Consider the following 57,671-nt stretch of genomic DNA (forward strand, 5'->3'; position numbering starts at 1 on the left):
ACCCATTATACCTTTTAATTTCTATTTCATTTTGAAAATATATTTTTAGGATTCGATCAATTGTTTATCATTGAAATAAATGACTTCACTAAGGATTTTACAGCCTTCTATTACCTCAAATTTTTCCCTAGCTTCCTTTTCTGTGGTAAACTCAAACATTTTTATGCCATTTTTCGAATGGATAGTGATCACCCACATAAAATTCCCTCCACATGGAAGATTAATTTCCCGATTTCCTGAAACACTTTCATTTAATTTCACTGTAAAGCAGTAAAGTGTTGAACGCTGCCAATTGGTAGGATGATAAATCACCATCCTACTATTCAACACCATTACATGTGGATAAATACTTCTAAAAGCCCAATTCATCTGCTGAAATGGAAGATCAAGGCCATACCTTTCTTAGTGATTTTTAAAGGCCATTCAGGCTTTAGTAATCACTCTTCACAAATGGCGTTAAAGAAGGTTTTTACTCGATAAATTCATGCTCACGGCCATTATTATCCTTTGGAACCGCACGGGCTTTCTTATAAGTAGGAACTAGATCAATCGGATGCTCCTCTTGTAAACCTCTTCTGAAAGTGAAAAACATAATCCATAATCAATATACATCCATTTATGCCTTATTTCAGCTAACCATATTAGTGGTGGTTTCCGATGAATTGCCTTGTTTGCCAGGCTTCACGAATACCATGGCTAACATGCCAATCGTGACGGCTATTGATGCAGCAATAAACATGGCATTATATCCATATATGGCGACAAGACTTCCAGTCAAGGTAGGGGCAATGATGGTAGCCAGATTCGCAATGAAATGAGTTACCCCGCCAAATGTTCCAGCTTTATTCGGTTCTGTATCCAGAACCACGATCCAATAAATGGAATTAGGCAAATAATTAAAGGCATTTCCTATACACATTAAAGCAAGTACGGCCGCCGCACTTTCGACAGTCGGAATCAACATAAAACATACAGCTGTACAAAATAAGGAGACTACTGTAAACCAAGATCTGGCAATACGTAAATTCCCTGTTTTCCTTCGTAATATATCCGAGATTTTACCACCTAATAATCCAGTGATAATAGCTCCCACCCAGGGAATCATACCAATATATGAAAGAGAAGAAAGTGAATAATTAAATTCATCTTGCAGATATTTGGGGGTCCATGTAAGTAATAGAATATTTACATATAAAAAAGCAAAATATCCAATTGCATTAAATACTAACGTAGGGTTTTTAAAAAAATGGTACCATGGTACATTTATTTGTTCGTCTAATTTCGTCTCACCTTTTATTAAAATATCTGCTCTTCGAATTTCTTCTAGTTCGGTTTTCGAGACTCTTGGATGATCTTCAGGTAAGTTTGTAAATACTTTGTTCCAAATTGCTACCCAAATAAAACCTAATATACCGAGAATAACAAATGTTACTTTCCAGTTAGTGAATGTTAGAAGACCTACTACGATGGGTGCAGTAATCAATGCTCCAATTGGCGTTCCCACTAATCCAAGAGCTACAGCAAACCCTTTTTCTTTAGGAGATACCCAGTTTGCCATCGTTCGGTTCATCGTTGATAATGTAGGTCCTTCAGCTAATCCAAATAAAACACGAAACACCGCAAATCCTGCCAAGGCAGAGCCTCCAAATAATGCTGCACCTATGTGACCTGCGAATATTGTCCCAATTTCAAAAAAAGACCATGTAGTTCCGGCAATGATCCACATGAATTTAGGACCTTTCTTATCTGCTAAAGCACCACCAAATAGTGCACCGAATATATATCCATATCCAAAATACCCCAGGATTGCTCCCCAACTTACTGGATCTAAATTGAACTCCTTGATTATTTCAGCTTGGGCATATGAAAGTGCACCTCTATCAATATAATTTATGATTGTAATAACAATAATCATAAAAATGATAAAATAACGATAGTTATTTCTCAACATGTAATCACTCCTAGATGTTTGTTAGAGAGCAGCAATACTGACTGATTTTAAACATAAAAAACAGTAATCTTAAGACCCTATCTAGTTTGCATTATGCAGCCTGTAATAAATTACAGCCATGAATACCCTGGTCTTTACTGTTTCGCCCCCATAGAGAAGATCGGATCAAGACAGAAAAACATGACAAGCGTATACTGGCCAAATTCTAGTAAACTATTAAAAAAACCATCCGCAGGCATTCCACCATGGATGGAAGCATGTATACCAGTGCAACTGAAATATCAGATACATTTCTTGCTTTGGCAACATGGAATACTGTTAAATCATATTGTACGTATCAAAGCCTTTTTACATCCGCCAAAACTCCAGCGGATGTAAAGAGGCTCCTGATACAAAGAAGTTCATTAAATGGGCGTTTCATGAGAGATCCAGTCTACCTAATGAAGGGTCGATGGATATAGCCTCTCTTCTTTTAGTGAATTTTATAGACCAGCCAGGCTTTTGGAATCAGTCTTCACTTTATCATTCACTACTTGCACACCATTTTTCCATACAGATTTAACGTGATTGACCCCAAATAAATATTGCAGCTCCTGATAGTTTTCAACATTCCATAAAACGACATCCGCTTGTTTTCCGACTTCGAGGGAACCGACCCTTTCTTCCCTGTTGATTGCACAAGCAGCATTGTATGTCGCCGCCGTCAGAGCTTCTGCAGGGGTGAGCCGCATCGAAATGCATGCCAGATTCATGACAAGCGGCATGGATGTCGTCGGTGAAGATCCGGGATTGCAATCTGTCGAAATGGCTACGGCCACACCTTCATCAACCATTCGTCTTCCAGGGGCCGCTTCTTCTCGTAAATACAAGGCGGTGGCTGGAAGCAAGCAGGCAATGGTACCTGACTTCGCCATAGCAGTAATCCCCTCATCGGAAGCTTTTAACAAATGCTCAGCTGAAATGGCTCCTATCTTCGCAGCTAATTCAGCTCCACCGTATGGCTCAATTTCATCAGCATGAATTTTAGGGATCAAGCCATACTTTTTCCCCGCATTTAAAATCCGCTCTGATTGTTCAGGGGTAAAAACCCCCTTTTCACAAAAGACATCATTGAATTCAGCAAGCTTTTCTTTAGAGACGATTGGAAGCATATCATTAATCAGATGATCGACAAATTCATCCTCGCGGCCTTTATAATCCTTTGGAACCGCATGGGCTCCCATAAAAGTAGGAACTAGATCGATCGGATGCTCTTCCTGTAACTTCTTCATCACCCGCAACTGCTTCAATTCGGTTTCCAAATTCATTCCGTAACCACTTTTACCTTCTACTGTAGTCACGCCATGAGCGAGAAACGAATCAAGTCGGCGCATGGTTTGCTCCATCAATTCTTCTTCACTTGCTTCCCTTGTCATGCGGGTGGTGGCATGAATGCCCCCACCTGCGTTCATTATGTCCATATATGTTGCGCCTTCAAGACGCATTTCAAATTCACGTTCCCGACTCCCGCCATATACAACATGCGTATGTGGGTCAACTAGCCCAGGTGTCACCAAATGGCCAGTTGCATCAAAGACTTCAGCTTCATGCATTCTATCTGCATAGAGTTCTTCCAATTCTTTGGTCGTACCGATCGCTTGGATCAAACCAGATTCAATCCATATACTTCCATCTACAATCAACCCAAGCTCTGACATTGCCTCTTTAGAACGAGGACCTTTCCTATCGGAGGTAAGGGTTGCAAGTTGAGCGGCATGTTTTATCCAAATTGGTTTTGTCATTTTTTATCAATTCCTTTATCAAGCATCGGGATATTAATACCTCTTTCACGGGCTGTTTCCTCTGCCAGTTCATATCCTGCGTCAACATGACGCACTACACCCATCCCAGGGTCAGTTGTCAACACTCTTTCAATCCTGGCTGCTGCTTCTTTTGTGCCATCTGCCACAATTACTACGCCTGCATGCATGGAGTAACCCATTCCTACGCCGCCGCCATGATGTACGGAAACCCAGGTTGCACCGCCAACTGCATTCACCATTGCATTTAAGATCGGCCAGTCAGCCACTACATCGGAACCATCCTTCATGGCTTCCGTTTCACGATTCGGCGAAGCAACAGAGCCAGAATCCAAATGGTCACGACCAATCACGATCGGGGCCTTCAATTCACCGCTCGCAACCATATCATTGAGGATTTTACCAAAACGGGCGCGCTCTCCATAACCAAGCCAGCATATGCGGGAAGGCAGACCTTGGAACTGAATTTTTTCTTGAGCCATTCTGATCCAGTTACATAAATGTTCATTATCAGCGAATTCGCGTAAAATGGCTTGGTCTGTTTTATAAATATCTTCTGGATCCCCAGATAAAGCCACCCAGCGGAAAGGACCTTTACCTTCACAGAATTGTGGACGGATATAAGCTGGAACGAAGCCCGGGAAGTCAAAAGCATTCTCTACCCCTTCATCCTTCGCAACTTGACGGATATTGTTGCCATAATCAAACGTCACGGCTCCTTTTTCCATCATTTCAAGCATCGCTCTTACATGTTTGGCCATTGAAGCTTTTGAGAGTTCAATATACTTTTCTGGATCCGAATTTCGTAACTCTGCCGCTTCCACCATTGACAGGCCTGAAGGAGTATATCCATTTAGCGGATCATGGGCCGAAGTCTGATCCGTCAAGACATCAGGGATGAAGTTCCTTGCGATCATTTCCGGTAGAATATCTGAAGCATTCCCAATCAAACCAATCGATAATGCTTTCCCTGCAAGTTTAGCTTCATTGGCTAAACGGATGGCTTCATCCAATGAATTCGTTTTCACGTCGGTATAACGAGTCTCAATCCTCCTGTCAATTCTTGTCTCATCTACATCGATCCCGATACAGACACCACCGTTCATCGTAACTGCCAGCGGCTGTGCCCCTCCCATTCCGCCTAAACCTGCCGTAAGTGTAATGGTGCCTTTTAACGAGTTATTGAAATGTTGTTTTGCAAGCTCGGCAAAGGTTTCGTATGTACCTTGTACGATCCCTTGAGATCCGATATATATCCAGCTGCCAGCTGTCATCTGCCCATACATCATCAATCCCTTTTTATCAAGTTCATGGAATGTTTCCCAGTTCGCGTATGCAGGGACGATATTTGAATTTGCAAGCAGGACACGTGGTGCATCCGAATGCGTTTTAAAAATGGCCACCGGTTTCCCTGATTGGACAAGTAAAGTTTCATCTTCTTCAAGCTCTTTTAGTGATTTGACGATTGCATCAAAGCATTCCCAGTTACGAGCTGCTTTCCCAATCCCTCCGTATACCACCAAATCTTCCGGACGTTCAGCAACTTCAGGATCCAAATTATTCATGAGCATTCTAAGCACTGCTTCTTGTTGCCATCCTTTAGTATGCAATTCTGTTCCAGTATACCGGATAACCTTGTTTGTAATCGTGTTCATTTTCATTTCCCCCTTGTTTTTGTTATATATTCATTTTATAAGGAAAATTCAGAATAATTTATTATAATTTAATGATTATTTTATAATTTATTTTAATTATTTGTAGTTAACTTTATTTTTTTATGAATAATTTCAAAAATTACATGGTTATGAAATAAATAAAAAAGGACGATTCATTTATTGAATCGTCCTTTTTTATAATCCAGACCGATATGCTGATGGTGTACACTCTTCAAGCAGTTTGAATTTGGCATTGAAATAAGTTTGATGTGAATAGCCGGCTAATTGTGAGATTTCCTCCAATGATAAATCCGTTTCCTTTAATAAACGTTTAGCTTCTCTAATTCGAACTTGATGCAGAGTATTTCGAAAAGACTCGCCGGATTCTGCCGCAAAACGACGGCTGAGTGTGCTTTTATTTATACGCAGAGTATCTGCACAACTCGCTAGATTCCACTGGGCGTCCCAATAGTTGGACTCGATCAGCTCCCTTGCTTTTTCGCTAAGTGTGCGTGCCCCTTCCTGTAATTGTCCATGATCCTGCAGAAGCATATGGGTGGTGAACGCATGCAGCTCTTTTACTATTTGATGGATGACAGGTTTATGTACAATTTGCTGAAATACATCATAGTATATTGCTTCTAGAGAAGCATTTTGCAAGTTGTATGATTTCATATGCCTACGAATCTGTGCGAGTACACTTGTAAGGCGGATACGAACGATTTCCGGGTCGGGGTATGGTCGTTCAAAAGTAAGGAATTCACGCTCAATCCAATTCCTGATGGCTTTCGCATCCCGCCTTTCGAGCATTTCTATCCAAAGTCTTTGTTCAAGAGGAGTGAGGAATGGGTCCATCTCTTGAGGAGAAGTTTGTTGACTTTCGGCTAAAATGATATCATATCCATCGAAAAAGATTTGTCTCGTAAATTCACGTGTTTGCTGATACATCCTTTTTAAAGACTCATTTGCAGTTGCCGCTATTATTATGATGGCAAGGGGCTCATCCATTCTTTCTTTCCAGTGAGCAAGGAACGCTTGGTACTCTTCCTTATATACCTCATTTTCCTTTATTTCCTGGACACATAAAATAAAATCCGATAGAGCGAAGATTTGATTCTTCCCAGTAAAAGAATATCGTTGCAGTTCATCATAAACTAAAGGAAGGGTCCTGTTATCAGGTGTCAAAAAAGCGACCATGGTTATTCGACTTTCATGCCCCCGGTCTGTCAAGAAGAAATCCGGATATCCAATATCCAGAGCATGCCCATCATCCATTGTGTTTGTCGAAAGAAGACCCGGGCCATTTCTCAATTGAAAACGCAATTGTTGGATATGTTTTACCAAATCCGCCGAAGAAAAAGGACGGAATAAAACATCTTCAGCACGAAAGCGTAAGGCTCGATAAGCCGTTTGAAAGATTCGCTCAGAGGAAATGCCTAACCATCGAATTCCCCTCCGCTTTAACGAAACACCCATTGCCTCACTTTCATCCGTCCAAATATCCATATCCAAAATAACGAATTCCGGTTGCTTATTGCGCATGCCCTTTTCAAATTCTTCAATCGTTTTCCATAAGATCAGTCTAACTCCCGTTAGGTGGGACTCCACTATCCAACGAATTCCTTGAGCCTCAATCTCATCTTTCGCCACCAAATGAATTTCCACATCATCACCTCATTTCCGCTGTTATTCCTGTAATGAATAAATTGAAGTCAGTACATGAAAAGAAAAGGACTCCCTTATCTTTTCGAAAGCACTTATATCTCATCTCCATTCTAATCCCGCCGAAAACCACAAACAAGCCTTATTGGGCAGAACCTTCGATTTAGATTGAATTTTGACATGCTCAACCGGTATTTTCATCCCATATATATGTACTTCCTATATAAAAATATAAAAAACATCATGGAAACCTTATGATTTCCAATGATGTTTCGTTTATAGTCACTTTTAATCTTCCATACATTTACGACTTTTAAAATTCATTAATATTGACTTCAACTTCTTTTACGATGTTTTCATCTGAAGTACTTGTCAATTTTAATGATAATAGGGTGATCACACCCATCACAAGTAATCCGGATAAAATAAACATCCCTTGAGTGAATGCAACGGTTCCAAGAATCATCGGTCCTACAAAACCGCCTAAAGCCGCAAATGAATTGACTATGGCTATTCCAACTGGTGCAGTGGACTCAGTGAAGAAAAATGTCATATAGGCAAAGAAACAACCACTGAACCCGTATAACCCGAAAGATGTAATGGTTAACATAAGCACCATCATAAAGACACTATTTGAAAAACCGCACCCGATAAATCCGACAACTGCTATCATGAGGCAAACGAGCAAGTGTGATTTATGTTCATTGGTCCGATCTGAATTCCAGCCTACAAATATAATGGCAGGTATACCGACTAACGATGGAATCATCGCTAACCACCCAATTTCCAAATTGGTCGTGGCATTTTCCGATAAAGATTTTATGATGGTTGGCATCCAGAATGATAATCCATAGATTGATGTGTACCCTGCGAAATAAAAAAGGGCCAACTTCCAGATTTTCGAATCTTTCAGCATATCAAGCTTAGTAACTTTATTTATACTCGAGCTAACTTTTCTTTCCGCACTCAATTCCCCTTCTAGCCAATCACTTTCTTCCTTAGATAACCATTTAGCGTTGGCCGGTCTATTAGTTAAATAGAAAACAACAATGATTCCAATAATAATGGCCGGAATGCCTTCAAGGATGAACATCCATCTCCACCCTGCCATACCCATCCAGGAGATATTGTCAAGAATCCATGTCGATGCAGGCGCACCAATCAATCCGCCAATCGGTAGGGCTAAAAGCAAAACCGCTGTGGCCCTTCCTCTTTCGCGGGCCCTGAACCAATATGTTAAATACAAAATTATACCAGGAAAAAAACCAGCTTCGGCGACACCTAATAAAAAACGGAGAATATATAAGTGCATCGTTGTTTTCGCAAAACCTGTCAATATTACCACGAGTCCCCACGAAATCATTATGCGGGCAATCCATATCCGAGCTCCCACTTTATGCATGATCATGTTGCTTGGAACTTCAAAGAAGAAATAACCTATAAAAAAAATGCCAGAAAGCAATCCAAAAACTTCAGCGGATAAGGCTAATTCTGCATTCATTTGTAAAGCAGCATAGCCTAAATTGACCCTGTCCAAGTAAGCAATGATGTAAAGGAGCAAGATAAATGGAAGAATGCGTTTCATCGTTTTACTGATCGTTCTTTTCTCTATTTCACCACTGGAATGATTCATGATTATTTCCTCCCTTTTCATGCTCCTATCTCCCAAAAAACAATCCGTTACCTCACATCTCTATTCCTGCTTCCTGAATTCCTAGAACCATCAATTTATCCTAATACCACTTCCCTCCGTTTTACATATACTGAATCCAACAACATTTTTGTAAGCGCTTTCCAAATATACGAAATGAAATTAAGAAAGCGTTGTGATTATTGATGATCTACGTTAGATTAAATAGACCACCAATCATTTAACTAGACTGTAGTCTGATATTAAACCACGCAGGAATATTCTGTCAATTATCATGTGGAGGTTATTATGATTGAACCAGAAAGAAATAGCTTTGGAAGAAAAGACATTTCACAACTTATCACCCTTAGTATGATGGGGACCATCTATCATTGGGGATTAAATAACTCAGAACAAGCTTGGAATCGCTATCCATACCGCTAACCAAAACAATCATTGATGGGCTGAAAAACTAAGAACTAATACATAAATCAAAAAGATTCATTTTCAAACACACTGTATGGTCAGGGTAACTCCATTAATCTATAAGTTCATACATTTGCATTATTTCAATTGAGTGTCAGACATATTAAACGAGGAGTCGAAAGCCATATATCATGAAACAATTTTTCTTTATCATCCTATATGCACTATTATTTGGATTATCACTGCAGGCTTTTAATTTCAAGCTTCACCACCCTATTGCAGAAGATATCAGCCGTCTGATGCCAGTCAAAATGAAAGCGATAAAGGCAGAAGATAGTGAAAAAGCAATCAAAATGGTCGTTTTGGATGCCGAAAAAAACGATGATCCCATTTCCATTGCCGGAATGCAACATAGCCAAGGAGGTCAAACATTATATCCAAATGGGATCCTGCTCGATATGAAGCACTATGATAAAATACTTGATTTGGATGTAAAAGAAAAACGAATCACGGTCCAAAGCGGAGCAACCTGGGCTGCTCTCCAGGAATATATCAACCCATATGGACTTGCACTGAAGGTCAGTCAATCTCAAAACATTTTTACCATCGGGGGTTCTTTGAGCGTTAATGTCCATGGACGCGATATCCGTCATCATGCCTTGATAGAAACCGTGGAATCTTTTAGGTTGCTTAACGCAAAAGGCCAAATCCTTACAGTGAGCCGCCAAGAAAATTCGGAGCTCTTCCATTTGGTTATTGGCGGGTATGGTTTGTTTGGAGTAATACTAGATGTAACACTCCACCTTACCGATGACGAACTTTATAAAATTAAAACTAAGTCACTCCATTATGATGAATATACTTCGTACTTTAAAAGAGAAATTCTTCAAAACGATGATGTTAAAATGCATCTTGCAAGAATATCTGTGGCTCCTGGCTCCTATTTGGATGAAATGTATGTAACGGATTATTATAGAGCAAATGACCAAACACAGCTATCTAACTACAATACTCTCAAACGGGAAACAATCATTGCCGTGCCTAAATTCTTTCTAGGTCTCTCACGTTATAATGACTGGGGTAAAGTAAGGTTTTGGGAAACTCAAAAAACCTACACGGCCAATATTGATGGTAACTTGGTTTCGAGGAATAATGTGATGCGGTCGGACTCAGCCTTTATGGATTACAGCAACCCCACCAAAACTGAAGTGCTGCAAGAATACTTCGTTCCGATTGATCAATTTGCTGATTATATCGATGATTTAAGAAACACCTTATCTGATGAAAAAGATTTTAACTTATTAAATATTACAATTCGTTATGTGGAGCATAACGATGAATCACTCATGTCCTATGCCAAGGATGATATGTTCGCTCTTGTAATGCTCATCAATCAAGGGATGGATAACGAAAGTAAGGCAAATACGGAAAGGGTCATCCGAAAAATGATAGATGTGACGCTTGACCATAACGGCAGCTACTATTTGCCCTATTATGGGTATCCAACCAAGACACAATTATTTGAAGCGTATCCGCATACTGAGGAATTCTTTCAATTAAAAAAGAAATATGATCCTGATAATCGCTTCATGAATCTTTTCTATGAGGAGTATCATCCATGAATTATAAACGTTTCGTTTTTTACCAAGGCACTGTTGGAATGGCTGCAAGCATGATTTTCCCTTTTTATATTTTGCTAATCAAAAATGTAGGCACCAGTTATTCACAATTCGGGTGGGCATATGGAATATTCTCACTGACTGCAGCACTTAGCTATCCTGTAATCGGAAAATTCACTGACAAAGCCGGTGACAAAGCATTTCTCCTTATCTATTCATGGGGGATGGCACTAATCCTTCTTGCCTTTCCTCTCGCATATGAAATTTGGCATGTCTATCTCCTGCAAATCATTATGGGGGTACTTGGGGCAGTACAAAAAAACACAGAAAAAACGGTGCTTGCAAGATATGTTACGAAGAAAACAGCGGGTGTGGAAATTGGAAACTACCATGTTTGGACATCCATCGGTGCTGCAGCTGCGGTGATTGCAACCGGATATTTAGTCGACTTTTTAACGATCGGCAGCATCTTTTACATTGCATCCTTAATGTTTGCCTGGAGTGGATTTATTTTAATGAAGATGGAAAACATCACACCACAGACGTTGGAGGAATGAATGAAAACACGCCACCCTTCTTTTGCAAAGATAGGAAACAGCAAAGCAACAGACTCTCTTAACTAAAAGATTGCCTGTTGCTTTGTTTTTTATAAAGTTAGACCCACCTATGTAAAATCTCCTACTTTTGCGGAAAAGCACTCGGAAAATGATTTTAATATAAGTATATCTTATGAAAATACTAAGGGGTTAAAGCCCTAGTGAATATGGTGACACTCTCTTTGATAAAATCATCCAGTGATATGCTTGGAAAGTCTGCATTGGATTCTATCTCGTTCATATATGCACCAAAATGCATCATCATAAATGATAAGGCTTGCAATTCAGGATTGGACCGAATGACTTTTCCTTTTTCCGACATACCCCTTAAATAATTGGATAAGATCATCAATAATTGTTGAGGATGCTTTTGCATTTTTTCGTGTAAACCTGGCAAATTAGCTTGCTCTTTCATTCCAATTTGGATCAGTTTTCGGTTATGGTTCATAATTTCATGATACTTTCGACTAATCAGAAACAAGTCCTGGGACAAATCAAAAACGAGTTTCCCCTCAAAAATGCTTCTCATCTCTTCAGCATAATGAAATCGGTCAAACGCGGCTTCAAGAAGGTTTTGTTTGCTGCCGAAATGGCGAAATAGCGTCTTTTCGCTTAAACCCGCCGCATCAGCTATTTCTTGGGTGGACACGCCATTGTATCCTCTTTCTGCCATAAGGTCTATAGCAGCAATCATAATTTTATCAGAAGTGTCTTGTTTTCTATTACCATTCATTTAAATACCCTCTATCATCAATCTCATGTCAGTATCTACTGACATAAATATATAATATGACATAGTCATTGTCAAGAGATCGCGGAACAACGAAAAAAAGAGCCAATCAGGGTTGGCTCTCTGTAGAAATATTTAGCATCTCACTCATTTATAAAATTTTATACGATCCTCAAGTGGTTTGAATTCTTTATCACCTGGTTGAGCTGCTGGATTTCCAAATGGCATTTGCGCAATCAGTTTCCAATTACTCGGAACATCCCATTCTTTTTTCACATCATCATCAATTAGTGGATTATAATGCTGTAAAGTTGCTCCCAATCCTTCTGCTTCAAGTGCTGTCCAAACAACTAATTGATGCATGCCTGATGTTTGTTGTGACCAGATTGGGAAGTTATCCGCATACGTTGCAAATTGTTCTTGAAGTGATTTCACAACAGATTCATCTTCAAAGAATAATATTGACCCATATCCCGCTTTAAAGGAATCCATTTTTTGTTGAGTGCCAGAGAAATCCCCCTCACCAACCGCTTTCCTTAAAGCTTGCGTCGTAATATCCCATAATTTATCATGGGCCGAGCCAGTCAAAACAACAAGACGGGAAGATTGGGAATTAAAAGCCGATGGCGTGTGTTTTACCGCAAATTCAACAATTTCTTTAATTTTCTCATCCGAAACTTGGATCTCTTTATTGATTCCATAATATGATCGTCTCTCTTTAATAGCCGTGTAAAAATCTTTTGTCATGATTCATTCCTCCAGAGCATGTTTTCTATTTCCAATGATTATTCCATTTTTTATTTCTACCAGTTTTAGTATGGGCATAAACCAATATATCATTCGCTAATGGTTATTCTTTAATGAATTCCTTTGTGCTTCTTACTGTATCAATGGGACGGACCAACTTTTCGATTTGATCCCTTTTCGGTTCCAAGAACGGTGGTAAAGATAACTTTTCCCCGAGCGTTTCATACGTTTCATCCCCCATAAATCCAGGACCATCCGTGGCAAATTCGAATAATATTTGCGGCGCCACCCGTACATAAAGCGACTCAAAAAAGTGACGATCAACATAACCGGACGTATGAAATTGGAAGCTTTCCATTCGTTTGATCCATTCTTCCAGAACGGAACGGTCTTCAACACGGAAGGCTGTATGGTGAACAGTCCCAAAACCCTGCCGTGCCTGGGGAAGGATTGAATTATGCTCAACAATCACTTGTGCACCATTCCCACCTTCACCTACTTCAAATAGGTGATATGATCCTTCCTTGTCTATTTCATTGAATAATAGTACCTTTTCCATCATTTCTTTAAAATAATCGAAGTTGGCGATCCGAATGAAAATTGGTCCTAATCCTGTAATGGCATATTCGAGGGGAATCGGTCCTTTTTGCCAAGGAATCCCCGCTGCAACCCCTTTATTGTTTTCATCGGAAATCAATTGATATTGCTGATCATCAAAATCCACAAATGAAATGATCTTTTTACCAAACTGTTCCTGAATTCCTTTATTACTTACTTCTAAACGGTCGAACCGCTTAACCCAATACTCCAATGCCGCATCATTCGGTACACGGAAGGATGTTCTTGAAATCTCATTTGTCCCATGCACTCCTTTAGGAATACCAGGAAAATCAAAGAATGTCATGTCAGTCCCTGGACCGCCAACATCGTCGGCAAAAAACAGGTGATAGGTTTGGATATCATCTTGGTTAACTGTTTTCTTGACTAAACGCATGCCTAATATATTTGTGAAAAATTCATAGTTCTTTTCTGCACTACTAGTTATGGCCGTGACATGGTGAATACCTTTTAATCCATTCATAAATTATTCCTCCCATTAAAACGATCAATTTTTGGATGTTCAACATTTGAATTAATCCGCTATATTTTTCCTTCAAGAAGAGTGGCTATTCATTAAAGGGGTTGGAAAAGATTTTACATAATTTTTATTATCTTGAATTAATATATCTTTACTTAAAGATAATTTATCATGAATAAAATTCACTGTCAACAACTTATCTCAAATTAATATATCTCAAAGTCGAAATAACCTCTGTCAATTTTCATTTAGTCCTAATATCTTTTGAAAGAATTATGGAAACAGAATATCCTTTCTAAAGCAAATGCCATTCCGAATATGAGTTACTATCTATAGGTATAAGTCGCAGCAATGACGATCAATCACTTTTCTTGCTAAATTGATTCAGTATTTCAATACGAAAGCCCCCAGGTAAAGAGAAAACCTTGGAGGGCTATTTCGGTTTGGTTCCTTATTTTACATGATGCAATTCCCCTTGTTTTCCGGATGAAGAGTCAGCACCATCGTTTTCTTTTGACTTCTTAGAAGAAAGATAAACCCCTGCGAAAATGATCAGCAGTCCAATAATTACATGAGGATTAATCGCTTCTCCAAGCAGGACATAGCCCCAAACCATAGCGCTTGCAGGAATAAGGTATGTAACCGTTGCGGCTAGCTCTGGGCTGCCATTTTTATTGATGTAGAAATAGATCAGCTGGCCGATCCCAGAGCCAAAGCACCCAAGACCGATTATGGAGAAAATCGTTAGCGGGTCCATCAACATCACTGGATTAATCGGCCCTGTTATAAGCATCCCGATCAAACCGATAATGGCACCCGTGAGCAGCGTAAATGTAGTAATGACCAATATGCTTGTACTGGAAAGAAATCTTTTCGTATATTGGCCGGCAAACCCATAACAGATGGACGCTATCAGCATTGTACCAATTCCAATGAATTCCTTGCCGAAAAGCTGACCGACTTGAAAATCCATCAATACTAAAATTCCGAAAAAACCGATAAGAATGCCCATCCATTGTCGGGCGGTTAAAACATAAGAAAAAATGATAAATCCAATGATCCCCGTCCAGATCGGGGTGGTTGCATTAAGAATCGATGCCGTGCTGCTGTTAATCTCTGTTTCACTTAAAGCTATTAAACCCCATGCTAATCCGCAATTGAAGGTTCCGACAACGACCAGCGCTGTCCATGGTAATTTCCAGTTGATTTCACTGCGCTTCCACCATAAAATGGGAATCAGAACAACAGCACCCGCCAAACAGCGGAGAAACACTATCCCCCAAATGCCCGCTGGCGGGAGCAGCCATTTCATGAAAACAAACGATAAACCCCATATCAAACTAAGGCCGATTAAAGCCCCGTATAATCGAAGCATGATATTCCCCCTTCCTACTTTCTTATTATGACAAACATTGTTATGGACTTCATATAAAATCTTGCTATTTAAGTACTGAAAATTATTTTCCGCCAAGGCAGCGGCATGTACAATCTTTTGCAATTGTAAAAAGCATGGCTGAACTAATCATTCATTGGCTTCCAAATCTGTGGCATTTTTATCCTGCCTTTATAAGGCTACCAGTCTGTTGGTCTCCTAGCGGTTGCAGGTCAATGAAAAGAGGAATCTTAAGTGCGATTTCTCCTATTATTTTAGCTCGGTTACGTTTTATGTTTATTTCATGTCTAAAAAAACTAAAAAAGCTGGAGAGCATTAAAGAAGGCAAGCCAGTCTATAGGCTTGCCTTAATCTGAAAAATGAGAAAGGACGTATTATTTCTTTTGGGGTAATACTTTCACACCGAATTCCTCTCTATCCATAAGCTAATTCGATTGACTAGACTAATGATAGTGATAATAGTCAAAGCTTGTTTTACCTTAATTGACTATTATATTTTTACATTGGCATCAGAATTGACCATTATTTTCATGTTGGCTATGGCTACAGTTTCTCCGTTTTGTTTTTTTATTTCCTGGATGACTGTTACAACACCTTGATAGCCCTTTTCAAAAAGGTCAATCACCTTTAATTCTACATGTATCGTGTCCCCAATAAAGGTTGGGTTTATAAATCGAACTTTCTCCAAGCCGTAAAATGCAACAACGATTCCCGGTTCAAAATGAAATAAGCCGGTTGCAACCGAAAGTATAAGCATTCCGTGGGCTATCCGTTGCTTAAATTGTGTATTTGCTGCATACTCCTTATCAGTATGAAGGGGAAACCAGTCACCGCTAAATGCAGAAAACATTACTAAATCAGCCTCGGTTATAGTACGTCCTTTCGACATCCATGTTTCTCCGATTTCATATTGATGGAAATATTTATTAAACATTATTTCATCTCCTTTATTTGTGATCGAATTACAAGTCTGAATATTCAGATATTAAATACTGAAGACTATATAATTTAGTGATATTTCTTAAAATCAACACGAATAAAAACTTTTTTCATTTAGGAGACGTATTATTCCATATAAAAAGCGGGTAAAGCTAGAAATAGAAATGTATTTTCCTATGTTCAACGGGAAATGGTTAAACGATGGCAAACAAGCTGAATATACCGATTACAAAGAATACAGCAAGTGTCTTTATGATGGTAATAACAAAAATGTCTTTATATGCCTGGCGATGTGTGAGTCCCGTAACAGCTAAAAGAGTTATTATAGCTCCGTTATGTGGCAAAGTATCAAATCCACCTGCTGACATAGAAATGACACGATGTAAAACTTCCAACGGAATGTCAAAATGAGCAGCAGTTTGTATATACGTATCCGCCATTAAGCTCAACGTAATGCTCATCCCACCAGATCCTGACCCAGTAATGCCACACAAAACATTTGTCATGATCGCCCCATTAATTAAAGGGTTCGAAAACATTCCAGTGAGATAATCTTGTACCACAGAAAAGCCGGGTAAAGCTGCAATCACACCCCCAAAGCCATATTCGGTTGCCGTATTCATGGTTGCTAGCAATGCCCCACTAATGCCAATATTAATACTCGAATTGAAATTTAATTTGACAGCTTTAAAATTTAATAAGACGATTGCTATTATCCCGAGAATAAGAGCCATCTCCACAGACCAGACACCAATAACTTTAGACATATCGACAATACCATAATCTTTTAATCCAATCGTGGCAAAATCGAATCCTTTGGCATACCAAAGAGGAAAAGACTCAGTAAAAAACTTATTCATCACTCCGACTAACACTAACGGAATAAAAGCAAGCCAGTCTTTTCTACTTATAGCTTTTTCAGAATCCATTCCCAACTTATTAGTCGTTTCCACTGATATAGCAGAACTGGCTGCCAATTCTGCTTCGGCAGCTTCCTTATCAATAGCTTTATCGCCAATTCCAAAATACCCTTCACCATTTCTAGCTGCCTTATGCCGACAATGATTTAAGTATAATAGGCTTAAGGAAATGATAAATATTGCCCCAATAATCCCCAATGTCGGTGCAGCATAAATGTCAGTTTTAAAGAAACCAGTTGGAATGACATTCTGAATTTGTGGAGATCCTGGAAGTGAATCCATGGAAAAGGTAAATGCACTAACTGCGATTGTCGCAGGAATTAATCGCTTTGGAATATTGGCCTCGCGAAACAGCTGAGCAGCAAATGGATAGATGGCAAACACTGCAACAAACAAACTAACGCCGCTATATGTCAGGATTGCGCCCATTATCACAATGGCTAGAATGGCTTGTTTAGCCCCGATAAATCGGACAATTATTTTTGCTATGCTCTTTGCAACACCGCTTATTTCAACCAGTTTCCCAAAAATAGCACCCAGAAGAAAAACCGGGAAATATAATTTAACAAATTCAACCAACTTAACCATGAATATATTAGAGAAGAAAGGTAAAACATGTCCAGGATCCGTTAAAAATACAGCAAACAAAGCGCACAATGGTGCAAAAAGTATAACAGAAAATCCTCGATATGCTAGAAACATAAGTAATCCTAGTGAAATAATAATGATCATTACATCCAATTCGACTTCCCCCTTTTTCTCCAAATATATATGTTATCATTTGTTGCTGGTTTGAATGCTTTGCCCCCAAGACTTATTGGGCATGATAGGACAGTTTTCCAGTGCACATTTAGTAAGAACCCTAATTAATTTCCCGAGTGAATCCTTAAACGATTTTGTATATTAACAAAGATGAGTTACTTTAGAATCTGCCATTTTTCCAACCCTGGCATCAGGATCTTTTTCAAAAATCGGACTTGCCACTGGTTTGGTCATGAGGGTTTACTGATCAATGAAGTTTGGCTCTCTCTTATTGATAAAGGCTTCAACTCCTTCCTTTACGTCCCTAGTCTGAAAAACATGACCAAAATTTTCAGCTTCAATCACGAGTCCATCTTCAAGTGTTTGTTCATAACCAAAATCAATAGAATGCTTTGCAAAAGTTAAAGATTGTAAAGTATAATTGCAAATACATTTTGCAATTTCCATTGCTTTTCCTAAAGATTCACCCTTTGGCACAACATGATTAACAAGCCCTATTTGTTTGGCATCTTCTGCATTCAGTGGCTCTCCAGTAAAGATCATTTCTTTTGCTTTGGCTTTACCTATCAGTCTAGGAAGTCTTTGAGTTCCCCCTGCACCTGGAAACAATCCCAATTTAACTTCAGGGAGCCCAATCCTAGTATGTTCCTCCGCAATTCGAATATCACAACTTAAAGCAAGTTCACATCCTCCACCTAGTGCCAATCCGTTGATTGCAGCAATAGTTGGTCTTGATAACCGTTCAATTTTATTAAGTGGTTCCTGAAGCCAAAGTGATTTCCCCTTTCCTTCTTCCACTCCTTTTCCAATCCATGCTGGAAATTCTTTAATATCTCCTCCAGCAACAAAAGCTCTTTCTCCTTCACCGGTAAGTATAATGACCTTAACATTGTAATCGCTTTCAATTTCATCCACCACAAGATTCAATTGTTCTATAACATCTGCGCTTAATACATTAACTGGTGGATTATCAATAATAATCGTTGCGATATTACTCTGTTTTGACCAAGAAACAACTTGATCCTTCTTCTTCATCGGCTTTCCTCCTAAACCTAAAGTGTACTTGTGGGTTCCAAATACTCTGGCATTATTGAAAAACGGGAATCGGTGGGTGAACCCAGATATCTATGCTAGAATCCTTTGTGGTTATGTGATTTTTAAAACAAAGTGAAATAATGTATTCACAAAGCCTTTTTCAGCCTTCCATAAACCCCTTATTTATCCATACCACTAAATTGTTTACGAAGAATAAACTTTTGGACCTTCCCGGATGGGGTACGTGGTATTTCATCAACAAATGTGACCTTTCTAGGTTTTTTGTAGCTAGCAAGATGTTCCTTACAGTAATTAACAACATCTTCCTCCGTAAGTTTGGCTCCTTCTTTTTTAACAATAACAGCACATACAGCCTCAATATATTTGGGATCAGGAATACCAATTATAGAAACTTCCTTCACTTCCTCATGGCGGTATAAGACATCTTCAATTTCCGCTGAGTAAATGTTTTCACCACCGCTCCGAATCATATCTTTTTTTCTGCCTGCAATTGATAGATACCCATCATGATCGAACTTTCCCAGGTCTCCTGTTTTACACCACCCATTCACGAATGTTTCCATTGTGGCATCTGGTTTCCTCCAATACCCCTCAGAAACCGCTGGACTTTTAATAGCGATTTCACCAATTTCACCAACTGGCAAAGGCGTTCCATCCTCATCGATAATATTTATTTCTGTAAGTGGCATCGGCTTCCCAACGGTATGGCCTTTTGTAAAAGCATCTTTTGGTTCAAGCGAAGCCGCAATTGGCTGTCCTTCAGTTAACCCGTAAACTTGAACAACTCCAATTTGAGGAAACCTCTTTTTTAATTGTTCCAGTGCCCATGGCATTAGCGGGTCACCACCTGTATAAATGGTTTTTAAAGATTTCAGCTGATACTTTTCAATTTCAGGAAAATTTAGCATTTCATAAATCATGAAAGGGAATAAAAAAGAATCGGTCACATTTTCCTCTTCAATAACGGAAAGAATTCTTCCAATCTCGAATTCTTGGCTTTTTGTAATTATTACCCTTCCACCCATCAGTAGAATGGGAAGTGCGATATCTTCCATCGCCCCAACATGGTATAGTGGTCCTGTCGTCATCGCAACTTCTTGCCCTGTAAATTTCCATTTCAGTGCTTGTATCGTGGAAAACCAGAAAGTTGTATCATGTGTCCAAATCGCACCTTTAGGTCTTCCCGTTGTTCCTGATGTGTACATAAGCATGACTGGATCGTTTAATTTAATGTTATCGACTTTGACCTCATCTACCGAACCACTTTCTAATACACTCCATGACTCAGACCATCCTGGGGTTGGGCCATTTCTATGAGGAAGACAAAAATAACGCTCAACAGAAACATGATTACAAACTGATTCCAGCTGATTGGCTAAGTTAGAATGGAAGCACAATATTTTTGTCTGTGAATCATTTAATGCATACTCAAGCTCTGCACTTGAAAGCCTAAAATTAAGTCGAACTGCAATTGCACCGATTTTCGCAATGGCAAAATATAGACTAAAATATTCAAGACAGTTGTAAAGTAAAATACCGACACGATCGCCTTTTCGCACTCCAATTTCGTAAAGCCTGTTTGCATACGCATTTGATATAAGGTGGAGATCCATGTACGTCATCGACTTTCCTGCTTCTTCTTGTATTGCTATTTTGCTAGGATTTATATTATTTAAATCATTCGCCATTTTTCTTGTGAAAAAACCGACATCCAATGAAATTCCTCCTTTACAATTTAAAAAATACAGACAAAATTCAGGCTACAAGGCCGCTAAATTCATTAATGTTCAAATCAATTCTCAAACTTCTAAACATTCCCTCTTCCTTTAAATTGACCACTCGCCTTTATCGTTTTCTTTCCTCCTTTCTTCTAATTTGAATGCAAGATTCATTCCAAAACGGAAAAAACCCTTACAGACTTACTGTCCTTAATAATCGAGGAAAAGTCGATGGCCTATTTTCTGTTTTTTCGGAAAATAACCAAGAAAAAAATCAACTGAATTAAGATCAGCTGATTTTTCATTCATTGTTTTTCATAATTTATAGCCTTGTTTCTCCTGTAATGTGAACTATATCCACATTAATACGGAAATTAAAAAATAAATCCGGGATTTCGGAATGAATTCTGAAATCCCGGATTTATTTTTATTGGTCAGAAATCTTATATTTTCTAATTTTATCGTAAAGGGTAGAATTCCCTATCCCAAGAGCTTCCGCAACCCTTTTTTTATCAAACTTAAACCTCCTTAACGCTTTTTCGATTTCCTTCTTTTCTGTTTCCTCTACACAATCCTTTAAACTTAATTCTTTCATATTCACATTATGAAGTTTAAGATACTCAGGTAAAGCATCCTTTCCCATTACCTCTTCATTTGATAGGTGAACACCTGCATCAATTACATTCTCTAGTTCTCTGATATTCCCTGGCCAGTTATATTGCTCTATTAATGAAATCACCTCTGGGTGAATGGAGGTTACTCGTTTTCCTATTCGAGCTGTGATTTTTTTAAAAAAATAATCTACAAGTAAAGGGATATCTTCCATTCTATCTCTTAAAGGAGGAATAAATAATTGGACAGCGTTAATTCTATAAAATAAGTCTTCACGAAATAGCTTTTCTCCAACCAATTTTTCTAAAGGGCGATTTGTTGCAGCAATCACTCGAACATTTAGTTTTTTTGGGTAAAGCGAACCTACAGGCTCAAACTCTTTCTCCTGAAGGACCCTTAATAACTTGACTTGCATTTGCTGAGGCATATCACCAATTTCGTCAAGGAAAACAGTTCCACCATCAGCAAATTGAAACTTTCCTATTTTACCTCCCTTTTTTGCCCCTGTAAAAGCACCTTCTTCATAACCGAAAAGTTCAGATTCTAACAAGTGTTCCGGAATTGAACTACAATTTATTTTCACAAGCGGTTTGTCGCTTCTTCCACTTAGCTGATGAATGCTATGTGCTATTATTTCCTTGCCTGTACCGCTTTCTCCTCTAATTAGAACAGAGATATCACCTCTAGCCAACCTTTTCACACGTTCTTTTAACTGTTGTATTTCTTGAGAATTTCCAATTAAGTTATGTAAGGAATATTTCACTCCATTTGTAACACCTATTTCATTTTTGTAAAAATTATGTTTTGTCAGGATCTCCTTAATGTGACTATTCATTTTATTCCAATCATCAAGATCACGAAACATGATTGTCCCGATTGCACCAATTATTTCATTATTTTCAATGATAGGAATGCGATTTGCGATAACAAAATCACCACGAAGAAAATGTATATCAGCAATTTCGGATTTACCTATTTGCACTACAAGGTGTAGCCTTGTATTTTCAATTATATTCGTCACATGCTCACCAATCACTGAGTCGCGTTCAACATTTAAAAATTCACAATATTTATTGCTAATGTATTGAATTTTCCCATTACTATCGACAATTACAATTCCATAATATGTACTCTCAAACACCATATCTAATAGTTTATTATTGGATAATTGTCCAGTATTCATCTTAAGCTCCTTTAACTAAAATCCTTTTACCATATAATACCACGCATTTCAAATGGCGTTTCAATGATTTTTTATTCATGCGCTACTTTTTGGCCAAGTTCACGGACATCCTTGGCGATTTACTTAATTGTTTTTTCATCTGCATGATCCATTACAGGAACAAACAAAGCATCCCTCCAGATGGGGGATGCTTTGTTTGTTCTATTTTAAGATTCGTTCAATAGGCAACAAGGTCCCTCAGTGCCTTTTCCACTTTTTCAGGATTCACCATGAAGGATTTCTCCAATGATGGTGAATATGGCATCGCTGGGACATCCGGGCCTGCAAGTCTCATGATTGGGGCATCGAGATCGAAGAGGCAGTTTTCTGCAATGATCGCCGATACTTCACTGATGATGCTTCCTTCCTTATTATCTTCAGTAACCAATAGGACTTTTCCTGTTTTAGATGCAGCTTCCATAATGGCTTCTTGATCTAATGGATAAACGGTTCGTAAATCAAGTATATGAACGGATATGCCATCACTGGCCAGCCTTTCAGCTGCCTGGAGCGCAAAATGTACACAAAGGCCGTAAGTAATCACTGTAACGTCATCGCCCTCACGTTTTACATCCGCTTTACCAATCGGTAAAACATAATCATCATTCGGCACTTCTTCTTTAATAAGGCGATAGGCACGTTTATGTTCAAAGAAAAGGACCGGATCTTCATCGCGAATGGCTGCTTTCAATAAACCTTTCACGTCGTAGGGTGTAGAGGGCATGACAATTTTAAGTCCCGGTTGATTGGCAAAAATGGCTTCAACGGATTGTGAATGGTATAACGCCCCATGTACACCCCCGCCGTATGGAGCTCTGATGACGATAGGGCAATGCCAGTCATTATTGGAGCGATAACGGATTTTTGCAGCTTCCGAAATGATTTGGTTGATTGCGGGCATGATAAAATCAGCGAATTGCATTTCCGCAATCGGCCTCATCCCATACATGGCCGCGCCGATGCCGACTCCTGCGATTGCGGATTCAGCAAGCGGGGTATCAATGACACGCTGTTCCCCGAATTGTTCATATAACCCTGATGTCGCTTTAAACACACCGCCTTTTACCCCTACGTCCTCACCTAATACAAATACACGGGAATCACGTTCCATTTCTTCCCGCATCGCCATTATCACGGCATCTATATAAGATATCACTGCCATCTTCTTTCCTCCTTACTTACCTGCGTAAACGTAATTTGAGAGCGTGTCTTCATTTGCAAATGGAGCATTTTCCGCATAATCCGTCGCTTCGTTCACAACTTCCATTATTTCCTCGTTCATTTGTTTCTCTATTTGATCATCCATGATTCCAGCTTCTTTTAAATAGGCACCGAAAGTGATGATCGAATCTATTTTTTTGGCCTCCGACACTTCATCAGGCGACCTGTATTGACTATCATCATCATCGCTTGAGTGTGGCGTTAGCCTGTATGATACCGTTTCGATTAAGCTTGGTCCTTCACCACGCCTGCCTCTCTCGGCCGCTTCTTTCACCACCCGGTATACTTCGATCGGGTCATTTCCATCGACTGTCACCCCTGGCATGCCATAACCGATGGCCCGGTCTGACACTTTCCCGCAAGCCAATTGCTTTTCAATCGGTACGGAAATGGCATACTGATTATTCTCGCACATCAAGATAACCGGAAGTTTATGTACACCTGCGAAATTCGCTCCTTCATGGAAATCGCCTTGGTTAGATGAACCCTCTCCGAATGTAACGAATGAAACAATATCTTTTCCTTCCATTTTTCCAGCGAGAGCAATCCCCACTGCATGTGGCACTTGGGTGGTAACTGGCGAAGATCCCGTCACGATGCGATTCTTTTTTTGCCCAAAATGCCCAGGCATTTGACGCCCGCCCGAATTTGGATCTTCTGCTTTTGCAAAACTGGATAACATTAAATCCCTTGCGGTCATCCCAAACGCAAGAACCACACCGAGATCCCGGTAATAAGGAAGGACATAATCCTTTTCACGGTTCAATGCAAATGCAGCTCCCACTTGAGCTGCTTCCTGCCCTTGACAAGAAACGACAAAAGGAATTTTTCCAGATCTGTTCAACAGCCACATCCTTTCATCTATTCGTCTTGCCAATAACATTATCCTATACATCTCAAGCACCTGCTCATCACTTAGACCTGCCTGTAGATGACGGTTTTCAACCATATATCATCATCCCTCCTAAAAATCAAAACATTTTTCTTTTAATACAAACTTAAATCCGGTTATTTATCTAAGGAAGAAAAATCTCATTTATGTATGCATGCTTGCCATATAATACCCTCAAATGCGTTATCATCTAGTATTATTACCTGGTACTAACTCAATGCAATATTATCCTACCACTTTTTATCTCAAATTTCCAACTAATTTCACTCTGTTAAAAGGACATTTTGATGTCTTTTGAATCAAGTACATGAATAAGCGGGTGTTTTCACGCGAAAACACTGATGAATCGCCAAGACCACTCAGATTTTTACTGGGGTTTAATGTACGACCAAAGTCTAGGTAAACACCGAAATTATTTGATCGTCTTTTTTGTTGACTGAGCGGAAAAATAGTTGTAAATTAAAATGATTCATAAAATTAAATGTTCAAAATGGAACAGTTCAAAACAGAAAGAATGGTGATGTTGAGTGGAGAATGAAAAACAAATGCGTTCCGTACAACTATTGCGTTCATTTTGGAACGTGCAGAAAAATATTATGCGGTTCGTTCAAAAGACAGCCGCAGAAAATGGATTAACAGTTCCTCAATATTCCATTTTGATGACCATTACCCTTTACAAAGAGACCACTCAAAAAAATGTCGGGGAGAAAACATTTCTTCCAAAAAGCACCTTGAGCCAAGCGGTCGATGGTCTCGTACGGTCAGGCATGCTCCATCGTGAGCATGTGGAGGGCAACCGGCGTGAGATTCAGTTGTCAATCACCGATCAGGGGAAAAATTTATTAAAAACGATTCATTTTCACGAAGGAAGCATTCACCAAGTCTTTCAAACGGCCATTGAGATGCTTTCCGAAAAACAGTTTGAAGAGCTGCTAGAAACGAATCTTCAAATTTCAAACTTTTTAGAAGCACAAGCTACCGAACAGGGAGAGTGTTCAAAATGATGAAAATACTGAAACATTTATCCGTTTATAAGTGGATTATTTCAGCAGTTATCGGTCTGGTTTTTATTCAATCCATGTCGGACCTTTTTTTGCCTACACTAATGGCTGATATTATTGACAAAGGCGTCGTCCGAGGAGACACTCCCTACATTTGGAAAATCGGTGGTTTGATGCTGTTGGTTTCCGCACTTGGCGCTTGTGCATCCATAATCGCAAGTTACTATTCGTCCAAAGCGGCAATGGGAATGGGACGCGATCTCCGCCTGAGAGTCTTTGATCATGTTGAAAAATTTTCGTTACAAGAATTTGATGAAGTCGGTACGGCGTCATTGATCACACGGACGACCAATGATATAACGCAAGTCCAGCAAGTGGTTATCATGATGCTTCGTATGGTTATCAGTGCACCTATCATGTTAATCGGCGGAGTGATCATGGCTGTATCCATGGATGCAAAATTATCGCTTGTCATTGTTGTCACAATGCCTTTATTGATTGGCTCGATTTTGCTTATTCTATATAAAGGTGTACCGCTCTTTCAAACAGTGCAAAAACGATTAGACCGGTTGAACCTTGTATTACGAGAAAATTTAACTGGCATTCGCGTCATTCGAGCCTTCAATCGTGAAACACAAGAGAAAGAACGCCTAAAGAAAGCGAATAAAGAATTGACGGATGTCTCGATCAAAGTCAATAAAATCATGGCCTTCATGATGCCTGTAATGATGCTTGTAATGAACTTGACGGTTGTTGGCATCATTTGGTTTGGTGGAGTTCGTATTGATAACGGCGATATGCAGATCGGGGACTTAATGGCATTTATCCAATATGTTATGCAAATTATGTTCGCTCTCGTTATGGCATCCATGATGTTCGTTATGATTCCACGAGCGGCCGTGTCGGCAACAAGGATAAACGAAGTCCTTGACATGAAACCTTCATTCCTGGATGAGGGGACAGAAAAGGCAGATCGTGAACACGGTACAATTGAATTTGATCATGTGACGTTCAGTTACCCAGGAGCAGAAGAACCTGCATTATCGGATATTAGTTTTTCTGCAAGTCCTGGTGAAATCACCGCAATAATCGGCGGAACAGGCTCAGGGAAAACAACGCTCGTCAATTTGATCCCTCGCTTCTATGATATTTCAAGTGGAACGATTCGCGTCAATGGTGTTGATATTCGTCAGTCATCACAAGAAGAAGTTCGTTCAAAAATTAGCTTTGTACCACAAAAGGCCGTCCTCTTTACAGGTACGATTGCTGAAAACATTCGCTTTGGAAAACAAACAGCCACACAAGAAGAAGTTGAGCATGCTGCTCGGATCGCGCAAGCGGAAGATTTTATCAGCAACATGAAAGACGGCTATCAGGCAGAAATCGAACAAGGCGGTTCAAACCTATCAGGCGGGCAAAAACAGCGGCTTTCGATTGCGCGGGCACTCATTCGGAAACCCGATATTTATATATTCGATGATAGTTTTTCTGCACTTGACTTCAAGACGGATGCCAACCTTCGCGCAGCCTTGAAAGATGAAACGAAAAATTCGACGGTACTACTCGTTGCCCAGCGTGTCAGTACGGTGGTTGACGCTGATCGAATCATTGTGTTAGACGAAGGACACATTGTAGGTATGGGAACACACCAAGAGTTGCTAAGTACAAACGACATATACCGTGAAATCGCCTTATCACAGCTCACGGAGGAGGAAATTGCATGAGTAATCAAAAAAAACCTCAAAGAGGCGGTCATGTTGGGCATGGTCCTGGTGGCGGTAACATGATGATGATGGGTCAAAAAGCAAAAGATTTTAAAGGAACACTTAGACGTCTTTTGACCTATTTAAAACCTCGGCGCAACAAATTGATTGCCGTGTTCTTTGCTGCAATCATGAGTACGATTTTTATGATTGTCGGACCAAAAATCATGGGAACGGCAATTACGGAATTATTCGAAGGAGCATACGGGAAATTCCAAGGAGTACCAGGAGCAGCCATTAACTTTGATAAAATTGGCCATATCCTCCTACTCCTTGCTGGACTGTATGTCTTAAGCAGCCTTTTCAACTATGTACAACAATACATTATGTCAAGTGTTGCACAAGATACGGTATATGATCTTCGAGAAGATGTTAACGAAAAACTCGAGAAACTTCCACTCAAATATTTTGAAGGACGTCCAAACGGAGAAACACTTAGCCGAATGACAAATGATATTGATACAATCGGGAGCACTCTTCAGCAAAGCTTAACGCAGTTCATCACATCAATCGTAACGATTTTGGGGATTATCATCATGATGCTTTCAATTAGCCCGTTATTGACATTAATCTCGATAGTCAGCTTACCTTTATCAATATTTGCAATCCGGCCTATTTTAAAAAAATCCCAAAAGCACTTTGCCGATCAACAACGTAAACTCGGACAATTAAATGGGCACATTGAAGAGATGTATACCGGCCATCAAGTCGTTAAAGCCTTCGGACATGAAAAAAAGGCGAGTGCCCAGTTTACTGCGGTTAATGAAGAATTGTATAAAGCGGCAAGCAGAGCACAGTTTATATCTGGTATCATCATGCCCCTAATGTTCTTTATCGGAAATTTGAGCTATGTCCTCATCAGTGTTGTCGGAGGAATATTGGTAACGCAACGTTCGATTTCAATTGGTGATATTCAAGCATTCATCACTTATTCAAAGCAATTCACCCAGCCAATCACACAAACGGCTAACATCGCAAACATTATTCAGTCAACGGTTGCAGCAGCTGAGCGTGTTTTTGAACTACTTGATGAAGAAGAGGAAATGAAAGAACAAACCACAGCTCACATAAAAAGGGCAAACGGTGCTGTCTCTTTCGAACATGTGGACTTTGGATATGGGGAAGAAATGTTAATTGAAGATATGAACATCGATGTCTTGTCTGGACAGACGGTCGCAATTGTCGGACCGACTGGTGCTGGAAAAACGACCATGATAAATCTCTTGATGAGATTTTACGAACTCAATGGCGGAAAGATTACTATCGATGGTCTTGATACACGGAGTATGTCCCGTAGTGATCTTCGAAAGAGCTTTGGTATGGTTCTTCAAGATACTTGGCTCTTTAATGGCACGATTAAAGAAAATATCGCTTATGGCAAAAATGGAGCAACTGATGAAGAAATTTTCGCAGCTGCTCGTACGGCACATGCCGACCATTTCATTCGGACACTGCCAGATGGTTATGAGACAGTCTTAAACGAAGAAGCTTCGAACATCTCACAAGGCCAAAAGCAGCTTTTGACAATCGCCCGAGCTGTTCTAGCAGATCCACCAATCATGATATTGGATGAAGCGACGTCTAGTGTGGACACGCGGACCGAAGTCTTTATCCAAAAAGCCATGAACCGACTGATGGAAGGAAGAACGAGCTTTGTCATTGCCCATCGTCTCTCAACGATTAAGGATGCAGATTTGATTCTTGTTATGGATCAAGGAAAAGTGATAGAGAAGGGAACCCATTCTGACCTTTTAAGGGTGAATGGTTTCTACGCAGATCTTTACAATAGTCAGTTTACTGAAAATGCAGCTGGATAATAAGAACGAGGCTCAATTACCAATCGGAATTGAGCCTCTCTTTATAAATCTATCAACAACCTTTCCGTTGATGCTAACCAATTAGACATCCATGAGTCAGGGATAACTTATAAGCTGCATCAATATCCCCTTTTATTACCCTTTTTCACAAATTCCCAATCTACCTCAATATTTTTTCTGACCCTTTGAAGATGATGCAACATCGTTTCCGTTTCCTCCAAAGAAAATCCAGATAATGCAATCTTGTCGGTATACTCTCCTTCTTTTTTCAAAAAGGGATAGACCTTTTCACCTTTATCAGTAGCATATAGCTTTTTAATTTTTTTGTTGCCCTCATCATTTTTCTTTTCAATAAAACCTTGAATTTCAAGCTTTTTAATGGCACGAGCCGCTGTCGTTCGGTCAACCTTTATCATTTCTGCTAACTTTTCCTGAATGATTCCTGGATTTTCACATATTCGGACAAGATACAAATATTGCCCTTTTGTAAGGTCAAATTCTTTAAATTCAATATTACTTATAGAGTCCAATGCCCTTGCTATCATTCCAATTTCACGGAGTATTTCTTTCATTCAAAGTGCCCCTAACTTTTTTGTTGTATTTACAACAAAAATAATTTCGTTTATACTAAAAAAGGATATACATTTATTATGACTTGTCTTATTACATAAATCTAGAAAAGGAATGAAGAACATTGGAATCAAAAAGAATTACTACAGAAAATGATTTAAAAATAGCCTTTCAGATCAGAAAAGAAGTATTTGTTGAGGAACAGGGTTTCCAATTAGAAACTGAATTTGATGAATTTGATGCACTTCATGCTTCTTCTGAACACATATTAGTTTATTATAATGAAAAACCAGTCGGAACTGGGAGGTTGAGAGTTGTTGATGGTTTAGGTAAATTGGAGAGGATTTGCATCTTGGAGCCTTACCGAAAATTTGGCCTTGGAAAAATAATAATTAAAACGTTAGAAGAGATTGCAAAGGAAAAGGAACTATCCAAGGTTAAATTACATGGACAAACACAGGCAGAGGGTTTTTATAAAAAACTCGGCTATCAGACTTCATCCGATGTCTTTATGGAAGATGGCGGTCCACATCTTTTAATGATAAAAGAATTAATGAATGAATAAGTGTATTAAATGTGAGTAAACAAACATTACCCTGTATTTGATGGGATCATACTATTAATCTTAGGTTGTTCTTTACCGATACAATCAGACCTTGGAACATCATCACCATTTGATGCTCTTTTGGTCGATTTTTCCCACACGATACTTTTAAATTCGCTTTTTAAAAAGGAAAAAACCAGAATTTATGGGTCTACTACCTGCTTTACTAACAGGTCTTGGTATTGTTTTACAAAAGTTAAACATTCTTTTGACTCTTCCTGCAAGGATCAGATTTATATTCAGCAGCAAAAGTTCTGCGACTTTCACAGTCATTGGGGCAGTGATATTTTTCATTTTGGCGAGGACTATTTTTTAACACTCCAACATTGGTCAATAGGAATAAGCACGAACAAGCCCTTAATAACCTGAAATGTTATTAAGGGCTTGAAATTTATTACACAACGGGTGCTGTTTCATGAACAAGCGGGTGAAGTGCCTGAGTTTCATCCATGTAAATAAAAGCATCATATCTTTCTGACATTACAGAAGGTACATAGTTTCCATATTGTTCATATTCCGGTCTGTATACAACTCCAATCGCCCGATGTCCAATCCTATCTTGGAATAGCTGCCGATTTTCATCGGTGAAAATGAGCAACTTATCATAAGCCCCCGAAAGGTGCATAGCCTCCTCCCAACTTCCATTCAATGCAGGGGGTACTGTTTTTATTTCAAGATCCACACCCCACTCATCTGCTGCAATGACAGTTCCCGTATAGGTTCCGAAACCTGTGATAAATACATCTTCAGCTGGGTTTTGTTCACGAATGACCTGCCCTACGTTAATCATCCCGGAATCTCTCATATCAGTAGCGCTGGCATCGCCAACATGGGTATTATGTTCCCATACAATCGCCTTGCCTTTTGAACCGTAAAAATCCATTATTTCATTTAGCGCATCCACCATATGCATATCTCGGATATTCCATGATTTATCATCATGAACAACCATTGTCCTGTAATAATTTTCTGCATTATACGTTACTAATGCATTCACTTGAAGGTTCAAATTCAATTCTTCATGATTTGGGTATTTTTCTTTTTTCCGTTGAATAGTTGTCAATAATTTAGCTACTTCCTCTATACAGTCTTCTGAAAAAATGCCTGCGGAAACTGCGTACTCTTCATTATTCCGATTGAATGGTTCAAAACATGTGAACGCCCGTCTTGCAGCCTCGAGGTCAGGTGAATCAATTTGTTTTAAGTAATGGATAACTTCATCCATAGATTCCCAAAGACTGTAAATATCTATCCCATAAAATCCAACTTTCGTTTGATTTTGTCCAGACTCATTGTATTCTTTCATCCATTCAATCAGGTCGATCATTTCCTCGTTTGCCCACATCCAGGTCGGCCAGCGGTCAAAAATCTTAAGCACATCCCTCGCCGAATTAAATACTTGGTCATAGCCTTTAACATACCTATTGATTGCCTGGCATGCGGGCCAATCGCCTTCAACGGCTACAAAGGTGAACCCTTTTTCTTGAATCAGTTTTTTTGTTATTTCAACTCTGGCCGTGTAAAACTCGGATGTTCCATGCGATGCCTCACCTAGCAATACAAATTTTGAATTTTTAACTTGTTGAACGAGCTTATCCCAATCTGCTTCACTTTTAAGCATGACTGATTGTTCGATTATTGACTGAACCAGATTATGATGCACTGTTTTTCCCCCTTGTCCTCGACCATTAGCGTTTGTACTCAGCATTGTAAGAATTTGAACCTGCGTGTACGGACAGTAAAGTATCAGCGTACCCCACTAGACGATTTATAAGTTCATCACAAATAGAATATACCAGCTGAAAATTTTCCACCTCAAATAGAACAGGATCATCCAGAATGACCGTCGTGTTAATGAACATATCTTTGTTTCCATATAGATTGTAGTGAACTATAGCCTTTCCAGCAGCTCCTTCAGTAACTGGATCATTAAAGCCGGGAATGAAAACAAACCATTCTTCAGCAGTAGCTGATCTGAAGTTTTTTGTGAAAGACATTCGCTCGGTTACCTTCATGATTTTTTTTTGCTCTTCAGGATTAATATCCTTGACCTTGTTCATTCCATTGCCACCTTAACACCATGTTAATAACCTTCCGTTATATATTTTCCTTAAAGTACCCATCCTATAAATAATTATTATGAAATAGTCGAACACGGACACTGAAAAAAAGGGTCATTATATACATGAAGCTTGACCTTTAATAACAGCCGGTAATCATGGGACTGCTGCATATAAAAATTATTATTGGGGTATCAAAAGAGGGAAGATAATATCCTGGATTGGGTTGGACTGGTCTGGAGTGGAGGAGTTGCTCATGGAAAAGATGAATCGGGGAATTTTAACGGCGCTGTCAGCAATCGGGATTGCGCAAGGGCTGAAAATTTTTACGCATTATAAGCTGACGGGAAAGTGGGACTTGAAGCAGGCTTTCACAACAGGTGGAATGCCTAGTTCGCACTCCGCCGGCGTGGCCGCACTGGCATCATATGTGGCAGCGAATAAAGGCTGGCTGCATACGGAAACAGCACTTGCCACAGTGTTTGGCGTGATTGTGATGTATGATGCTCAAGGGATTAGGCGCCATACAGGGGAAATTGCCAAGCTTGTGAATGATCTTGAAGATAATATGGCGAAATTTTCGGGAGAGTTTCCGAGCTTTGAGTATGTGGAGCGTGAGAAAGAACTGAATGAACTGCTCGGACATCAGCCTGTGGAAGTTGGAGCAGGTGCGTTGCTTGGAGTGGTACTTGGGCTTATTTCGGCTAAATTGGAGGATGGCAAGCCCTCTAGAATCAAAGGCTGATTACGTCGTGCATGCTTTGATATTCCAGATCTTGAAGTAAGGTATGTAAGGAACAAGGTAAAGAAGATCAACATATATATAGATATTTTCAACATGAAAATATCTAAAAAAACATCTCAGTAAGGTGTTTATCTTATACATCCAGAAAAAATTACAATCAAAATATGTCTATGTTATTAACATAGACAAGACTAATAATTTATTCTGTTTACCATATAGAAGTTTCAACTTAGTTGTCTTAAGATGACCCGTTTATTCGTATCTCCTCATAGGTGTACTATTGATATTTATTAAAGTGACACTGTTTCTTCGACTAAGATTAACTTTAGTTGAAGAAACAGCATTAAAGGATCTCCACATTGAAGATCCTTTTTTCATTAACGATAAAATCGATCTCTTAAGTAAGCTTGCAAAGTTTTTTCGCCAAACCACTTCCGTTCTGCGATTATTGTTTCACTAACACACCTTTGATTCTATAAGAAAATAAAAAAACAGCGCGATTTTTTTGTTTTACTTACATTTAAAAAGGGGTGTAAAAATCAATCCGTATCTTTTACTTTTTTTGTTTCATTTAGGTCTTGTAGCTCTTATTTTTCCACTTTCACCTAGCTCACGAGAAAACTCTTCATCAACACGATCCGGTTCTATTTTTAAGTTTTCGGGAGTTTGAGGTAACGCCTTTTTGCTGCTAGATGGTTTATGATTGTTTGATCTTCCCATTATATTGCCTCCTAACGAATTTTAATCTTTATTAGTATGGCTAAGAACCACATTTATATATCTTTAGATTTGCTCATGAACGAACATTTTTATCTTAAGAACAGTTTTTTGGAACAGCTCCTTCTTATACCACTTAACGCACCTGAGTGTTGAATAAGAAATCCTTTTCTTTGATGCAGATTGTCTTCAAACTACACTACCTCTACTTCACATCATTTTAAAGATTCAGGCAAGATTTACAAAATAACTACAGTCTATTCGTCACAAAAGTTCATTTATTTGTTTCGTAAGCTCTTTAAATTTCTTGTCAAGTTCTGTGTACGCTTCATCTTTGGTTTCCTTTTTTACTTGTTCCAGAAAATCAAAAAATAAGAGGACAATCAGATGATATAACGTCTGATACCATTTATAAATTTTCTTATTTTTTTTCCCCTCCTATAACGCTTCTTGTACCTCTATTTCCATCTCCAATAAGGCGTAACTCAAACTTTTCCCATGCGTATCCATACCGAGTGAAGTTGTAACTCCGCCAAGCAAAGCTTGATGGCAAACGAACTGAAGTGCAGCGATATTTGGAACCTCATATCGAAAAATTTCACCATCAACAATGTCCTTAAAATGTTGTTTTACTCTCTTTATTGTTACTTCTTTGCATAAAAGGGAATAGTCTTTTTCATGATATGGAATAAGCGAAAGCATTAAAATATTCCCTTTATCACCGGCGCGACTGTGGGCAAGCTCATATAGTTTTCTCTTCATGCAGTACACTCTCCTTTATTACAACATTCACTTCAATTTCTTCACGAGGAAGTAGAGAAGAAACAATTCCTAAAACTTCGTGTGTATACTTTCTTGCCCCTCCTCCACCAGCTGGCCCGTTTGTGTAAAGTGATTCAACCTCTTCACCAATTTTAGCGGCTTCGCTTAGACTTTGTGCTTTAGCTGCGACCCTTAGTCGGACTTCGTATGGTTCATTCCATTGTCCAAACGTATTCCGGTGTGTGGATGAAACACCGATATAATCAATCCGCAACTCATCAAAACTCTTCTCAAGTCTCGTTCTCATAATGTCTCCAGCAAGTTGTGCCCGTCCCCATGCATTTGAACCTGCATATGAAATTTCTCCTTCTCCTATAAACCCTGCATGGTAACCGACGCTTACTTTTAACGTTTCCGGCCGTTTCCTTCCTTTCCCTCCTGTTACTTCAATTCTATCCGGACCTGCCTCTCGAAGCTTTACTGACATGAAGTCTGCAATTACATCAGGTGTAATGTATTCGTTCGGATTTGTGACTTCATATAAAAGCTGTTCTTTCGCCGTCATTAGATTGATAACTCCACCTGTATTTGAAATTTTTGTAATCAAGGCAGAACCGTCTGCTCGTACCTCCGCATACGGAAATCCTAAGTTCTCCAAGTGTGGAACATCCTTTTTTCCAGGATCTGCGTAATAGCCACCAGCAATTTGACCACCGCATTCCAAAAGGTGGCCAATAATGGTTCCTTTTGCAATCAAATCTGTCTCGTCAACCGACCAGCCGAAGTGGTGAACCATTGGCGCTAAAAATAAGGATGGATCCGCCACTCTCCCTGTCAGAATAATGTCTGCTTCTTTTTCTAACGCAGGTAAAATAGCTTCCACACCAAGATAGGCATTTGCCGATAAAATTGGGCCATATGAATGTAGAGGCTTATTTGTTTCCATAGACTGTGCATCTATATCCAGGAATGACGATACATCATCCCCTGTCACAGCCGCCACTTTGATAGAAAGACCTAGTCGTTGGGCAATTTCAATTACTTTTTCAGCACCACTGACCGGGTTGGCTGCTCCCATATTTGTAATTAACCGCACACCCTTTTGAATGAGTGTTGGAAGTAAAAGCTCCATACGCTTTTCAAGCAGCGGATCATAGCCTAATGAAGAATTCTCTTTTTTTCGCTTGTGCGCCAGCGCGATTGTCCGTTCAGCCAAACATTCCAACACTAGATAATCCAATTTCCCTTTTTCTGCAAGGAGTAGTGCGGGTTCCAAGCGATCACCTGAAAATCCTGCACCTGAACCGATTCTAATCAACATAATCACCTCAAATAATAGTAATAGCTCCTGTAAGCAGGGCTACGATAGTCATGATAATTGTTGTTCCAAATGCCCATTTAAAAATAAAACGCTGATGATCCCCTAAATCAACGCCTGTCATTCCTATAAGAATAAACGTAGAGGCTGTTAATGGACTTAATGGGAAGCCGGTTGTCATTTGCCCCAGTATAGCTGCCCGGCCAACTTCAATGGGATCAATTCCAAAAGTAGAAGCGGTTTGACTAATGATAGGTAAAACTCCAAAATAGTAAGCATCCGGTGTAAAAACTAAACTTAGAGGCATGCTTGTAATAGCTGTCAAAATAGGTAAGTAGCCCGCCATCGCTTCAGGAATAACCGACACCATTGAAAGAGCCATAGCATCAATCATTTTTGTTCCGGTCAAAATACCGGTAAAAATCCCCGCCGCAAAAATCATGGTCGAAACCATAACAACGTTGTTTGCATGACTTGTGATCCGTCCATCTGTTGTTTTTGGTTTGGGTAATTCACCAATAAAGCAATTGCAAAAGCAATAATAAATAAAGTAGGAAGTGGAAGCCATACTTTGATTAAAGCGATGAGAAGAATCAGTGTCAAAATAAGATTGAACCAAAAAAGTTGGGGGCGCTTAAATTCTAACGTCGTTGCCGCTAATTCTTGAAAAGCTATGTTGTCCTTTTCCCCCATATCTATAATCCCTATTCTTTCCCTTTCTCTTTTTCCAAGTAAATAGGATGAAAACAACACCCATAGAATACCTGCAACCATAGCAGGTAAAATAGGATTAAATAGTTGAGCAGAAGTGACATTCAAAGTTGCCATCGCCCTTGCAGTTGGACCGCCCCAAGGTGCAAGATTCATGACACCTGCGCCCAAAGCCACTACACCTGCTAAAATGAGAGGGTTCATCTTCAATCTCTTATAAAGAGGAAGTAGGGCGGAAATAGTAATCATAAAAGTAGAAGCACCATCCCCATCCAAGGATACAAGCAATGTGATAACAGCCGTGCCCACCACCACTTTTAAGGGATCTCCTTTCACGATAAGAAGCATCTTAGATACGATTGGATCAAACAAACCCGTGTCCATCATCAGTCCAAAATATAAAACAGCAAAAGCCACCATAATTCCCGTAGGAGCAACCTTTACGATACCAGCTAACATCATTTCTCCTATCCCCAAGCCAAATCCGCCAATCAAAGAGAAAACGATTGGCACCAACACCAGAGCAATTAAGACTGATAAACGTTTTGTCATAATGAGGTAAAGGAAAACCCCTATTGTCAAGAAACCTAAAATAGCTAACATCTAATCCCTCCCAATGAGTCGTAAATTGAATGTTTACTGACATAGCTCAGATGAAATTTTTTTCCCCACGAGGCATATTTACCAAGGATTTCATTGCCCTTTCTATAAGAATTTTGCTGTGTACTATACTTTTGCAAGAACCATGCCTAAACAAAGAATGTAATATTTAAATTATTATTGCAGTTTGATTTTCTTAGGTGTTTGTTCACTCTAATGCTGATTTATCAGTTATTTAAGTACTCATTTAAAAATTTTAAAAACAAAAAAAAGAAAGCACTTTGTTGCTAGCGCTTTCATTTATAGTGGATTCAAATTCTAATTTTTTAGAAAATATCACGAAGATTCTCAAATAAATTACTTTATCCCCTAATTCTATAGCCTTGGTTGATTTCTAATTTTTTAGAAATCAATGGATATTATTCTAATTCTTTAGAAATCACTTTAAATAATACGGTATTTTTTTATTTTATTATATAAGGTGGCCAAGGACACCCCTAGAGAATTTGCGGTTTTTTTTCTTCCTTCCATATCATTTCCAAACTGCCCCAAAATTTCTTGGATGAATTTTGATTCTGCTTCTTCCGTTATATCCTTTAGTGTTTGACCGTTTGGTTTTAGAGTAGAATCTAAGCGATTCAATTCGAGCTTCATCAATACATCAGGTAGGTGTTGGATCTTTATCTCCATACCTTCTGCCATACAAGTTGCATAGTCAATCACATTTCTCAATTCCCGAACATTGCCAGGCCATTCATATGACCGTAAAAATTTTAAAGCTTGTTCGTCAATAGTGTACATAGAACCCTCCTTAGCTGATGGAGTTAATGACGAACGAAGGAATGAATGAACCAGTTCAGGGATATCCTCTCTTCGTTCTCGAAGAGGTGCTATCTTTAAGCCTATCACATTAAGTCTATAAAACAAATCTCCGCGAAAATGATTTTTATTTACAAGCTGTTTTAGATCACGGTGTGTAGCGGCAATAATCCTGACATCAATATTTCGCTCTTCTGTTTCTCCTACTCTTCTGATCTTACTTTCTTGTAACACCCTGAGTAACTTAGCCTGAAGATCATATGACATATCACCAATTTCATCCAAAAAAAGCGTGCCCTGGTCTGCCATTTCAAATAAGCCGATTTTACCGCCTTTTTTTGCATTGGTAAAAGCCCCATCTCCATAACCGAATAACTCACTTTCTAATAAAGAAGGTGGAATAGACGCACAATTAACTGGAATAAAAGGCTTATTACCACGATGGCTTTTATGATGAATTGCCTGTGCGAATAACTCTTTTCCTGTCCCGCTCTCGCCGATAATTAAAATTGGAAAGTTGGAATCGGAAACCCGTTTTGCCACATACACAACGTCCTTCAACCCGCCATCTTTTCCAATGATGTCATCAAAAGTGTATTTTACTTGATAAAGCGAATTCATCTGCTTTTTAAGCTGCCGGACTTTCTCATTTTGTTTTTGAAGTTCAATTGACAATTTATGAACTTCAGTTAAACTTTTGCAGACGGACACAGCGCCAACAACCTGTTCATTGAGAATAATTGGAGCCATATCGACCACATATTCTCGGTCTTTTGTCTTTCGGTAGACTCCAACACGACACCGACAATCTTTTAGTGTTTTTGTAAGTTGCGCTCCGGGCCGATATTTTACCAGTGGCTTCCCTATGATTTCAGCAGTAACACCAGTAATACGTGTATATTCAGGATTGATCATCCTTACATACCCATTATGATCAATCACTAAAACACCATCATTGATTGATTCTATAATTGCTTTCCACCAGCCGATGCTATTTTCACTAATTGAAGCATTGTTTTTATTATTTGATTGCTCTTTCAAGGAATTAACTCCTTTCACCCTTATAGTCCATATTTCAGCTTTTTTCACCTGGATCATTTCTTTAATTTTATCTCTAAACTGCCCTTTCGTGGTAATTTCCTTTGTGGTTGTTATGTGTCGCTTGGCAAATCTGGAGAGGTTAGTCGCTGCAACGACGTTGTGCGTCTACTTATCATTGTGTGCAACCTTATTGACTGCCTATGTTTACGAATCGTTTTATCTTAGTGTACGAGTATGCATAAATAGGCATTTAAGGATTTGACTTGGAGCGCCTGGGGGGACGATTGTCTTGAAAGACTGAAGAAGCTGTTATTTCATGAAACAGCCAATCCTATCATAAAATCCAATCAATGTGTATGTTGATTATTATAGATTTACTTTAAATATTGTCTCAACTAAATCAGCCATTTTTCTACCCTAAAACTACGTTGAACCCGGTGGTAAATCCTATTATGACTAATCGGGTTTTAATAGAAAGTTTTGACTGGCGTTTTAATACGGTTCAAAATCGGCTAACTCAATGATATAGAAGCGAAAATGACCTAAGCCTCTCTGCTTCTTAGAAAGGCTTAGGTCACTTTATGTGCAAAATCAATTCTTCCGGGACATTTTCATTGCGAATGAGTACATATCCGATCGGAATAATCCTTTATAATATTCTACTAAGTTACCATCAGAATCAAAAATCATTCGTTCTGTAATCAGCAAGCACATCGTTTCGGCTATTCCTAAATGTTCTGCATCTTCTTTTGTTGGGAAGCCGCAGGTTATGATTTGTTCCGCTTCACAAAAGTCAATGTTTAGATCACCTTCGAGTGCATCATACAATACGGTTGTACTTAAATCGAATTTCGTCAATTTTTTTCCTAGGTCCAATGAATAATAATGCAATTCTATGGCTATTGGGACATCCCCCTGCAACCGCAGCCTTTTAATATGGTAAGATTCATCATCAAACCCATTTGCATCAGCTATATTTTCAGGTGTCATTACACGGCCATGATCCAGTAGTTCAATTCCCATGCTTTTAGTGGTTTCCGTAAAACTTATCATCTTAAGCCATTCTTGTACAGGTTTAAGGGAAACGAACGTTCCCTTCCCATGCCTTTTTTCCAATATCCCCTCACGAACCAGAATGGATACGGCTTCCCGTACAGTGCTTCTGCTGACAGAATACATATCCATGAGTTCCCTTTCACTCGGGATTTTATCTTTATAATAACCTTCCAAAATCTGATTTTCCAATATGGTTTTCAATTGGGCATGTAAAGGGATTGGATTTTTAAAGTCTAACTCCATAAAATTTCCTCCAAACAGAAAAAGACATCGTAATGTTCGTATCAGTTCTTATATTATTGTAAACCAAATAATTATAATATTCAAACATGCCGACGGTCGATTTTTCCTTAAATTAGGATTTTACTATTTTTCCACTCCTTCTTTTCCAATAAAACGTTTCTTTAGATGAAAAAAACCTGAATAGTTTTATGTATTCAGGGCTTATCCTATATGCAACCTTCATCACGTTTCAGGCATATTTAATGGGCAAAAATAGAAAAGCTTATCTATTAAACGATAAAGTACGAGATTATCGAAAGCAACAAAGAAGTAATGGTCATGGCTAAAAGAGGACGCATGGCTTTTGTCCGCAGTGCCTGCAGGCTAACATTGAGTCCAAGACCGATCATGGCCATTGTCAATATAAATGTAGTCGTTTTGGAAATACCATCCATTACTAGAGGGGACACCGTGATATACGTTCCAAACACATAACTTCCTATTAAACTCATGATTATAAAACCAACGAGGAACCATGGAAAATCAATTTTGGCATCATGGCCCTTTTTCCCGGATGAGCGTTTTTTCATCCAAAACATAAAAATGAAACATAATGGGATAAGTAAAAAGACACGGCCCAATTTTGCAAGAAGTGCAATCGCTAGCGCATCTTCACCCGCCGGTGCTCCCGCCAAAGCAACATGTGCGATTTCATGAAGACTTATCCCAGACCAAATTCCATAATCCAAAGCTGATAGCGGAAGGACCGGACGTAAAAGTGTATAAACAATGGAGAAAAGTGTTCCCATTAACGCGATTATCCCGACGCCTATGGCTGTATCTTCTTCCTTTGCTTTCACGATAGGAGATATTGCCGCGATGGCTGCTGCACCGCATATTCCGGTTCCTACAGCAAGAAGAAGGGAAATGGAGGCATCTGCCTTAAACCACTTTGCAATCAGGACCATCACGACTATTGCAAAAGTCACTGTTCCTATGTCACGTACCAACAATGGCAGACCCTGATTGAAAATCACATCGATATTTAATTTCAACCCGTATAAAATAATGGCAAAACGCAAAAGTTTTTTTGCGGAAAATTCAATTCCCGTCCGGAACTTTTCTGGATATCCCGCAATTTGACGATAAATCACGGCAATGATGATCGAGCAAGCAAGTGGACCGATTCGATTGAATCCTGCAATCTTGGACAGCCCCAAGCCTAAGAGGGCAATAAAAAAGGTGAAAGCGATACCGCTCAGCCATAAAACCACCCTGTTTTGAAGCAATTTTTGCTGCTCTTGCGGTGTTTCTTCCAGTGGCTCATATTTTTCTAATTCCATACATTCCTTCCTCCTTTCCAGATAAACTAAAGCCCAAATTACGGATCATCCCAACCTTCAATCGTTTGAAAAAAATCGGTTTCTTCTATATTGGTAGGTGAATTCCCTTTAATAAAACACTCGGATTTCTTTAAATAAGGCAAGCTTGGATTTTGATTCCCCCATAATTCAGAAACGGTCAGGGTCTGGGAACGATGGGACCTTAAGGCACGGATTTTTTTCTGTAAAGTCCCTGCTATATTCACTCTTGTGATACTTCTCAACCCGTTTTCCTTTATCCATTCATCATAAAAAGCATGCCAAAGGACAAAGTATAGACTATGAACCTTAAAAGCTGGTAATACTGAATCTGGATAATAATCGGGATCACCGGATTTTAGAAAAGCAAATTCGGCAGCACGGCCTATCGCACAATGATCTGGATGCCCCCCATATTTCCCGTGGAATGTTACTAGTGCATCCGGTTGAACTTCACGAATCACCTTTACAATTCTCTCAGCCAATAAATCGAAGCTTTCAAATTCAATCGTCTTATCCCTTACGTTTAAAAATCGCAGGTCACTTATCCCCAATTCTTCACAAGCTCTTTTTAACTCCTCTACCCTTAGTTCAGGCAATGCCTCCCTTGTTGTAATGATGGGATTTCCCATTCGCCTGCCCATTTCGCCTTTTGTCGCACAAAGTAATGTAATATGAACACCTCGCTCAGACATTTTGGCAATGGTGCCGCCACACAGGAATGACTCATCATCAGGATGTGCAAGAACCACCAATAACCTATGTTGTGATTGCATATTTCCTCCTACTTCGGATTTTCCAGTTTTCCCCCTGTTAAACCACCATGAAAAAATGGACATGGATGTCATAACAGTTAGACATGTCATGCCCATCTTCACTTTTCGTCTATATATAGACCCTAAAGCTCAATCATCTATTTTTATTAGCATAATTCATATAAAACGGATTTAACCGTTTCTATGACAAAGCGTAGATCTTCAACAGTCGAAGATAAAGGCGGTGCAATGATCAATACGTTTCCATATCCAGGAACTGTATCACCATTACGGCCGATGATAAGACCCTTTTCCTTGCAAGCCCCGATTATTTTACCCATGAACGCATCGGAAACAGGCGTTTTTGTCTTTTTATCTTCCACTAATTCAATGCCATATAAAAACCCTACTCCCCGAACTTCCCCTACTTTATCCAAGGCTTTCAGTTCAAAGAGCTCACTTAATGTCGATTCACTAAGCTCAGATACACGTTGAACGATTTTTTCATTTTCCAAGATTTCAATGTTCTTTAGCGCAACTGCGCAAGATGCAGGGTGCCCTCCATATGTTGACACATGCCTGAAATGATTTAAATTTCCGTTCTCTTTGAATTTCTCGTAAATCCTGGAATTCACCGCCGTTGCTCCAAGGGGAAGATAACCGCTGGTCAAACCCTTTGCCATTGTAACAATATCCGGCTGAACTCCATCAGAGTGCATGAACCCAAACATTTTTCCAGTTCTTCCAAAACCTGAAACCACTTCATCCACAATTAAAAGAACATCATGCTTCTTACAGATTTCCGAAACCCTCGTTAAGTATTCTTTGGAAGGAATAAGGACCCCGCCACCAGAGATGAATGGTTCAAGAATCACACCAGCTACCGTTTCAGCCCCTTCAAAGTTAATGACCTGATCGATATATTCAGCTGCAAGCAAATCGGAATTTTCAACGTTTTCCCCAAACGGACTCCGATAACTGTACGGCGGTGGCACATGCAGGAAACCTGGAACCGCAGGATCATATTTCACTCTCCGATTTGCCTGTGCAGTTGCGCTTAGCGCGCCAAAAGTATTGCCATGATAAGCTCTGTACCTAGAGATGAATTTGTATTTACCCTGATTGCCATTTTGGGAATGATATTGCCTGGCTATTTTAAAAGCTGTCTCATTCGCCTCAGAGCCGCTGTTCGTAAAAAACGTTGTATAGGAGCCCTTTAAATGTTCACTTATTTTTGCAGATAATTCGATTGCCGGCTTATGACTTAACGTCAAAGGGAAATAAGATAAGTTAATCATTTGTTCATAGGCTGCCTGCGCAATCTCTTTTCGCCCGTGACCCAGGTTCAAGCACCATAAACCGGAAACCCCATCTAGATATTTATCACCTTTAGTATCCGTGAACCATGAGCCGGATCCTTCTGTAGCCATCATGGGAGCATCCTTCTCATTATAGCGATGCATCGCATGCCATAAATGGTCTTTATCCATTTGAACAAGGTCTTTCGTTTCAGTTTCCATCTTCACAATTGAAACCCCCTTATTATTCATTGAACACAATTAAGTTAAGTTCCCATGCTGTTACAGACCTTTTTAGAGCGAATTGGTGATGGTGCGATGACCAAAATTTCATCAAGTCATCGCACTTGTCATATCACCTTTTCACACCATTATTTATCCCAGTTTTTATGATCTAAATGAGAATATTTTTCTAATAATCTAGTAGGCATTTTTAGTGCATCTTTTCTAAATGGTGGAGCTAATTGTGTTCCATCCACTTGTATATCTATGACCGTCGGTTTATTTGATTTTATTGCTTCTTCAATGACTGCGCCTAACTCCTCAGGTTTTTCCACTCTAATACCAACAGCACCCATTGATCGGGCAACTTCCGCGAAATCAGGATTTTGGATATCCGCCCCTACAAAACGATTATTATAAAAATCAACCTGATTCTTTTTCTCTGCACACCATGCATTATTATTGAACACACATGCTATGACAGGTATGTTTTCTTCAACGGCCGTACTCACTTCATGTAAGCTCATGCCCCACGCGCCATCTCCAACAATGGCTAAAACAGGCGTGTTCGGTTCAGCTAACTTGGCACCTAGTGCAGATGGGTAAGCAAATCCCGTGTTCCCGAATGTAAGCGCTGCGATATGCCTGCGGCTCTGATTGAATTTTAAGTAAGCGTTTGCAGTTGACGATACATTACCGATATCTGTTGTAACGATAGCATTTTCGGGCAATACTTTAGTCAATTCCAAAAGGGCTCGACGCGGATTGATCGGGGTTCCATCGATCATCGCAAGTTTCACCAATTCTTCTTCCCATTTTTGTTTTTCATTTGTTACTTCGACCATCCGCTTTTTTTCTTGCTTTAGGTTAGGATTACTGGCCTTCAACCGTTTCAGGATTTCATGGCTCGCTTCACGGGCATCTCCGATGATCCCAACTTCCACAGGGTGTGTCCTCGCTATTTGCCTTGGATTAATATCTATTTGGATGATTTGTGCATCTTTAGGGAAATAATCGATGTCATAGCATGGTAACGTTCCAAAAACCGATAATCTTGTACCCACCGCCAATATGACATCCGCTTTCTTTAGTGTATTCATGGCTGCCTTTGAACCCATGTAACCGATTGGGCCGACTGACAATGGATGATCTGCAGGAAAGGCATCATTATGCATATAGGAGACAGCCACCGGAGCTGTTAAATATTCTGCAATATTCTTAATTTCCTCGATGCCATCTGAATCAACCGTTCCCCTACCGGAAATAATGACAGGATACTCAGCCTCAGCTAAAATTTCTGCCGCTCTATCCAAAGATGCAGAAGATCCGCAGCCCCTTTCATCTACGCGATATTGATGTGGTTGAAGTATTTGATCTTCCACTTCACCATAGAAGTAATCACGAGGGATATCGAATAAAACCGGTCCCCTTTCGGCATAGGCAATCCGAAATGCTGTCCTAAGGCAATCAGCGACCCGGCCTGGGTGTGTCACTCTAACCGTTTCCTTAGTGATGGCCTTGAAGATGGAAACCTGATCACATTCTTGGAATCCATCCCATCCAACCGTTGGTGTACCAGCAGAAGGTGATATGACCACCATTGGAGTATGAGCTTGATTGGCCGCTGCAACAGAGGTGACCATATTCGTCATTCCAGGTCCGTTTTGCCCGATGACAACTCCTGCAACACCAGAGACACGGCAATAGGCATCTTCCATATGTGCTGCACTTTGTTCATGGCGGACACCAATGAAACGGATGCCTGCAGTTGGCAATAAATCAAGCATATCCATGAAAGCCGATCCCAGAATTCCTGAGATATGTTTAACTCCCTCGGCCACTAATGTCTCAACGATGGCTTCACTTGGTGTCATTTTAACTTTCGTTCCTCTTAACATTTTTGTTTCGACCATAGCACATTCTCCTTAATTATAGTTATTTCTGATAATGACGTTGCGACGTCCGTACCAGTTATAAGATGTATATTACTACCAATGGATGAAACAGTCAATAAATAAATTGAATATTTTGAATTTATTTAAAAACTTTAATCATCATAGTCATTAATCATGTATTTGAATCTTCCTTAACTAATAAATATATCCTTTTTTTCTGTCAATCTGTAGTTGATCCGATCGATGATTTCCAATAAATCACCTATTTCATCAATTACGAAATCAGCTCCTGCATTCCAAAAACGATTTTCTGCATGTTTCATCCGTTTTTGCCGTTCATATGGGTCCATTTCGTTGATTTCCGCTTCTGAAAGGCCGATTTCACTGCCGCCTTTCAATACGGCAACAGTCCACATTCCCGCAGAGATGCCTTCTTTGATGTCACTGATCGTATCGCCGACTTTAACGATTTTGCTGAGTGGATACACTTCGAGATTCATCGCCGTCTTAAAGCACATCCAAGGAGCAGGCCTTCCCGCAGGCACCTCGTTAGACGCAACAATGGAATCTGGTTGATAGCCCCATTTTTCCGCCTCTTGTTTAACAACATCAATCATTTCCCGAGTATACCCTGTCGTCGAACCGATTTTTATTCCTTGCTGCCTTAAACGGCTGACTAATTCAATTACGCCTGGTATTGGCTTGGCGTTTTCCTTGAGAACTTTAAAAAGCAAATCCTCAAAGTCCCTATACAATGATTTTAGATCTCTTTCGTCCGGTTCTTTCCCGAATTTAGCAATCCATAAATTGGAGATTCGTTTCATTTTCAGGAGTTCCATAATATGATCCATTTTCAATAAACCCATAGGTTCCCTTGCTTCCTTAATCGTAATATCAATTGCCCTTATCCTGAATATCTCGACAAATGCTTGGACCGGCGCAAAACATCCATAATCCACCGTCGTTCCTGCCCAATCAAAGATCACTGCCTGAACCTCTTTGCATTCTTTTGGACTTTCCAACCTATGTTCCCCTCCTTATCCTTACCTCCTTTAAAATCACCAAACTTGCTCAACCCGTAAATCCCCCACTGGTGATGACCTGGGTATAAAAAGTATTCATTTCACTTTTTCCAAAAATAACTGTAAATCTTCTTTAGTAGCCTCAGAGAGACGTTTCATTTTTTCAAGGTCCTTATCCGCATTCCCGGACTCCCCAATTAATGGGTAAAGGTTTTTCTCAATCCGTTCATACCAATCGGGGTATTCATCTTCCACTTGCTTTTCTATCGAATCCCATGTAGAACTGATCTCTTTTCCCATTTCTTGAATTTTCCCTGAATCCGCCTCCGTACTTATTTCTGATTCCAATCCTTTTATGGATTGAATCACATCGCCGACACCTTTTTTAATAACCTCTGCATTTTGGGTTTCACCCGTATTTGCATCCGGATTTTCATTCAAGACTGGACTTTTTTCTTGTTGAGCCTCGTCCGGTTCACTTGAATTGTTGCAGCCTGACAGCAACATGGCCCCAAGGATAACCCCACTAGTCATTACACGGAAACCATTCAACATAATCCCTCCTTCATGATTTAAAAGACAGATGGCGCCAAGCACCTGTTGGCACAACTCTCTTTTTCTATGGGAATCATATTCTAGCTGTTTAGTGATTGAAGAATTTTGTCTGAGGAGTTCCATAGAAGTAAACGAAGTATTTCCTTAAAATGGTATAGAGCAAAAGCTATAATTTTTCAGAATTAGGGGAACCAGAAACAATATTTAATTCATTCTCCATATACTTCGCCTTTTTTCGCCGAAGGAAAAAGAATGAACAGATAACGATCAAGCTAAATAGCATGGTAAAGATAAACTGTGGACGTTGCGAATCGATAAATGCCATTAATATCAAAACGGAAACCATGGAAAGTATGGTTACATAAGTCAAATAAGGGAATAACCACATTTTGATCTTGAAAATTCCGGGATTCTCTTTCTCCATTCTCTTCCTTAATCTGAGATGGGAAACCGCAATGGCCAGATAAACCAGAATTCCGACTCCACCCGAGGAATTCACTAAAAAGAAAAAGATTTTATCAGGTGAGACATAACTGAAAATGGTGCTGATAAAGGCAAATAATGTAGAGCCGACTACAGCAAATATAGGGACACCGTTCTTGCTCACTTTTGAAAACAACTTTGGAGCATCACCCTTTTGTGCAAGTGAAAATAACATGCGTGAACTCGTATATAACCCCGAATTCAAACAGGAAAGCAGTGCAATGAGAATCACTATATTCATGATCAGGGCAGCAGAAGGGATTCCCATCATTTCAAGTACGGCAACAAATGGACTTTTCAGCAAAGAAGCTGAATTCCAAGGTAATAGCGTCACTAGAATAGCTATGGACCCTATATAGAAAATCAGGATTCGCCATACCACACTATTCAATGCACTTCTAACCGACTTAACCGGATCACTCGTCTCACCCGCGGCAATCGCTGGAATCTCCACTCCAACAAATGCATGAAAAACAATTGCGACGCCAACTAGTACAGAACTTAACCCGTTCGGAATAAAACCGCCAAAATTCAGAAGATTGGAAGCACCAGGTGGTTTTATCGTTGGGATTAACCCTAATATCACTGCCACACCCAGGCACAAAAATAGGATGATACTGATTATTTTAATGATTGAAAACCAGTATTCGAACTCACCAAACGATTTTACGGAAAAAATATTAGTCAGTTTCAATAAGATAATCAAAGATAGACTTATGACCCAGACGGGAACGGAAGGAAGCCAGCTGTGTATGATTGCAGCCCCCGCTGTTGCTTCCAAAGCAATGACGATAACCCAAAAGAACCAATATAACCAACCTGTTGTAAAACCGGCCCATTCACCAATCCCCTCTCTTGCATAAACGGCAAAAGATCCAGTATTGGGATTCACTGTGGCCATTTCCCCAAGCATCCTCATGACTAGAACAACGATCAAGCCTGCCAAAACATATGATAATATCGCCCCGGGGCCCGTTTGACCAATAATGATACCGCTTCCTACGAATAAACCAGCGCCTATGACACCACTTAAGGATATCATTGTTAAATGTCTTTGTTTCAGGCCTGGTTTCAGTTCTTCCTGTTGATGTTTCATACCCTCCACCAACTTTCAATATTTTGTGGAATCAACTAAAATAATCGCTACTTGCATGTAATAACAAGGCTTTTTCAACTGCCTGTCCATTACACTTTCACAAAGATAGTGGGAACTTGGAAACATGGCATTTTAAAACAACACAGGAGATGACGCTATGAACTTAAGATTCTATATCATTATTCCCCCTTCCTTAAGGCTATTTTGACATTCGAAGCGGATATAACATCACTACGTCATGATGTTAGGACCACTTACTATGTGTATAATACACTCTGATTTTTTTAAAGTCAATTTAAAAATCAGAATATTTAGATAACAAAATGAAAATTTTCAAATAAAAAGATTCCCATTAATACTGCAAACCTCTAATACTTTTCATTTTACTTCTTTCACCTTGGAGGATTCATCTAACACACTTTCCGTTGCTAATTTAACGGGATTCTGCTTCCTATCCAGCATTTTCTTTAGAAGGTATGAAAAAAGCAATGTAAACGCAATTCCCTTAACAATCGATGTATAACCGTAAACAAGAAGGCCCAATATCAGTACGATAAGATTGATAATCCTTATTGTCGCTGCAATATCTATTTTTTCATTTTTATGATGTAAAATTAAGGCGATCACGTCAAAGCCAACAGTGGAGGCATTTGCTGTTATACATAAATAATATCCTATCGCTATCAAAATCGACGAAATGATAATCACTAACGCGATATTCATATCGAAATTAATCTTCAATGAATAAAAAAAATTAAAAAAGGCCATATAGCTTAGCGAACTTACGATCGACTTAAAAAAGTACTCTTTCCCTAGAAAAACTAAACAGATGATTAACAGTAAACCTGTAACGAAATTGGCTAGCATGGCAATGTTATAACCCGATAATGCATTCAATAATAATGCCGAGCTAGTTACCCCACCATTGATAATTTCATTGGGAACGATTAAATAAGCATAGGCAAAGGTCATGGAAATGTTTCCTGCAATAATTTTCACTATATCCTTCATAAACTTTTCACCATCCCGTTCGATATTTTAATAATGTTTCCCCCCCTAAATATATATTTATACTTGAACCATAAGATACACATTCACCTCTTACAACAATTTATTCGAAGCTTTTCCCTTTCGATATTTTTGAATGATTTTACGAAGTATGCATTTGGGGGTTCAAGATTACAATAATTCGCTAACCTGAATCCTCTCTCCTTCTTATAAACAAAATAAAACATCCCCCTTAAAAATTGAAGATGCTCATTTCCCCTATTTTTCTGTACAACTTAACGCTGTTCTGAAGCCTTTAAGTATACCTGAATGAATAGTACATTCAAATAAATGATTTAAATGTCCAAAGGGTTGTATAAGGAGAAGGTCATTTTTTATGCACCTTTCAGTAGAATTAGTCCGACATCAAAAAACCTGGCTAAGAGAACTGTTTACGTATGCAAAAAAATGTATGTTCCCTCCTGATTAGTCCCATCAATTATTATTCCGCAATAAAAAAGTTGAGGGATATGTCCCTCAACTTTTTAGTGTCAATGACTATTTCCCAAGAAATGTTTCTTAGGTTGTGGATTAGCCAGTTCATGTAACAGGTAATGCCGTCTCATCTTTCATTAGCCTTTTTCGGTAAACCATATTGGACAGCTGTACACTCACTTCATAAAGCACAAGCAATGGGACGATGACCAAAATGTCCGAAATTATATCTGGAGGCGTAATCAGGACCGAGATGACAACCAGGACGAAATAAGAAATCTTACGAGACTTTTTCAACACTGTTGGATTGATGATGCCTAATCTGGTCAGGAACATGACCACAAGCGGCATCTCGAATAAAATCCCGAAAGGTAAGATCAAATTAATCATGAACCGAAAATACTTTTCCGCTGTGAACATCATCTCGAACTGCCCGGCCGATAGGGAAGTTAGGAAACCCAGCACGATTGGAAACAACACAAAATATCCAAATGAGATACCTGTGATGAATAGAATGAAGAGCCCGGGTATGAACCGAAATGTAACTCTTCTCTCTTCCGGTTTCAGCGCTGGAGCCACAAAGCGCCATAACTGATAGGCTGCTAGCGGAATCGTTGCAGCTATTGCACAAACCGCAGCGATGATCATGTATACCCATAGGATCTCACTTGGTCCGAGCACAGCAAGCTTTCCATCCAAATCCTTAATGAGCAGTTCATAAATATCCTGTACGAATATGAAACTCACTATGAAAAAAGCCAGAAAACCTATCAGTGTTTTAATGATTCTGCTTCGGAGCTCTTCCATATGTTCAATAACTTGTAAATCCTTACTTTCCACCTTCACTCCTCCTTTTTAAATATTTTCTTGCACGATTGCCAATAGCACTTCCCCTCTAACTCTTTTCATGAAAAGAAGCAGGCGATTCTTTCCGCCCGCTATATTTCATTTACTTCACCCTTCTTTTTTTACAGCTCTTAATGCGGCTTTATTCTCATTTTCATCCTCTTTTTCTGAATCATTCACCAACCCTTTTGTTGCACTTTTGAATTCGGACAATGTCCGGCCAAAGGCACGGCCGATTTCCGGCAGCTTGGACGGTCCAAAAATAATCAGTGCAATTACGAGGACAATAACCAAACCTGGTATTCCTATATTTGAAAGCATTCTTATTCACTCCTCTGATTTTCTCATTTTTCTTCGCTATTTTCTTATCAAGCATCATTATCGTTCACTATCAATTAGTCATTTTCCCTTGCCTTTTCATTCTTTGTTTTTCATGTGCGCGATTATGGGCGCGTGTCCGATCTTCCTCGACTTCGTTCGTTTTTTGTACACCTTCCATAACCGCTGCTGATGCAACCTTTCGCAGCCCTGTTTGATCCTTATCAAAAACAAAGGATGCTCTTGTCGATATGTCCGCACCTGGTTCTGTCACGAATGGGACTACTCGGTAATCCGCCTTCCATTGTTCTGGGGTTACTTTGCATCGGACATATCCCCGGTAATCATTAAAGAACTTTATATGTGGATTCTGACTTAGTATTTTATCCGTATCCGCACGCTTATCCGCTCCATTTCCACCAGATGTGATGGAAGTTCCGACAAACTCCACACCGAATATCTTTGAATTTGGATCATCGAAATCCGCCTTTAAGTTGGCGGCCCAGCTTGCATGTACATCACCCGTCAACACGACCAGATTTTCCAGATTGTTTCTTTTGATTACATCAATTAAACGATCGCGTGCTGCCGGGTATCCATCCCAGGAATCCATGCTGAATTTGGGAGCGGTTGGTGTTCCATAATTCCTTTGTGCAAAGAAGATCTGCTGAGGCAAAACGTTCCACTTCGTATTTGATTTTGATAGATTGTCAGTTAACCACTGTTCCTGCTCTGGACCTAGCAATGTCCGTTTCGGATCAAGTGACTCTGACGTTTGCGGGGAACTTCCATCGCCGTTTGCCTGATCATCCCGGTATTGACGGGAGTCCAATACAAAGAAAGATGCCAGATTGCCATATGTGAAATTTCTGTATAACCGCATATCCGCTCCCTTAGGCAAAGATGATTTACGAAGGGGCATATGCTCATAGTAAGCTTGATAGGCGGCGGCCCTTCTCTTGATGAATGCTTCTACCGATTGTCCTTTTTCCGGGATGACGTTTGCATAATTGTTTTCAACTTCATGATCATCCCAAGTAACGACCCATGGGAAAGCTGCGTGTGCCGATTTTAAATGGGTATCAGAGCGGTATTGTGCGTACCTATTTCGATAATCCTCAAGCGTGATGATTTCCGGACCACTATGTACACGTACATTACCTGAAGAAGAAACATATTCATTTGGTCCATATTCATATATATAATCGCCGAGGTGAAAGACAATATCCAGATCTTCTTTTGCCAAATGTTTATAGGCCGTATAATAACCATGCTCAAATTGCTGGCATGAAACAAACGCGAATGACAAACTCGATACACTTGAACCTATTGGCGGAAGTGTTTTCGTTTTCCCAGTCTGACTTACTTCCCCTCCGCTTTTAAAACGGTAAAAATAAACCTTATCAGGATTTAACCCGCTTACTTCCACATGAACGGAGTGGCCAAGCTCCGGCCTGGCTATTTCCTTGCCTTGCTGGACAATCTTTCTGAAATTCTCATCCTTTGCCACTTCCCATTTAACGGAAATGGCTTCTTTTGGCATTCCTCCGCCATTCAACGGATCAGGTGCCAACCTTGTCCATAAAACGACACTGTCAGAGAGCGGATCACCTGAAGCTACACCGAGAGTAAATGGATAATCACTGAATTTCGGGGCAGCATTCACTTCAATCCCGCCCATTGATTGGGCAAGGGCAAGACCTAATGAAAGTCCGGCAAGCTTACTTGCTCCCTGGATAAAGTTTCGGCGGTCCATATTCTTGCCTAATTCGCTCCAATTCTTAATTAAATCATCCATTGCTCTTTCATTATTCATTGATCTTTCCCTCCTATTATTTGAATCTGGTTCAAGTATAGTATGGCCCTTTTAAAGGTATATGAATAAATGTAAATCAACAAATTTCCAATTAGGGATTTTCACGCAGGACTTATGGATCACTTTAAACATTAAAAAAGATTTGATTCACTCATACATTTACATAGCCCTACAAACTTTTACATATAACGACAGTCTTTCGGCCTATTTTTTCTTCACGAATCATTTATTTAATCGTTACAAATAACTTCCATGGGTTATTTTTACAATGAAAAATCTTTAATAAACTTATAATCTGTTTATGTAAGTCTAATGAAGTCTGCGAATTAGTAGAATAAAAGCAAGGACCGGGATCAAACTAACGAATGCTCTAACATTTTATGAGTAATCACTCACTTTTTATTTAAAAGCATCCTAATTTATGTAATAATGGTTTCATAATAAAAAATGAAAGTACTTGAGGGATTCTGCATTGGAGAGTATGGAAGAATTAAATGAAAAAATTGAGATATTGAGGAAAGAGTTAATATCTGCAGGAATGATTTATGGTTTTACAGCCCCAACAACATTATATAAAAGCCAGGAACTAGATAAACTGTTGAATTTACTTAAGAAGTGAATAAGAAAAAATGAATTAGACTATGTCTAGTTCTACTAATAATCTTGGAATCAATACAACTACACACTTGGAGTTATTTCAGAATTATTTTTTATAGTCACTATGTAGTTCATGCAGCCCTTACTTAATCACCTCGTATTCTTTTCTTGGACCCGTGGACTATCTTTCTGTAATATCCGATAAATCATTAGATAATTGTAAACATAATCACCCCTCCTTTTAAAACGCTATCGTACATAATGCTTCCTGGTCAAGTCTTCTACGTCTTATTTTGTTGGTAGGAATTGTGCCATAGAACAAATTGTTTAGGGTCATTTTGAACACATTCATTTTCCCCATTTAAAAAGAATCCAAAATGAATGGATGCCAAATTTCATCGAATTTTCTTTTATGTCCTGCATTTAATAAAAAACTACCTCATCTAAGTTTATGAATGGTATGAGTGTTAAAATATCAACGATTCTTGTAAATTGTCTTGGACAACCTAATGTTTTCTATGTGTTAATGATTCACTATTTTAGTGACTGAAGCCCTTTCAATTCAGGGACAACATTGCTTACCTCCCTTCCGGTAACCGCTGCAACGAGATTCTTCGCCGCAAGCATGGCCATATCAAATCGTGTTTGATAAGTAGCTGAACCTATATGCGGCAGGGTAACCACGTTCGGCATGGCTAAAAGCGGATTGTCAGGCGATACGGGTTCCTGTTCAAATACATCCAAACCGGCTGCAAGGATTTCCTTATTTTGCAGTGCTTCAATGAGGGCCTTTTCGTCCACCGTCTGACCGCGGGATGTATTGATGAAGATCGCGGATTTTTTCATCAGTGCGAATTGCTCCCGTCCCAAAAGATGCCTTGTCTCCGGAGTATAAGGGACCATTAAAAGGACGAAATCGGATTCCCGTAAAAGGTACTCTAAAGAGGAGTAGGTTGTACTGAGCGTTTCCTCCACTTCGGATTTTCTTCGCCGATTATGATACAAAACTTCCATGTTAAAACCGAACTTGCCTCGTCTTGCAATAGATTCCCCAATTCTCCCCATACCGATGATGCCCAATGTTTTTCCATGAACATCAACGCCAAAGAGGGGTTCATCGCCTTTTTTTCCCCACTTGCCATCCTTTACAAGCTTGTCCAGTTCCGGAATACGCCGGGCTGCTGAGAGCATTAAGGCTAAAGCTAAATCAGCCACGGTTTCATTGAGAACATCAGGTGTATTTGTACCGATTATGCTTCTCTTTTTCATTGCCTCTAGATCAAAGTTGTTGTAGCCTACCGAGATATTGCTGACAGCCTTTAGACATGGTGCATGGTCCAGTAATTCATCATTTATTTTTTCTCCGGTGATGAGCAGTCCCTCCACATCGGAAATTTCCTTTAACAGCTGGCTTCTGGTGATTGGTTCAGGGCCGTTCCATTTTTCATACTGGCAATACTTCGAAATAAACGCCTCTACCTCGGGCGGTACCGGTCTTGCTATATACACTTTTGGCATCAATTTATTTCCTCCTCGGTTACCCTATTCTTGAATAGGTTGTTTTACAATGAACCAATAACAGATTGCCGCGCATCCGGCGATTAAACCGCCAGATATAAAGGCAAGAGAGTACGAACCAGTTGCATCCACTATCATGCCTGCCACAACAGGGGAAAAGGCTCCGCCAAAATAACCGCCAAAATTCTGAATTGCACCTACGGAAGCAACCATGGAAGGAGGGGCAATGTCACCGGCAAGTGCCCACGCACTGCCTGTAATGGCAGAAATAAAACAAAGAGCAAGGGTCAGTAATGTTAAGGTGATGGCGAGCCCTTTGGCAAGTGGAACTGCACATACAACGATAGCGGCCGAGATGGCACATATACTGATTAAAGCACGCTTTGCTTTAATAGGTGTAGTAATTCCCTTGTCCACCCACTTTTTCGTAAGATATCCTCCGAAAATATTGCCAAAGATTCCGCCAAGCCAAGGAATACCGGCATATATACCCATTTCTTTAAGTGAGACATGATGAACATCAAACAAATAAAGGGGAAGGAAGACAAGAAAAATATTCCAGATCCAAATGGTACAGAAGAAGCCCAGAATCATCCCCCACACGCTTCGATATTTAAATAACGAACCCCATTTTATTTTTGATGATTGAATGCCTTGCTCCACTCCACCGCCTTCCGACTTAATGTAATCAAATTCCTCCTTGGAAAGCTTTTGGCTTTTTTCAGGATTTTTATAAAAAATAACAAAACCGATCGCAAAGATGATGCCGATCACACCCGTTATATAAAACAGCGCTCTCCACCCAAAAGTCACCATGATGAAAACGAGAATTGGCGGTGCAATGGCTGGTCCCCATTTGGACGAAGAATCCCAAATTCCAGTTGCCAAGCCTCGTTCCTTTTTTGGAAACCAATACGAAGTGATCTTAGCCATCGTCGGAAAACACGGTGCTTCTCCCACTCCAAGTAAAATCCGTGCAGCAATAAATGAGCTCATTTTATGAACGGCTCCGGTTAAAATGGTCGCACCACTCCACCAAATAAGAGCAATTGTATACACCTTTTTGGTCCCGAACCGATCAATCAGCCAGCCGGAAGGAAGCTGCATTAAAGCATAACTCCAAGAAAAAAAGGTTCCCAATAACCCGATTTCGGTAACGCTTAGTCCGAGATCCTTCATCATTTCGGGAGCTGCGATGGAGAGGTTGGCCCGATCTAGATAGTTGATTATTCCCCCAATCAATAACCAGATGACGACGGTCCAGCGAAATTTCCGGCCAATATTCAATGGCTTTTCTTGCTTTGTTTCCATTCTTGCTTCCATACCTTATCCCCCCTTGTTATATAAAACGCCGTAATTGGCAGCGCTTCCAAAATTATAAAAAATCAGAGTTCACGCTTGGAGAATATGTATAAACAAGGAGGTTATTGTTTTATAATATAAAACTCGGTTTTTGTTTTGCGACAAAAAAATAAAAAGAAAATTCTTTTTATTCTGTAAAGTATCGTATTATGAGGATGTGTGATTGTCAATCTTTATTCTTATTTTCGGGATAATATTCCTAGTATACGTTTCATGTCATGTGGGGAATATTGATAGACCGCTTTTTTGAGAGTAAAATCATAACAAACTTTAGCCCACGACCCATTTCCATCTCTGGTGCTATGGGAAGGGTTTAGTGACGTTTTTTATTATTTTTCTATAGAATAAGCAAGCGCTGCTGAATCCACTTGTCTATTGGTAAAATTAAAATTTAATGGAAGCTGGGATGGTTAATGGAGTTTCAATACTTCCTGATAAGCCCCCGGAATACTGTTTTCATTTATAGTGAAGATTCCATCCCTTCGCACATTTTCTCCAACTATATTTTTTAACAGCATTTTTAACAGAGGAATGAAAGTATGGCTCATCATCCGTTCCTCCCAGTGACATTGAGTTACTCCTTTCTCCTCTCCTTTTAGGATCTTTTCATT

47 protein-coding genes and 1 pseudogene are annotated in these 57,671 nt (G+C 39.5%); 9 read left to right on the plus strand and 39 right to left on the minus strand.

Annotated elements, in window-relative coordinates; genetic code table 11:
- Positions 1 to 45: 45 nt before the first annotated feature.
- From N0M92_RS22595 to N0M92_RS22620, 6 genes are all read right to left on the minus strand, one after another.
- Positions 46 to 198 (minus strand): hypothetical protein, encoded by a 153-nt coding sequence (locus N0M92_RS22595; RefSeq protein ID WP_179891081.1) that lies wholly within the window; start codon positions 196 to 198, stop codon positions 46 to 48.
- A 430-nt stretch (positions 199 to 628) separates the two neighbouring features.
- The gene (locus N0M92_RS22600; protein WP_260287954.1) at positions 629 to 1,951 is read right to left on the minus strand and encodes an MFS transporter; all 1,323 of its coding nucleotides are present in this window, start codon (positions 1,949 to 1,951) and stop codon (positions 629 to 631) included.
- A gap of 482 nt (positions 1,952 to 2,433) precedes the next feature.
- Positions 2,434 to 3,732 (minus strand): imidazolonepropionase, encoded by a 1,299-nt coding sequence (hutI, locus tag N0M92_RS22605; RefSeq protein WP_260287955.1) that lies wholly within the window; start codon positions 3,730 to 3,732, stop codon positions 2,434 to 2,436.
- Positions 3,729 to 5,405, minus strand: a complete 1,677-nt coding sequence (gene hutU / locus N0M92_RS22610; protein ID WP_260287956.1) for a urocanate hydratase — start codon at positions 5,403 to 5,405, stop codon at positions 3,729 to 3,731. The genes hutI and hutU overlap by 4 nt, the downstream gene beginning before the upstream one ends.
- Positions 5,406 to 5,600: 195 nt before the next feature.
- The gene (locus N0M92_RS22615) at positions 5,601 to 7,070 is read right to left on the minus strand and encodes a helix-turn-helix transcriptional regulator (protein WP_260287957.1); all 1,470 of its coding nucleotides are present in this window, start codon (positions 7,068 to 7,070) and stop codon (positions 5,601 to 5,603) included.
- A 310-nt stretch (positions 7,071 to 7,380) separates the two neighbouring features.
- The gene (locus N0M92_RS22620) at positions 7,381 to 8,700 is read right to left on the minus strand and encodes an MFS transporter (protein ID WP_260287958.1); all 1,320 of its coding nucleotides are present in this window, start codon (positions 8,698 to 8,700) and stop codon (positions 7,381 to 7,383) included.
- A 306-nt stretch (positions 8,701 to 9,006) separates the two neighbouring features.
- Here N0M92_RS22620 and N0M92_RS22625 point away from each other — a divergent pair, with 306 nt between their 5' ends.
- From N0M92_RS22625 to N0M92_RS22635, 3 genes are all read left to right on the plus strand, one after another.
- Positions 9,007 to 9,141 (plus strand): hypothetical protein, encoded by a 135-nt coding sequence (locus N0M92_RS22625; RefSeq protein ID WP_260287960.1) that lies wholly within the window; start codon positions 9,007 to 9,009, stop codon positions 9,139 to 9,141.
- A gap of 173 nt (positions 9,142 to 9,314) precedes the next feature.
- A complete protein-coding gene (locus N0M92_RS22630) occupies positions 9,315 to 10,745 on the plus strand; it encodes an FAD-binding oxidoreductase (protein ID WP_260287961.1) in 1,431 nt (476 codons plus the stop codon).
- Positions 10,742 to 11,299, plus strand: a complete 558-nt coding sequence (locus N0M92_RS22635) for an MFS transporter (protein ID WP_260287962.1) — start codon at positions 10,742 to 10,744, stop codon at positions 11,297 to 11,299. Before N0M92_RS22630 ends, N0M92_RS22635 begins: the two co-directional genes overlap by 4 nt.
- A 181-nt stretch (positions 11,300 to 11,480) precedes the next feature.
- On the opposite strand, the gene N0M92_RS22640 is transcribed toward N0M92_RS22635, so the two are convergent.
- The 11 genes from N0M92_RS22640 to N0M92_RS22690 all read right to left on the minus strand — a co-directional run bounded on the left by N0M92_RS22640 (position 11,481) and on the right by N0M92_RS22690 (position 24,685).
- Complete coding sequence (locus N0M92_RS22640; RefSeq protein ID WP_260287963.1) at positions 11,481 to 12,071, minus strand: TetR/AcrR family transcriptional regulator; 591 nt, start codon at positions 12,069 to 12,071, stop codon at positions 11,481 to 11,483.
- A gap of 144 nt (positions 12,072 to 12,215) precedes the next feature.
- Entirely contained in the window at positions 12,216 to 12,815 is a 600-nt protein-coding gene (locus tag N0M92_RS22645; RefSeq protein WP_260287964.1) for a nitroreductase family protein, read from the minus strand.
- A gap of 103 nt (positions 12,816 to 12,918) precedes the next feature.
- Positions 12,919 to 13,896 carry a ring-cleaving dioxygenase gene (locus N0M92_RS22650; protein ID WP_260287965.1) on the minus strand — a complete coding sequence of 326 codons (978 nt, stop codon included), beginning with the start codon at positions 13,894 to 13,896 and terminating at the stop codon, positions 12,919 to 12,921.
- 448 nt (positions 13,897 to 14,344) lie between these two features.
- Entirely contained in the window at positions 14,345 to 15,268 is a 924-nt protein-coding gene (locus N0M92_RS22655; RefSeq protein WP_260287966.1) for a DMT family transporter, read from the minus strand.
- A gap of 508 nt (positions 15,269 to 15,776) precedes the next feature.
- Positions 15,777 to 16,220 carry a MaoC/PaaZ C-terminal domain-containing protein gene (locus N0M92_RS22660; protein ID WP_260287967.1) on the minus strand — a complete coding sequence of 148 codons (444 nt, stop codon included), beginning with the start codon at positions 16,218 to 16,220 and terminating at the stop codon, positions 15,777 to 15,779.
- Positions 16,221 to 16,419: 199 nt separating this feature from the next.
- Positions 16,420 to 17,886, minus strand: coding sequence for a GntP family permease (locus tag N0M92_RS22665; RefSeq protein WP_260287968.1), 1,467 nt, complete (start codon positions 17,884 to 17,886; stop codon positions 16,420 to 16,422).
- A gap of 261 nt (positions 17,887 to 18,147) precedes the next feature.
- Positions 18,148 to 18,942, minus strand: a complete 795-nt coding sequence (locus tag N0M92_RS22670) for an enoyl-CoA hydratase/isomerase family protein (RefSeq protein ID WP_260287969.1) — start codon at positions 18,940 to 18,942, stop codon at positions 18,148 to 18,150.
- Between the two features lie 179 nt (positions 18,943 to 19,121).
- Positions 19,122 to 20,678: an acyl-CoA synthetase gene (locus tag N0M92_RS22675; protein WP_260287970.1), complete on the minus strand. Its 1,557-nt coding sequence runs from the start codon at positions 20,676 to 20,678 to the stop codon at positions 19,122 to 19,124.
- 430 nt (positions 20,679 to 21,108) lie between these two features.
- The gene (locus N0M92_RS22680) at positions 21,109 to 22,476 is read right to left on the minus strand and encodes a sigma-54 interaction domain-containing protein (protein ID WP_260287971.1); all 1,368 of its coding nucleotides are present in this window, start codon (positions 22,474 to 22,476) and stop codon (positions 21,109 to 21,111) included.
- Positions 22,477 to 22,693: 217 nt separating this feature from the next.
- Entirely contained in the window at positions 22,694 to 23,677 is a 984-nt protein-coding gene (locus N0M92_RS22685) for an alpha-ketoacid dehydrogenase subunit beta (RefSeq protein ID WP_260287972.1), read from the minus strand.
- A 12-nt stretch (positions 23,678 to 23,689) separates the two neighbouring features.
- Positions 23,690 to 24,685 (minus strand): thiamine pyrophosphate-dependent dehydrogenase E1 component subunit alpha, encoded by a 996-nt coding sequence (locus N0M92_RS22690; protein WP_260287973.1) that lies wholly within the window; start codon positions 24,683 to 24,685, stop codon positions 23,690 to 23,692.
- 470 nt (positions 24,686 to 25,155) lie between these two features.
- On the opposite strand from N0M92_RS22690, the gene N0M92_RS22695 reads away from it, so the two are divergent.
- From N0M92_RS22695 to N0M92_RS22705, 3 genes are read left to right on the plus strand one after another with little or no spacing between them, the layout of a single operon-like run.
- On the plus strand, positions 25,156 to 25,632 hold the full coding sequence (locus N0M92_RS22695; protein ID WP_260287974.1) for a MarR family winged helix-turn-helix transcriptional regulator: 477 nt from the start codon (positions 25,156 to 25,158) through the stop codon (positions 25,630 to 25,632).
- On the plus strand, positions 25,629 to 27,353 hold the full coding sequence (locus N0M92_RS22700) for an ABC transporter ATP-binding protein (RefSeq protein WP_260287975.1): 1,725 nt from the start codon (positions 25,629 to 25,631) through the stop codon (positions 27,351 to 27,353). Before N0M92_RS22695 ends, N0M92_RS22700 begins: the two co-directional genes overlap by 4 nt.
- A complete protein-coding gene (locus tag N0M92_RS22705) occupies positions 27,350 to 29,209 on the plus strand; it encodes an ABC transporter ATP-binding protein (RefSeq protein ID WP_260287976.1) in 1,860 nt (619 codons plus the stop codon). The genes N0M92_RS22700 and N0M92_RS22705 overlap by 4 nt, the downstream gene beginning before the upstream one ends.
- Before the next feature lie 119 nt (positions 29,210 to 29,328).
- On the opposite strand, the gene N0M92_RS22710 is transcribed toward N0M92_RS22705, so the two are convergent.
- Entirely contained in the window at positions 29,329 to 29,781 is a 453-nt protein-coding gene (locus tag N0M92_RS22710) for a MarR family winged helix-turn-helix transcriptional regulator (protein ID WP_260287977.1), read from the minus strand.
- 122 nt (positions 29,782 to 29,903) lie between these two features.
- Here N0M92_RS22710 and N0M92_RS22715 point away from each other — a divergent pair, with 122 nt between their 5' ends.
- Complete coding sequence (locus tag N0M92_RS22715; RefSeq protein ID WP_260287978.1) at positions 29,904 to 30,344, plus strand: GNAT family N-acetyltransferase; 441 nt, start codon at positions 29,904 to 29,906, stop codon at positions 30,342 to 30,344.
- 433 nt (positions 30,345 to 30,777) lie between these two features.
- Here the strand turns inward: N0M92_RS22715 and N0M92_RS22720 are convergent, their stop codons facing one another.
- Positions 30,778 to 32,046 carry an erythromycin esterase family protein gene (locus N0M92_RS22720; protein WP_260287980.1) on the minus strand — a complete coding sequence of 423 codons (1,269 nt, stop codon included), beginning with the start codon at positions 32,044 to 32,046 and terminating at the stop codon, positions 30,778 to 30,780.
- A 25-nt stretch (positions 32,047 to 32,071) separates the two neighbouring features.
- A complete protein-coding gene (locus tag N0M92_RS22725; RefSeq protein ID WP_260287981.1) occupies positions 32,072 to 32,443 on the minus strand; it encodes a hypothetical protein in 372 nt (123 codons plus the stop codon).
- A gap of 256 nt (positions 32,444 to 32,699) precedes the next feature.
- Between N0M92_RS22725 and N0M92_RS22730 the strand changes: the two genes are divergently transcribed.
- Entirely contained in the window at positions 32,700 to 33,188 is a 489-nt protein-coding gene (locus N0M92_RS22730; protein ID WP_192204449.1) for a divergent PAP2 family protein, read from the plus strand.
- 567 nt (positions 33,189 to 33,755) lie between these two features.
- Here the strand turns inward: N0M92_RS22730 and N0M92_RS22735 are convergent.
- The 17 genes and pseudogenes from N0M92_RS22735 to N0M92_RS22815 all read right to left on the minus strand — a co-directional run bounded on the left by N0M92_RS22735 (position 33,756) and on the right by N0M92_RS22815 (position 53,583).
- Positions 33,756 to 33,908, minus strand: coding sequence for a YfhD family protein (locus tag N0M92_RS22735; protein ID WP_076368975.1), 153 nt, complete (start codon positions 33,906 to 33,908; stop codon positions 33,756 to 33,758).
- A gap of 435 nt (positions 33,909 to 34,343) precedes the next feature.
- The gene (locus N0M92_RS22740) at positions 34,344 to 34,667 is read right to left on the minus strand and encodes an AtuA-related protein (RefSeq protein WP_260287982.1); all 324 of its coding nucleotides are present in this window, start codon (positions 34,665 to 34,667) and stop codon (positions 34,344 to 34,346) included.
- Complete coding sequence (locus N0M92_RS22745) at positions 34,648 to 35,988, minus strand: acyclic terpene utilization AtuA family protein (RefSeq protein WP_311202591.1); 1,341 nt, start codon at positions 35,986 to 35,988, stop codon at positions 34,648 to 34,650. The genes N0M92_RS22740 and N0M92_RS22745 overlap by 20 nt, the downstream gene beginning before the upstream one ends.
- A 7-nt stretch (positions 35,989 to 35,995) precedes the next feature.
- Positions 35,996 to 37,299: pseudogene (locus tag N0M92_RS22750) on the minus strand (CitMHS family transporter).
- Between the two features lie 441 nt (positions 37,300 to 37,740).
- Positions 37,741 to 39,156, minus strand: a complete 1,416-nt coding sequence (locus N0M92_RS22755) for a sigma-54 interaction domain-containing protein (RefSeq protein ID WP_260287983.1) — start codon at positions 39,154 to 39,156, stop codon at positions 37,741 to 37,743.
- 591 nt (positions 39,157 to 39,747) lie between these two features.
- On the minus strand, positions 39,748 to 40,455 hold the full coding sequence (locus tag N0M92_RS22760; protein WP_192204444.1) for a GntR family transcriptional regulator: 708 nt from the start codon (positions 40,453 to 40,455) through the stop codon (positions 39,748 to 39,750).
- 269 nt (positions 40,456 to 40,724) lie between these two features.
- Entirely contained in the window at positions 40,725 to 41,777 is a 1,053-nt protein-coding gene (locus N0M92_RS22765) for a YeiH family protein (protein ID WP_260287984.1), read from the minus strand.
- Positions 41,778 to 41,815: 38 nt separating this feature from the next.
- Complete coding sequence (locus N0M92_RS22770; RefSeq protein ID WP_260287985.1) at positions 41,816 to 42,571, minus strand: PIG-L family deacetylase; 756 nt, start codon at positions 42,569 to 42,571, stop codon at positions 41,816 to 41,818.
- Between the two features lie 146 nt (positions 42,572 to 42,717).
- A complete protein-coding gene (locus N0M92_RS22775) occupies positions 42,718 to 44,070 on the minus strand; it encodes an aminotransferase (RefSeq protein WP_260288006.1) in 1,353 nt (450 codons plus the stop codon).
- Between the two features lie 149 nt (positions 44,071 to 44,219).
- The gene (gene xsc, locus N0M92_RS22780) at positions 44,220 to 45,983 is read right to left on the minus strand and encodes a sulfoacetaldehyde acetyltransferase (RefSeq protein ID WP_260287986.1); all 1,764 of its coding nucleotides are present in this window, start codon (positions 45,981 to 45,983) and stop codon (positions 44,220 to 44,222) included.
- 173 nt (positions 45,984 to 46,156) lie between these two features.
- Positions 46,157 to 46,987 (minus strand): phosphonoacetaldehyde hydrolase, encoded by an 831-nt coding sequence (gene phnX, locus N0M92_RS22785; RefSeq protein WP_260287987.1) that lies wholly within the window; start codon positions 46,985 to 46,987, stop codon positions 46,157 to 46,159.
- A 96-nt stretch (positions 46,988 to 47,083) separates the two neighbouring features.
- Positions 47,084 to 47,542 carry a hypothetical protein gene (locus N0M92_RS22790; RefSeq protein ID WP_260287988.1) on the minus strand — a complete coding sequence of 153 codons (459 nt, stop codon included), beginning with the start codon at positions 47,540 to 47,542 and terminating at the stop codon, positions 47,084 to 47,086.
- Between the two features lie 166 nt (positions 47,543 to 47,708).
- A complete protein-coding gene (locus N0M92_RS22795) occupies positions 47,709 to 49,121 on the minus strand; it encodes an amino acid permease (RefSeq protein WP_260287989.1) in 1,413 nt (470 codons plus the stop codon).
- Positions 49,122 to 49,499: 378 nt separating this feature from the next.
- Positions 49,500 to 50,132 (minus strand): YitT family protein, encoded by a 633-nt coding sequence (locus tag N0M92_RS22800; RefSeq protein ID WP_260287990.1) that lies wholly within the window; start codon positions 50,130 to 50,132, stop codon positions 49,500 to 49,502.
- Between the two features lie 576 nt (positions 50,133 to 50,708).
- The gene (gene tatC, locus N0M92_RS22805; protein ID WP_397443913.1) at positions 50,709 to 51,410 is read right to left on the minus strand and encodes a twin-arginine translocase subunit TatC; all 702 of its coding nucleotides are present in this window, start codon (positions 51,408 to 51,410) and stop codon (positions 50,709 to 50,711) included.
- Between the two features lie 147 nt (positions 51,411 to 51,557).
- Complete coding sequence (locus tag N0M92_RS22810; protein WP_063233420.1) at positions 51,558 to 51,770, minus strand: twin-arginine translocase TatA/TatE family subunit; 213 nt, start codon at positions 51,768 to 51,770, stop codon at positions 51,558 to 51,560.
- Positions 51,771 to 51,840: 70 nt separating this feature from the next.
- Positions 51,841 to 53,583 (minus strand): alkaline phosphatase D family protein, encoded by a 1,743-nt coding sequence (locus tag N0M92_RS22815; RefSeq protein WP_397443912.1) that lies wholly within the window; start codon positions 53,581 to 53,583, stop codon positions 51,841 to 51,843.
- A gap of 481 nt (positions 53,584 to 54,064) precedes the next feature.
- Here N0M92_RS22815 and N0M92_RS22820 point away from each other — a divergent pair, with 481 nt between their 5' ends.
- Positions 54,065 to 54,202 carry an aspartyl-phosphate phosphatase Spo0E family protein gene (locus tag N0M92_RS22820; protein ID WP_260287992.1) on the plus strand — a complete coding sequence of 46 codons (138 nt, stop codon included), beginning with the start codon at positions 54,065 to 54,067 and terminating at the stop codon, positions 54,200 to 54,202.
- 512 nt (positions 54,203 to 54,714) lie between these two features.
- Here the strand turns inward: N0M92_RS22820 and N0M92_RS22825 are convergent.
- On the minus strand, positions 54,715 to 55,698 hold the full coding sequence (locus N0M92_RS22825) for a 2-hydroxyacid dehydrogenase (protein ID WP_397443914.1): 984 nt from the start codon (positions 55,696 to 55,698) through the stop codon (positions 54,715 to 54,717).
- 24 nt (positions 55,699 to 55,722) lie between these two features.
- On the minus strand, positions 55,723 to 57,021 hold the full coding sequence (locus tag N0M92_RS22830) for an MFS transporter (RefSeq protein WP_260287994.1): 1,299 nt from the start codon (positions 57,019 to 57,021) through the stop codon (positions 55,723 to 55,725).
- Positions 57,022 to 57,671 lie beyond the last annotated feature (650 nt).

It is taken from the genome of Peribacillus aracenensis, from assembly GCF_025175645.1.
Classification (GTDB): Bacteria; Bacillota; Bacilli; order Bacillales; family DSM-1321; genus Peribacillus; species Peribacillus aracenensis.

Coding starts and splice junctions, on each gene's coding strand:
- N0M92_RS22595 (WP_179891081.1), bottom strand. CDS start 198: ATGTGGGTGATCACTATCCATTCGAAAAATGGCATAAAAATGTTTGAG.
- N0M92_RS22600 (WP_260287954.1), bottom strand. CDS start 1,951: ATGTTGAGAAATAACTATCGTTATTTTATCATTTTTATGATTATTGTT.
- hutI (WP_260287955.1), bottom strand. CDS start 3,732: ATGACAAAACCAATTTGGATAAAACATGCCGCTCAACTTGCAACCCTT.
- hutU (WP_260287956.1), bottom strand. CDS start 5,405: ATGAACACGATTACAAACAAGGTTATCCGGTATACTGGAACAGAATTG.
- N0M92_RS22620 (WP_260287958.1), bottom strand. CDS start 8,700: ATGAATCATTCCAGTGGTGAAATAGAGAAAAGAACGATCAGTAAAACG.
- N0M92_RS22625 (WP_260287960.1), top strand. CDS start 9,007: ATGATTGAACCAGAAAGAAATAGCTTTGGAAGAAAAGACATTTCACAA.
- N0M92_RS22630 (WP_260287961.1), top strand. CDS start 9,315: ATGAAACAATTTTTCTTTATCATCCTATATGCACTATTATTTGGATTA.
- N0M92_RS22635 (WP_260287962.1), top strand. CDS start 10,742: ATGAATTATAAACGTTTCGTTTTTTACCAAGGCACTGTTGGAATGGCT.
- N0M92_RS22640 (WP_260287963.1), bottom strand. CDS start 12,071: ATGAATGGTAATAGAAAACAAGACACTTCTGATAAAATTATGATTGCT.
- N0M92_RS22645 (WP_260287964.1), bottom strand. CDS start 12,815: ATGACAAAAGATTTTTACACGGCTATTAAAGAGAGACGATCATATTAT.
- N0M92_RS22650 (WP_260287965.1), bottom strand. CDS start 13,896: ATGAATGGATTAAAAGGTATTCACCATGTCACGGCCATAACTAGTAGT.
- N0M92_RS22655 (WP_260287966.1), bottom strand. CDS start 15,268: ATGCTTCGATTATACGGGGCTTTAATCGGCCTTAGTTTGATATGGGGT.
- N0M92_RS22660 (WP_260287967.1), bottom strand. CDS start 16,220: ATGTTTAATAAATATTTCCATCAATATGAAATCGGAGAAACATGGATG.
- N0M92_RS22670 (WP_260287969.1), bottom strand. CDS start 18,942: ATGAAGAAGAAGGATCAAGTTGTTTCTTGGTCAAAACAGAGTAATATC.
- N0M92_RS22680 (WP_260287971.1), bottom strand. CDS start 22,476: ATGAATACTGGACAATTATCCAATAATAAACTATTAGATATGGTGTTT.
- N0M92_RS22685 (WP_260287972.1), bottom strand. CDS start 23,677: ATGGCAGTGATATCTTATATAGATGCCGTGATAATGGCGATGCGGGAA.
- N0M92_RS22690 (WP_260287973.1), bottom strand. CDS start 24,685: ATGGTTGAAAACCGTCATCTACAGGCAGGTCTAAGTGATGAGCAGGTG.
- N0M92_RS22700 (WP_260287975.1), top strand. CDS start 25,629: ATGATGAAAATACTGAAACATTTATCCGTTTATAAGTGGATTATTTCA.
- N0M92_RS22705 (WP_260287976.1), top strand. CDS start 27,350: ATGAGTAATCAAAAAAAACCTCAAAGAGGCGGTCATGTTGGGCATGGT.
- N0M92_RS22710 (WP_260287977.1), bottom strand. CDS start 29,781: ATGAAAGAAATACTCCGTGAAATTGGAATGATAGCAAGGGCATTGGAC.
- N0M92_RS22725 (WP_260287981.1), bottom strand. CDS start 32,443: ATGAACAAGGTCAAGGATATTAATCCTGAAGAGCAAAAAAAAATCATG.
- N0M92_RS22730 (WP_192204449.1), top strand. CDS start 32,700: ATGGAAAAGATGAATCGGGGAATTTTAACGGCGCTGTCAGCAATCGGG.
- N0M92_RS22735 (WP_076368975.1), bottom strand. CDS start 33,908: ATGGGAAGATCAAACAATCATAAACCATCTAGCAGCAAAAAGGCGTTA.
- N0M92_RS22740 (WP_260287982.1), bottom strand. CDS start 34,667: ATGAAGAGAAAACTATATGAGCTTGCCCACAGTCGCGCCGGTGATAAA.
- N0M92_RS22745 (WP_311202591.1), bottom strand. CDS start 35,988: ATGTTGATTAGAATCGGTTCAGGTGCAGGATTTTCAGGTGATCGCTTG.
- N0M92_RS22760 (WP_192204444.1), bottom strand. CDS start 40,455: ATGGAGTTAGACTTTAAAAATCCAATCCCTTTACATGCCCAATTGAAA.
- N0M92_RS22765 (WP_260287984.1), bottom strand. CDS start 41,777: ATGGAATTAGAAAAATATGAGCCACTGGAAGAAACACCGCAAGAGCAG.
- N0M92_RS22770 (WP_260287985.1), bottom strand. CDS start 42,571: ATGCAATCACAACATAGGTTATTGGTGGTTCTTGCACATCCTGATGAT.
- N0M92_RS22775 (WP_260288006.1), bottom strand. CDS start 44,070: ATGGAAACTGAAACGAAAGACCTTGTTCAAATGGATAAAGACCATTTA.
- xsc (WP_260287986.1), bottom strand. CDS start 45,983: ATGGTCGAAACAAAAATGTTAAGAGGAACGAAAGTTAAAATGACACCA.
- N0M92_RS22790 (WP_260287988.1), bottom strand. CDS start 47,542: ATGTTGAATGGTTTCCGTGTAATGACTAGTGGGGTTATCCTTGGGGCC.
- N0M92_RS22795 (WP_260287989.1), bottom strand. CDS start 49,121: ATGAAACATCAACAGGAAGAACTGAAACCAGGCCTGAAACAAAGACAT.
- N0M92_RS22800 (WP_260287990.1), bottom strand. CDS start 50,132: ATGAAGGATATAGTGAAAATTATTGCAGGAAACATTTCCATGACCTTT.
- tatC (WP_397443913.1), bottom strand. CDS start 51,410: ATGGAAGAGCTCCGAAGCAGAATCATTAAAACACTGATAGGTTTTCTG.
- N0M92_RS22810 (WP_063233420.1), bottom strand. CDS start 51,770: ATGCTTTCAAATATAGGAATACCAGGTTTGGTTATTGTCCTCGTAATT.
- N0M92_RS22815 (WP_397443912.1), bottom strand. CDS start 53,583: ATGAATAATGAAAGAGCAATGGATGATTTAATTAAGAATTGGAGCGAA.
- N0M92_RS22820 (WP_260287992.1), top strand. CDS start 54,065: ATGGAAGAATTAAATGAAAAAATTGAGATATTGAGGAAAGAGTTAATA.
- N0M92_RS22825 (WP_397443914.1), bottom strand. CDS start 55,698: ATGCCAAAAGTGTATATAGCAAGACCGGTACCGCCCGAGGTAGAGGCG.
- N0M92_RS22830 (WP_260287994.1), bottom strand. CDS start 57,021: ATGGAAGCAAGAATGGAAACAAAGCAAGAAAAGCCATTGAATATTGGC.